Consider the following 57671-nt stretch of genomic DNA (forward strand, 5'->3'; position numbering starts at 1 on the left):
TCCCACCTGACCCCATGCCGAACTCAGCAGTGAAACACCGTAGCGCCGATGGTAGTGTGGGGCCTCCCCATGTGAGAGTAGGACACTGCCAGACAGTCAATTAAACACCGGCTGCCGGCACAAAAGGCAGCCGGGCTAAAGAAATTCGGTGGTGCGGTAGTTCAGTTGGTTAGAATACCGGCCTGTCACGCCGGGGGTCGCGGGTTCGAGTCCCGTCCGCACCGCCACCGTATTTAGGGGCGTAGTTCAATTGGTAGAGCACCGGTCTCCAAAACCGGGTGTTGGGAGTTCGAGTCTCTCCGCCCCTGCCAGTTAACAACTAAGTAATAATTGATATAGCTTTCAGATTAATAGCCCAGCTAATTTTAGCTGGGTTTTTTCTTGTTTATCATTTTTTACGTGGCTCTAACATGTAGTTTTAATTTCGGAGCGCTTTTAATTCTATTCTATTTGTAGCGCTACTCCTTCGCGCGCTGTATCACAATCTCTTACCTTATTTACTATAAAAGGCTAACTTTTAGGCAATTATAGGCGCTTTTTCGACAGGTATTTTTAATAAGTGCTGGATTAGGGATTGTTGGTCACTGTTTTGCAGCCATACAGCATACAATGGACGTTCTATTAACTTACTATTAGGAGAGGCAACGAGTTCAGGATATTTCTCTTGCCAGTGTACAGGAAGGAAGGTTGTAGCGTTAACACTATCCAATAATTCTTTGGCAATATGTGCTGATGTGGTTGTAATGATAGGTGGATGGTCGCTCTTTAAGATTTGTTGTTCTTGCTGATGAAAATCAGCTCCCCATTCCAATTTAATATAATTTTCTACTCCTTTATCAAGATTATGCTGGGTTGTTAACAAAACAAGCTGGATATTACCTATCAACTGGCTTTGAAATTCATCCATTTTGGGCAATTCAGTGGTAATTAACAGATCTAATTCACGAGAATGCAATTGCTTGACTAACGACTGGCGTGTCGAAACTAGAGACTCGATTCTTGTTTTTTGATGGAGTTGATAAAATGTATTTAGCCAGGATGTGAGATAACTTTCCCACAGAGATGCTGTAGCACCAATAGAAAGTTTTATGTGCTGGGCGACGTAATTGATTTCTTTCTTCGCCAATTGCCAAGTACTCATTAGTGATTCTGCATAGGGTACCAAGCGTTCTCCGGCTGTAGTTAGGCGGATATTATTGCGATGTCGTGTGAATAAATTGGTTCCAAGCTGATTTTCTAGTTGGCGGATCCGAAAGCTAACGGCGGATTGTGTTAAATAAAGCGATTCAGCTGCCCGACCAAAGTGACGAGTCTTACTGACTTCCAAGAAGGTTTTCAGTAATTCAGTGTCCACATGCATCTCCAATAGTTTTTGTCGTTAAGATTTAAATATTTTGTTTTACAGAATGTCAAGCCTACCTAATACTCCGCGCCATAAATTAGTATGACATTAGAGTTAGGAGTGTGTCAGATGGCTGAAAGCTTCATCACGACTAATCGTTTTTTTGATAATAAAAATTATCCACGTGGATTTTCCCGTCATGGTGATTTCACCATCAAAGAGGCTCAATTGCTAGAACGTTATGGTCATGCGTTCAATGAATTGGACCTTGGTAAACGTGAGCCTCAAACAGAAGAAGAAAAACTGTTTGTTTCAGTTTGCCGTGGTGAGCGTGCACCTGCAACGCTAGAGGAAAAGGTATGGGCTAAGTATTTGGTAAAAATTAGCCGTCCAAAACGTTTTCATACTCTTTCAGGTGGAAAACCGCAGATTGATTCTGCAGAGGACTATACCGACTCTGATGATTAATACCATCATTGATATTAATGATCTATGCAGAGGGGCAAAAATTGCCCCTTTTCTTAATCTATAGCCTATTCAGCTTGTTTCTGTAATTGAATAAGTAGCCTATCCATACTTCGGTAGCTGAGTGCTTCCATAATATCTGGTTTTTCTATTTTTTTTTGTTCTTTTAAGTCTGCGATTGTGCGGGAAACTCTGAGTATTCTGTGCCAGGCACGTATAGATAGCCCTAATTTCAATAATGTATTTTCCAGAAAAACGGCATTTTCCATACTAATTTTGCAAATATTTTCGGTTTGTTTGCTACTGAGATGGGCATTGATATGTCCACACCGCTCTATTTGTATTTTTCTTGCTCTTACTACTCGTTTTTTGACTTCCGGACTACGTTCTCCATGTTTTGTTGATGATTGACTTAACATGCCAGGAGGAAGCAGGGGAACTTCAATCGAGAGATCAAAGCGATCTAAAAAAGGGCCTGAAAGTTTGGAAAGGTAGCGCAATACTTGTTGTGGACTACTTCGGTTATGCATCCCTTGATGATAGCCGGTTGGGCTAGGGTTCATGGCTGCAATCAGTTGAACTTGAGCAGGAAAACAGACCTTTGCTCTAGCGCGGGATATTATTATTTCTCCAGATTCTAATGGTTCACGTAGGGCATCAAGAACACTGCGGTTAAATTCGGGTAATTCGTCTAGAAATAAAACGCCGTTGTGGGCAAGAGAGATTTCTCCTGGCTTAGGTATTGAACCTCCGCCAACAAGAGCTGCCATTGAGGAACTATGGTGAGGAGCTCTAAATGGGCGTGTGTGCCATTTTTGATAATTGACCAACCCTCCGGCTAAGCTATTAATTGCAGCGACATCCAGAGCCTCCTGATGAGTCAATGGGGGCAATAAGCTGCATAATCGGCTAGCAAGCATGGTTTTGCCTGTGCCTGGGGGACCGAGTAGCAGAAGATTATGGCCGCCAGCGGCTGTGATCTCCAACGCTCGCTTGGCTTGCTCCTGCCCAATAATATCCTGTATATCCAAAACAGATGACTCGGCTTGTGGTTCAACAGGAGAAGGGGAGGATAAAGCCGTTTTTTCTCCTTGTAAGAAATGACAGACTTGAAGTAAATGGTTTGCTATCAACGTTTCGTTCTGAGACAAAATAGCCAATTCAACCTGGTTTTCTGAGGAGAGGATTAGTTGCCTTCCTGCTTTTTTTGCACTCAATGCGGCGGGAATGGCTCCCATGACTCGCCGTATTTCACCAGAGAGTGCTAACTCACCTAAAAACTCATAATCATGTAGCTTATTTGTCGTGATTTGCTCAGATGCAGCTAAAATCGCGATAGCGATGGGTAAGTCATATCTCCCCCCTTCTTTGGGGAGATCCGCAGGTGCTAAATTGACGGTAATTCTTTTGGGAGGATAGGTAAAACCACTATTGATTAGAGCACTTCGGACACGATCTCTGGCTTCCTTAACGGTAGTTTCAGGTAAACCAACAAGAGTGAGGCCAGGTAAGCCATTACTGATATGTGCCTCTATCGTGACGATAGGGGAATCAATACCAATTGTTGCCCGTGTATGAATGACGGCAAGTGTCATGATGCTCTCCTTAGCAAGAAAGCTGCTATCATGAATCGATAAAAAATAATAAAAAGTCGCCTTGCGTTATTTTGTGAAAAGGTTCGTAAATATATTTATCTTTCATAGCCATACTGAAAATTATTCAGTCGTTTGAATTTTAATAATAACATAATGTTATATATGAATAATCTAACAGGCGGAAGCTCTTATGATAAAGAAATCGAGTGGTAATGAGTGATGTCTTTTGAAAATTATAACCAAATAAAATATATAAAATTAATTTAATAAATCTTAAATCTGTATTTTGTCAATGATAGTAACCACGAATCAACAAAGTTGGTTTGGGTCGTATTTTTTCCAAATCATATAGATATAGATGATTAGCTCATATTTTTATTGTTTTATTTATTAATTCTTTTATTAAACAAACAGATGGTGATTTTTTCTAAGCTAAAAATGAGTAAATTCTAGTGAATTTATCTGTTTATTAAGTTATCTAAATGAAAAATATAAATATAAATATAAATATAAATATAAATAATTTTGTTATGAAAAAATAAAAATAATCGTTGTAAACAGTCATATAAAATGATAACTCTTAAATATACGTCAAGCATACGAGTTGAAAACGAATAGAATTATGAACGCATTTGTCCTAGTGATTAGCCTAATTATTGTGAGCGTGGTGGTGATTATCCCACCGTGCGGGGCTGCACTAGGACGAAGAATGGCTTAGACAGAAGAATAGCCAGATTCCTAAAAAAACCCCCGCACCGAAAGGCGCGGGGGTTTTTTTAGGCTCGGCACGTAGAAACGGGCATAACAAAACATTACAACAGCCAACGATAAGATAAATATAACAGGGGTGACGGCAATGAACGGGGCACAATCGGTTGTAGAGGCATTACGAACACAAGGCGTTGAAAAAGTTTTTGGTTATCCTGGTGGAGCCATCATGCCAGTTTATGATGCGCTGTATGACGGGGGTGTTGAACATATCCTGTGCCGCCATGAACAAGGTGCCGTTATGGCTGCAATCGGCTACGCTAGGGCAAGTGGTAAGCCAGGCGTTTGCATTGCGACATCAGGGCCTGGAGCGACAAACTTAATCACGGGATTGGCTGATGCATTATTGGATTCTGTTCCTGTCGTAGCCATTACCGGTCAGGTGAATTCTGAATTTATGGGGACAGATGCCTTTCAGGAAATTGATATGCTGGGAATGTCTCTTTCTTGTACAAAACACAGCTTTCTTGTTGATTCACTGGAAAAACTACCTCAAATCATCGCCGATGCCTTTACTATTGCCATGAGTGGTCGTCCTGGCCCTGTCCTGGTTGATTTACCAAAAGATATTCAGTTAGCCCAAGGTCATTTTGCACCCTATTTTATACCTACACCCTCTAAATTTTCTCTCCCAAAACAAGAGCTGGAGTTGGCTTGTCAATTGTTGACTTCATCCCGGAAACCTATTCTGTACGTGGGGGGAGGAGTTGGCATGTCTGGCGCTGTTCCTGAATTACGTAATTTTGTATCAGAAACAGGTATCCCCGTTGTTTCCACATTGAAAGGTTTGGGAGCGGCTGATTTTGAACATGAATGTTATTTAGGAATGTTAGGGATGCATGGCGCTAAAGCAGCTAATCTTGCCGTTCAATCCTGTGATTTGTTAATTGCTGCTGGTGCGCGTTTTGATGACCGTGTTACCGGAAAGCTGAATACCTTTGCACCTAATGCCAAAGTTATTCATTTGGATATTGACCCCGTTGAATTCAATAAATTACGCCAAACTCACGTTTCATTATTGGGTGATTTAAAAACTCTGTTGCCTTATTTACAGCAATCCTTATCGATCCAAGCCTGGCAGCAAGAAATCAAACAATTAAAAAGTGAACATGCATGTCGTTATGATTATCAAGGTGAAAGTATTTATGCTCCGCTGCTGTTGAAGCAGATTTCTGACCGTACCTCGCCCAGTACCGTTATCACAACCGATGTCGGGCAGCATCAAATGTGGGCTGCCCAGCACATGACTTTTAGTCAGCCAGAGAATTTCATAACATCAAGTGGATTAGGCACAATGGGATTCGGCATTCCAGCGGCGATTGGTGCTCAGATGGCGCGCCCGGAAGATATGGTTATCTGCATATCTGGCGATGGATCTTTCATGATGAATGTTCAGGAGCTGGGCACCATTAAACGTAAGCAATTGCCAGTCAAACTGATCTTATTGGATAACCAGAGATTGGGCATGGTTCGTCAATGGCAAGAGCTGTTTTTTGACAAGCGTTATAGCGAAACGATTTTAACTGATAATCCTGATTTCCTTACGTTGGCGCAGGCCTTTGGTATTCCAGGGCAAAAAATTACTGATAAAGCACAAGTGAATGAAGCCTTGGATGCTTTGTTCAACAGCGAGGGCGCGTATTTATTACACGTGTCCATTGATGAATTAGAGAATGTCTGGCCACTGGTTCCACCGGGTGCAAGTAACGAAACTATGTTGGAGAAATCATCATGATACAGCATCAACTTGCTATTAAGGCGCGGTCTTGTCCTGAGATTTTGGAACGGATTCTGAGGGTTACCCGCCATCGCGGGTTTCAGATATGTGCATTGAATATGGATCATACAACAGATAGTGATAATGTAAATATTGAACTCACCGTGACTAGTCAGCGTCCAGTTAATTTACTTTTTTCCCAATTGATGAAATTGGTGGATGTTGCTGGTGTCGAGATCAAACATAAAGAATCACAATTGATAAGCGCATAGTGCGCCATTGAAGGAAAACTGAGAATGACAAAGCAAGCTGATTATATTTGGTTCAATGGGGAAATGGTGCCTTGGGCAGATGCCAACGTTCACGTTATGTCCCATGCCCTACATTATGGGACTTCAGTATTTGAAGGAATTCGTTGCTATGACTCCCATAAAGGGCCGGTTGTTTTTCGTCATCGTGAACACATGCAGCGCTTGCATGACTCAGCCAAAATTTACCGTTTTCCAGTGAGCCAAAGTGTTGATGAATTGATGGAGGCTTGCCGTGAAACACTCCGTAAAAATAAATTAGTCAGTGCTTACATTCGTCCATTGGTATTTGTGGGTAATGTTGGAATGGGCGTAAACCCACCTTCTGGTTATAAAACAGACGTTATTATTGCAGCTTTCCCGTGGGGGGCTTATCTCGGTGAGGAAGCCTTGGATCAGGGCATTGATGCTATGGTTTCTTCATGGAATCGCGTGGCCGCAAATACGATCCCTACAGGCGCAAAAGCGGGTGGAAATTACCTCTCTTCTTTGCTGGTGGGAAGCGAAGCGCGACGTCATGGTTATCAGGAAGGTATTGCACTGGATATTCATGGCTATATTTCAGAAGGTGCAGGTGAAAACTTATTTGAAGTGAAGGATGGAATTCTATTCACTCCTCCATTTACTTCATCTGCTCTGCCGGGAATCACTCGTGATGCCATTATCAAGCTGGCACAAGATCTTGGTCTGGAAGTTCGTGAACAAGTACTTTCTCGTGAATCGCTTTATTTAGCGGATGAAGTCTTCATGACAGGAACTGCTGCGGAGATCACTCCGGTTCGTAGCGTAGATGGTATTCAGGTTGGTATCGGCAAATGCGGCCCAATGACCAAAAAAATCCAAAGTGCGTTCTTTGGCTTATTTGATGGTACGACAGAAGATAAATGGGGTTGGTTGGATCCTGTTAATCCCGAATAAAAAATATAAAACCAACAGGCGATCGTTCCTCGCCTGTTTTGATTTTTGAAGCTAATTATTATTAAAGCTAATTGATAAGACAGACTTGGGAGTAAAAACAATGCCTAAATATCGTTCTGCCACGACGACGCATGGTCGCAATATGGCGGGAGCCCGTGCTTTATGGCGAGCCACGGGTATGACTGATGCAGATTTTGGAAAGCCGATTATTGCGGTTGTTAACTCATTCACACAGTTCGTGCCAGGACATGTACATCTGCGTGATCTCGGCAAGCTGGTGGCAGAACAGATTGAGGCATCAGGGGGTGTTGCGAAAGAGTTCAATACTATCGCTGTTGATGATGGTATCGCAATGGGGCATGGTGGAATGCTCTATTCATTGCCTTCGCGTGAGCTAATAGCTGACTCGGTGGAATATATGGTCAATGCTCACTGTGCTGATGCGATGGTGTGCATTTCCAACTGTGACAAAATCACTCCGGGAATGTTGATGGCATCGCTACGCTTGAATATTCCGGTTATTTTTGTTTCTGGTGGCCCAATGGAGGCGGGCAAAACCCGATTATCCGAGCAAATTATCAAACTGGATTTGGTCGATGCCATGATTCAGGGGGCCAATCCAAATGTCAGTGATGAACAGAGCGAGCAAATCGAACGTTCGGCGTGCCCGACGTGTGGTTCTTGCTCTGGTATGTTTACGGCGAATTCGATGAATTGTCTGACGGAAGCTCTTGGGCTTTCTCAGCCGGGTAATGGTTCCCTGCTCGCTACACATGTGGATCGTAAGACCCTGTTTATTAACGCTGGTAAGCGCATTGTTGAGCTGACTAAACGCTATTATGAACAAAATGATGATAGTGCTCTCCCGCGTAATATTGCGACCAAAGCGGCCTTCGAAAATGCCATGACATTGGATATTGCGATGGGCGGTTCGACTAACACTGTTCTGCATCTGCTGGCTGCTGCTCAAGAAGGTGAAATTGACTTCACTATGGCGGATATTGATCGTTTGTCTCGTCAAGTGCCTCATTTGTGTAAAGTTGCCCCGAGCACCCAGAAATATCATATGGAAGATGTACACCGTGCTGGTGGTGTGGTGGGGATTCTTGGTGAGCTTGATCGCGCAGGGCTTTTGCATCGCGATGTGAAAAACGTTTTGGGTTTGGATTTGCCACAAACGTTGGCCCAGTACGACATCATGCTGACAGAGGACGAAAGTGTTAAGAGCATGTATTCAGCAGGGCCAGCAGGAATTCGCACCACACAAGCTTTCTCACAGAATTGTCGTTGGCCATCATTGGATACTGATCGCGAAGCAGGATGTATTCGTGAGCGCGCCCATGCTTACAGCCAGGATGGTGGGCTGGCAGTTTTATTTGGCAACATTGCAATAGATGGCTGCATCGTGAAAACAGCAGGCGTTGATGCAGAAATTCTGATTTTCCGGGGCTCAGCTAAAGTTTACGAGAGTCAGGAAGATGCAGTGGAAGCCATTCTTGGTGGAAAAGTCGTGGCTGGTGATGTGGTTGTCATTCGCTATGAGGGGCCGAAAGGTGGCCCAGGTATGCAGGAAATGCTCTATCCCACTACGTATTTAAAATCTATGGGGTTGGGGAAAAGTTGCGCATTGATTACGGATGGACGTTTTTCAGGAGGAACATCGGGGTTATCCATTGGTCACGTATCTCCAGAAGCGGCAAATGAAGGCTTGATTGGGCTGATTCATGACGGCGATATCATTGAGATTGATATTCCAAACCGTAAAATTCAGTTGAATGTTACTGAAACCGAACTTGCAGAACGTACGCAGTCTGAATTATCTCGCGGAGATAAGGCGTGGACACCTAAGTCCCGTGAACGTCAGGTTTCTTTTGCATTACGAGCTTATGCTTCCTTGGCTACCAGCGCTGACAAAGGCGCAGTGCGTGATAAAACCAAACTGGGGAGCTGATTGTGGCAGTTTATCCTCTTAATACTGAACCCAAAGGGGCGGAATATCTCAAGGCCGCATTGAGTGCGCCGGTTTATGATGTTGCTCAAGTCACTCCTTTACAGGAAATGAAAAAAATCTCGGCTCGTTTAGGCAATACTATTTTGGTTAAACGAGAAGATCGTCAGTTGGTGCATAGTTTCAAATTGCGTGGTGCATACGCGATGATTGCTGGTTTGACGGAAGAACAAAAAAACAAAGGCGTGATTACGGCTTCCGCAGGCAACCATGCACAAGGTGTTGCATTATCGGCCAGTAAGGTTGGCATAAAAGCGACGATTGTGATGCCGATAGCAACAGCAGATATTAAAGTCGATGCAGTTCGCAATTTTGGTGGAGAGGTTTTGCTGCATGGTGCTAATTTCGATGAAGCGAAAGAAAAAGCAATCGAAATGGCAAAAAAGCACAGTTACACTTTTGTGCCACCATTTGACCATCCTGTCGTCATTGCAGGTCAGGCTACATTGGCGATGGAGCTGCTACAGCAGGATGTTCATCTTGATCGTATTTTTGTTCCCGTTGGCGGCGGCGGCTTGATTGCGGGAGTTGCCGTTCTCATCAAACAGCTTGTACCCGAAATGAAAGTCATTGGCGTGGAAGCCGAAGATTCTGCTTGTTTGAAAGCAGCACTGGAGGCCGGATATCCGGTTGATTTGCCAATAGTTGGATTATTTGCGGAAGGCGTGGCAGTCAAACGCATTGGCGATGAAACGTTTCGTTTGTGCCAGCAATATGTCGATGATGTCATTACAGTGGACAGTGATGCTATCTGCGCCGCCATGAAAGATATCTTTGAAGATGTCAGAGCGATTGCAGAACCCTCTGGTGCGCTGGCACTGGCAGGACTGAAGAAATATGTCCAGCAACATCAGATTCAGGGAGAGCGATTGGCGCATATTCTTTCTGGTGCCAATGTGAATTTTCATGGGTTACGTTACGTTTCAGAACGCTGTGAGCTTGGGGAGCAACGCGAAGCCTTGCTGGCGGTGACTATTCCTGAACAAAAGGGGAGTTTCTTGCAATTTTGCCAGATACTGGGTACTCGCGTCGTGACTGAATTCAGTTATCGTTATTCGGATGCAACAGATCCAAACCAAGCCTGTATTTTTGTTGGTATCAGATTGAGCAGGGGAAATGCTGAGCGTCGTGAAATCATTGAAGAGTTAAAATCATCGGGACATCAAGTTGCTGATTTTACTGATGATGAAATAGCAAAACTACATGTGCGTTACATGATCGGAGGCAGGCCATCCAAGCCATTGCAAGAGCGGTTATTTAGTTTTGCCTTTCCTGAATCTCCGGGGGCTTTACTGAAATTTTTGCAGACACTGGGAACACATTGGAATATCACTCTGTTTCATTACCGTAGCCACGGCACGGATTATGGGCGTGTATTGGCTGCTTTTGAACTTTCAGGGCCAGAAGTGCGTTTTGATCGCCATTTGGATGCGCTGGGCTATGAATATCATGATGAAACCGATAATCCCTCATTTAAATTATTTTTGATTTAAGCAATAAATAGCAAAGTAATAAAAAGCAAAATATCCTCTTATTATATAGAGGTGTTTTGCTGATTTTATTCTTTGTTTTTATTCTATTATTTTTCTGTAATAAGTAACGATTTTGACCTTCTCTCTGTCACTACTTTTCCTATTATATCCATAGGATATATAACGATTTCCAAACTACAAAAGCTCCCAGAATGCTTTAACTAATGGTTCATTCAAGCGCTTACTCAACGCACAAACACCCAATTCAAATGGCTCGACCAATGAAATATTTTCCAGTAGTGAGATGCGGTTGCGCACAGGTTCAGGGCTATTTTCGACAACAACCGCAGGGATTAGCGCAATCCCGCAGCCTAGTGCCACCATGGAAACAATCGCTTCATGACCGGAAACTGTCGCGTAAATTACGGGGTGCAGGATCTTATTCCGCCGGAACCAAAGCTCAATGAGTTTGCGGGAGGGGCCGTGCTCGGGCAGAATAAATGGGATGCTATTCCAGTCGGGGGATTTCTGTGTAGCGAGGGTTCTTACGGCGCAAGGCAGTGAAGGAGCAATCAGTACCAGCGGGACTTCACCTATTTTGGTAAAACGGACATTATCAGGTAGTTTTTCCGGCTTGCCTGCAATACCCAAATCTGCTGCATCAGATTGAACTTTATCAACGGCATCAGCGGCATCTCCTGTTGTCAGCTTGATTTCTACCAAAGGATGTTCTGCTCGAAATTTATCTAAGACTTGTGGCAGATGGCTATATGCAGCTGTGACCGAACAGAATAGACGTAACTCTCCCGTCAGTGATGGACTTTGATGATTTAATGAATGCTGTAGCTGCTTATATTGCAGGAGAGTTTGTTGAGCAAATTGTTTGAGTTGTTCACCAGCGGAGGTTAATTTTACTGTTCGGTTATCTCGCAGAAAAAGCGGATGCCCCAATAATTCCTCAAGGCGTTGGATTTGGCGTGAAAGGGTGGATGGACTCACGTGCATGGCTTTGGCTGAGCGCCCAAAGTGACAACTTTCCGCAAGGTGTAAAAATAGTTTTAAATCACGTAGATCCATCGTTTGAGGCCTTTTGCCTAGAGGTTTTTTGTCGTGAGAAAGTTTGTTGCATTATCTGCAATGTAATCTTGTTAATATATCAATTTAAGTAATGGCTTTCATGTCATATATTGTCTGTATGCAAACAACTTCACATCTAATTATATCGGAGTCACCATGGCTAATTATTTTGATACGTTGAATTTGCGCCAGCAATTGGCGCAGTTAGGCAAATGCCGTTTTATGGCGCGGGAAGAATTTGCTGACGAAGTAGGGTATTTAAAAGGCAAAAAAGTGGTGATCGTTGGCTGTGGTGCGCAAGGGCTAAACCAAGGTCTCAATATGCGTGACTCCGGTTTAGATATTGCCTATGCGCTACGTACAGAAGCGATTGATGAAAAACGATCATCATGGCGTAAGGCAACCGAAAATGGTTTCAAAGTTGGCACTTATGAAGAGTTAATTCCACAAGCCGATTTGGTTATCAACCTGACGCCAGATAAGCAGCACTCTGCGGTGGTTCAGGCGGTTCAACCCCTGATGAAAGAAGGCGCCGCGCTGGGTTATTCCCACGGTTTCAACATTGTCGAAGTGGGTGAGCAGGTACGCAAAGATATTACTGTTGTGATGGTTGCCCCTAAGTGCCCGGGTACGGAAGTTCGCGAAGAGTATAAGCGCGGATTCGGTGTACCTACCTTGATTGCTGTACATCCAGAAAATGATGTAAAAGGTGAAGGGATGGCGATCGCGAAAGCGTGGGCCGCTGCAACAGGGGGACATCGGGCAGGCGTGCTGGAATCTTCTTTCGTGGCAGAAGTTAAATCTGACCTGATGGGAGAACAAACCATTTTATGTGGCATGTTACAGGCTGGTTCTCTGTTGTGTTATGACCAATTGGTTGCCGATGGCACAGAACCGGGATATGCCGGAAAATTAATCCAGTTTGGTTGGGAAACAATCACCGAAGCCTTGAAGCAGGGCGGTATTACGCTGATGATGGATCGTCTTTCTAATCCGGCGAAGCTACGTGCTTATGCTCTTTCTGAGCAATTGAAAGTGATTTTGGCTCCGTTGTTCCAGAAACATATGGATGACATTATTTCTGGTGAATTCTCTTCCATTATGATGGCTGACTGGGCTAATGACGATAAAAACCTGCTGACTTGGCGTGAAGAGACGGGCAAAACACCGTTTGAGAATTACCCAGACTGTAATGGTAACATCAACAACGGTAACATCAGCGAGCAGGAATACTTTGACCAAGGCGTGTTGATGATTGCAATGGTCAAGGCTGGGGTTGAGTTGGCATTCGAAACGATGGTGGATACCGGTATTATTGAAGAATCTGCTTATTACGAATCTCTACATGAATTGCCGCTGATTGCGAATACCATAGCTCGCAAGCGTCTGTATGAGATGAACGTGGTCATTTCTGATACGGCAGAATATGGTAACTATCTGTTCTCTTACGTTGCAGTTCCACTGTTGAAAGAGAAATTCATGGCGACTCTGCAAGCAGGAGATTTAGGAAAAGCAGTTGCAGATCGTAGCATTGATAATGCGCAGTTGCGTGATGTGAATGAAGCGATCCGTAACCATCCGATTGAAGTTATCGGCCGTACTTTGCGTGGTTATATGACGGACATGAAACGCATTGCAGTTGGTGGCTAATACAATGTTATCCTGCCCGAAGTCACTTTATCGGGCAGGCAGCTCTTTCATTCTTACAAATCGAATTTCAGTTTTAGTTCATTGATAGCTTGTCGCTGAAATGCTTCAAATCGTTCTTTCGGTTGCTGTGCTTGGATCATGTTCAGTGCCGGATCGTTGACTTTAGTGCGTATACCGCTTAATTCCTCCATGACAGCTAACCCACAGAAAGGTACATAGGCTTCGGAATACCCCCCCTTCGTGAACGATAACTAATTTGCCATGGCACAGTTCATCGGCTGCTTGCTGTACCTTGCGGGTCATTTCACGGAAGCTGTCACTATGCAATTGCATTCGTGCCAGAGGATCAAACGCATTGGTATCATAGCCGCAAGCAATGATGATCAACTCTGGTTGGTAACGTTGCAATGCCGGGAGCACAACCTGATCCATAGCATAAAGATAACTATTGTGCCCAGCTCCTGCCATCAATGGGATATTGATATTGAAACCTTCTCCTTTGCCAGCTCCGATGTCTTCCTCGCCACTATAGCCTTCGGGATAGCAGCCATCTTGATGTAGTGAAATAGTCAGAACATCATCACGCTTCCAGAAGATATGTTGGGTTCCATTGCCGTGGTGAACATCCCAGTCAATGACTGCGACTCGACCAACCCCAAGCTGCTCTTTTGCGTGCTCAATGGCGAGGGCAATATTGGCAAGGAAACAGAATCCCATTGCTTGATCTGGCAGGCAGTGGTGTCCGGGGGGACGGGAAAGGCTGTAGGCATTATCCAACTCGCCTTGTAACACCGCTTTTACTGCGGCATAAGTGAGTCCGGCGGATAGTTTGGCTATTTCATAGCTACCTTGTCCTATTGGCGCTTCTGAGTCTAATATTCCTCCGCCATTATCACTCACGGACTTAAAGCGCTGTATATACTCTTCGGTATGAACTAGCCTCAGTGTTGCATCATCAAGAGGTTCAGCACCACGCAGTTGCAATGAATGACTTAAACCCGAAACATCCATTAAGCTTTTCATTCTGCGTTTTGTTTCCGGTGATTCTGCATGTCCTGCACCGTTGGGAGGTTGTACCCATCCGCCAACAGGAAATGTCAGAACATGTGATAATCCAGAAATATGCCAGAAACAGAGTTCATCAAAGAAAAAGCCTGTTTTACGTAACATATTACATCCTCTTCGATTCCCTTTATCTTTCAAACTACAATTTGAAATCTATTGGGCATATTGATTGTATGTCAGTAAGAGTAATTGATTGTTATAACATCAATGTAGTTAAATAGATCCTATGTATTTCAATTACAATAGAATCAATATTGATATATTTGGCCTGAGTAATTTAAATTTTTAATAAAAAAATTATTTTGTAATTTATTACATAAATTAATAATAAAACGAATGAGTTTCAATAAAATTTTATGAATAACAAATGGATATGTTATTCGGCGATAATATAAAATAGCGTAAGATAGGTATTCATATATTTATGGATTAAGAATGTTGGTAATAACTCCATTTTTTCTGCTATTTTCTTTATCCGCTGAAAAATAAAATGTCCTATAGTTTTCACATCATTTTTTAAAAGCGATGATTGATGTTTTTTTTATTTCTTTTGTGATCATTCACTAACGTAAAGAAAATCACCTGTAACCTTGCTTTCTGTTACAATTTCGTTCCCCGATCTTTTATCCTGATATAGTTTTTGAAACAGTATGCGATTAAATCCAAGCCAACAACAAGCGGTTGAATTTGTAACAGGACCTTGTCTGGTTCTGGCGGGTGCTGGCTCTGGCAAGACCCGAGTGATCACCAATAAAATTGCCTACCTGATCCGCGCTTGCGGTTATCAGGCTCGCCATATTGCAGCAGTCACTTTTACTAATAAAGCGGCACGTGAGATGAAAGAACGTGTTGCCCAAACCTTGGGCCGTAAGGAAACACGAGGGTTAATGATCTCGACTTTCCATACTTTGGGTTTGGAGATCGTTAAGCGTGAATATAAATCGCTGGGAATGAAAAGCAATTTTTCACTGTTTGATGACCAAGATCAGATGGTTTTGTTGAAAGATCTTACAGCCGATTTGTTGGAAGAAGATAAGGATCTACTGCAAAAACTGATTTCGAGCATTTCTAACTGGAAGAATGATTTAATGTCACCAGAGCAGGTGATGAGGATGGCCCGTTCAGCGCAGGAACACCAGTTCGCAGAATGTTACCATCGTTATGACTTGCATTTGAATAGTTGTAATGTTCTCGATTTTGATGATCTGATTACCAAACCAACTTTGCTGTTAATGCGCGATGAAGAAGTCAGGGAGCGCTGGCAGAATAAAATTCGTTATTTGCTGGTGGATGAATATCAGGATACGAACACTAGCCAGTATCAGCTTGTGAAACTGTTGGTTGGTCGTCGGGTACGTTTTACGGTAGTTGGTGATGACGATCAATCCATTTATTCATGGCGTGGTGCTCGCCCACAGAACTTGATCCTATTGAAAGAAGATTTCCCGCAGTTGAATGTGATTAAGCTGGAGCAGAATTACCGTTCATCAGGACGGATATTGAAAGCGGCGAATATTCTGATAGCTAACAATCCCCATGTTTTTGAGAAAAAACTCTTTTCAGAGTTGGCTTATGGTGATTCGCTCAGAGTGATCGAAGCAAATAATGAAGATCATGAAACGGAACGGGTGGTGGGGGAGTTGATCGCTCACCACTTTATCAATAAAACGGAATATAAAAATTACGCCATTTTATATCGTGGTAATCACCAATCTCGTATCTTCGAAAAAATGTTGATGCAGAACCGTATTCCTTACCGGATTTCGGGAGGAACATCATTCTTTTCTCGGCCTGAAATTAAAGATTTGCTCTCTTACTTGCGTGTTTTGACCAATCCAGAGGATGACAGTGCGTTTTTGCGTATCGTCAATACACCACGGCGGGAAATCGGTGCTGTAACGATCCAAAAATTGGGGGAGTGGGCAAATCAGCGTAACAAGAGTTTATATCAAGCCAGTTTTGATCTTGGGCTAGAGCAGTATTTAAGCGGACGTGGCCTGGCTGCCTTGCAGCGCTTTACCCACTGGATGGACGAAATATCCCGTCAGGCAGAACGAGAGCCATTGTTGGCAGTAAGAGACTTATTGCGTAGCATGGATTACGAAAGCTGGTTATATGAAACTTCTCCCAGCCCAAAAGCGGCTGAGATGAGAATGAAGAACGTCAATCAACTCTTCACTTGGATGAGTGAAATGCTTGAGGGAGATGACCTGAATGAACCAATGACCCTTTCCCAAGTAGTGGCGCGTTTTACATTGCGGGACATGCTGGAGAGAGGTGAGGAAGATGAAGAGTTAGATCAGGTTCAGTTGATGACACTACACGCTTCCAAGGGGCTGGAGTTTCCCTATGTTTTCTTGGTTGGCATGGAAGAAGGATTGTTGCCACATCAGAGCAGCATTGATGAAGACAACATTGAGGAAGAGCGTCGTTTGGCTTATGTGGGTATCACCCGTGCGCAGAGAGAACTTTTTTTCACTTTTAGCAAAGAACGTCGCCAGTTTGGTGAACTTATTCGTCCGGAACCGAGCCGATTCTTGCTTGAATTGCCACAGGATGATTTGCACTGGCCGCAGGGAAAGCAAGTGATTAGTGCGGAAGAAAGGATGATACAGGGGCAATCGCGTCTTGCTGACATTAAATCACGTTTGGGACTCGGGCAGAAAAACGGTAATAAATAAGTTGTACGATTAGCAATGTGATAACCCTGCATTTGTAGATAAATGCAGGGAATAAAGTAAACTTCAGCCCAGACGAGCGTTATTTTGTTCCTCAAAGAACAACAACCATTGGACATAACTCTGCCACTTCATTTCTTGCTGTAATGCTTCAGTTCTGAGTGGGTGTTTCATCTGCCATTGATGGGGCAAGGTGATAATGAGAGTCTCATTTTCTACCTGTAACCGCAAAGCTGGCAACGTGTCATCCCTTCGGCGGTTGGCGAAAATAATTGCCAGACGTAATAAGCGGCATAACCGCTGCGCCTGTAGCGGTCGCACGGCATTTTGCTGGCTGAGCGATGCTAAATCCACTGGGCCGCTTTGATTTTTCAATAATGTAGTCAGCAGCCGTTTTTGGGCCGGAGTATAACCAGGCAGATCCAAGTGACTGATTAAATAAGCAGAATGTGCAGGTCCCTGACGAAAATCAATAAACAGGCCTATTTCATGAAGCAAGCATGCACTGTTCAACAACTCACGACAGCGCTCGTCCAATTTCCATGGCTTGGCAATTTGTTGGCAAAAATTTTCAGCCAACTGTTTGACACGCTGTGCTTGCTCAATATCCAGTTGAAAACGTTGCTGAATATTGCGCAGGGTTCTTGCTCGAATATCCTGTTCAATCGGCAAATCCAACATCCCATAAACCAGACCTTCACGCAGCGCGCCACCTGCCAATATCATGCTTTCGATATTCAATGCTTGAAAAATGGCAATTAAGATTGCTAATCCACTTGGAAAAACCAATGCCCGCTCCAGTGTCAGCCCATCAATTTCCAACTCTTCCAACTTGCCGCACTCAATCGCCTGATGTTTGAGTTGCTGGAGCTTGGGAAGGGTGATCAGTTCATCCATACCTTGAGCAATCATAATTTCCTGCAAGGCCTGTACTGTACCGGAAGCACCCACACAAATTTTCCAGCCTTGCTCAAGCAGCTTAGTCGTAACGGAGCTGAGAATATCATGTGCGGCAGCTTCTGCGTTGGCAAAGTTTTCTTCTGTCAGGCTGCGATCATTGAAATAACGCTCCAGCCAGGTGACACAGCCCATTTCAAGGCTAAGGAGCTGATTAGCTTTGGCTCCGACACCGGTTACCAATTCGGTGCTGGCACCGCCAATATCTACGACAAGTCGATTTTCAGGCCCACCGGTAGTGTGAGCAACACCTTGATAAATTAACTGAGCTTCTTCTTCACCACGGATCACATTGATTGGGGTGCCCAATATCTCTGAGGCTTTCCTGACAAATTCATCCGAATTTTCTGCGAGTCTCAAGGTTGCTGTAGCAACAACGCGGATCTGCGTGGCAGGGATATCCTGCAAGTATTCGGAAAAGAGGCGCAAACATTGCCATCCCCGTTCCATTGCCTGTTGTGATAAATGGTTATTTTTATCCAATCCGGCAGCCAGTCTGACTTTGCGTTTGATGCGGGTGACGACTTGAATGCTGCCGGATACTTCACGGACAACCAGCATATGAAAACTGTTTGAGCCTAAATCGATAGCCGCATAAAGCGAAGAAGCACTCAGCATAGTATTTATTCCGGCTTGTGTTATTTCAGCATCGTATTATTTCATCTATTGCATCATCTTAGCTTGGGCGCTTACGGTTGCGCGTTGCATTACCACGGCGTGGCATGCTGGTACGCCGAGGGTGCCCCCCTGAGCGAGCGCGATTACGGCGCTTAGGTATAGGCAGATCGTTTAGCAGTGCATCACTGTTATATTTACTGACAGGTATCTGGTGCTGGATATATTCTTCAATGCTCGGTAAGTTCAGCACATACTCTTCACATGCCAGGCTGATGGAATGCCCACTTTCTCCAGCACGACCTGTCCGGCCAATCCGGTGGACATAATCTTCACAGTCATCTGGTAGATCATAATTAAATACGTGTGTTACAGATGAGATATGCAGCCCACGAGCGGCAACATCAGTGGCAACCAGAATGTCCAGATTGCCCAGACTGAATTCCTCAAGAATACGCAGGCGTTTTTTCTGCGCAACATCACCGGTCAGCAGACCAACACGATGACCATCGGCAGCCAGATGGGCCCAGATATCTTCACAGCGGTGCTTGGTATTGGCAAAAATGATGCAGCGATCAGGCCATTCTTCTTCCAGCAGAGTCTGTAGCAGACGCATTTTTTCTTCATTGGAAGGGTAAAATAGCTCTTCCTGGATACGGTGTCCTGTTTTTTGCAGAGGTTCTACTTCCACATACTCAGGATTATTCATCTGTTCAAAAGCCAGTTCACGTACTCGATAAGACAGAGTTGCGGAAAACAGCAAATTCATTCTTTCTGCGGCAATAGGGAGTCGGCGGAACAACCAACGAATATCTTTGATAAAGCCCAAGTCATACATGCGATCAGCTTCATCAAGCACAACAACCTGAATGGCACCAAGATGGATATGGCCCTGTTTTGTGTAATCGATCAGGCGTCCTGTTGTGCCAATCACGATATCGACACCAGCAGCCAGTACCTTCAGCTGCTTATCATAGCCATCGCCGCCGTAGGCAAGACCCATTTTCAACCCAGTGACTTTCGCCAATCCTTCTGCATCAGAGTATATCTGAACTGCCAATTCACGGGTAGGCGCCATAATCAGTGCTCTTGGCTGATTGGTTTTATGCTCTTGTGACGCAGGATGGGTCAATAAATAATTAAAAGTAGATGCCAGAAATGCCAGCGTCTTGCCCGTTCCGGTTTGTGCTTGCCCCGCAACATCTCGGCCTTCGACAGTAAAAGGCAATGTCAGCGCCTGTATCGGCGTGCAGTTGGAAAACCCATTTTTATCAAGGGCTTCTAATACTTTGGGGTGCAATGTGAAGTCGGAAAACTTCTTTTCTGTCAAATGTGTTTTGCTCATAGTGAGGTAGAATATCAGTTAACTATTGCTTTAAGAAAGTGTATCCGCTGAAATAAAGACACCCTTTGTTGATCAATGTACACTTACACTGTAAAAGATTTTACTTTTGGAGCAAAAAATGAATGTAAATATTATCCATCTAACGGATGCTGGTTTTGAAAATGATGTACTGAAAGCCGAGGGCCCTGTTCTCGTTGATTTCTGGGCTGAATGGTGTGGCCCTTGCAAAATGATTGCCCCTATTCTGGATGAAATCGCCGCAGAATACGCAGGAAAACTGACGATTGGCAAGTTGAACGTTGATGATAACCCAGCAACAGCCCCAGAATACGGTATTCGTGGTATCCCAACACTAATTTTGTTTAAAGGTGGTGAGAAAGTTGCAGTAAAAGTGGGGGCTTTGTCAAAAACTCAACTGAAAGAGTTTTTGGAACCACACCTCTAATTTAGAGTCAGGTCACAGGAATTACGGGCGTTTAGCGTATGAGGTGATTTATCCGATTGACCGCTAGACGTCTGCTACGAAGCGTGGTAAGTTAGCAACCGTGTGCTTATATGAAGCTTAGCTTGAGTGAATTCTTTATTTTATACTCTGATATAAAGGTTTATTGATAGATCTTGGTATAATTTGATATATCTTGGTATAAAGAGTTGACATTAAGCGTGTTGCATACTAAACAATCTGTAGTGTCTGATAAATCTGTTATCTCTGGGTCCATCTGAAGTATCTGATAGCATATCGCATTTGGTAAAATTTTTGAGTCTATATACGAGTAACTCAGTATATAGCTTAGTACACCCATAGCGTTCTAATGCTGAACATCTTTAAGCAGAGTGTTTTTATCCCAGGCATTTTTATGTTGAGTCTTCTCATATTCAAGATAAAATCCGTTTACGATGTTTGTGTTAAAAAACGTTTGTGTTAAAAGTGGCTATGCTGAATGTGTATGCTGAAATTGTGTCCACTGTTATCACCTTATAATAGTGTCTGCATTATAGAATTGTATTTACATTATAGATAGTTATAACATATGGCACATAGATAGTCAGAAGACATAATAGTTAGAAGATAGTGAAAAGATAGTTATAAACAGTACTCATACCGAGATAATGTTTACGCTGAGATAATAGTGCCCATATTGAAATTAACCATGTTTCGCTATTACTTCAGTCGTGTTTGACAGTTTGTCAGCCTTATTTTGAAATCAATCTGAGTACTTCAAGCTATTGCCTTGTAATATAATTTAGTATATTAGAAGGTTTTATTCGTTTCTGGTACAAATAAACAGGCATCGATAACGCTGCCATACCATTCACGTTCATAGTTCGAGATATACCCCGAGTTAAAGAACCCACCATTATGAATCTTACCGAATTAAAGAATACGCCGGTATCTGAGTTGATTACTCTCGGCGAAAATATGGGGCTGGAAAATCTGGCTCGTATGCGTAAACAGGACATCATTTTTTCTATTCTCAAACAGCATGCGAAAAGCGGAGAGGATATTTTCGGAGATGGTGTACTGGAGATATTGCAGGATGGATTTGGTTTCCTCCGCTCCGCAGACAGTTCTTACCTTGCTGGCCCCGATGATATCTATGTTTCTCCTAGTCAAATCCGCCGTTTTAACCTCCGTACCGGTGATACCATTTCAGGGAAAATCCGCCCACCAAAAGAAGGTGAACGCTATTTTGCCCTGCTGAAAGTTAATGAAGTTAACTTTGACAAACCTGAAAATGCCCGCAGTAAAATCCTGTTTGAAAACTTGACTCCACTTCATGCTAACAACCGCTTGCGGATGGAACGTGGTAATGGATCTACTGAAGATTTGACAGCCCGCGTTCTGGATCTGGCAGCTCCGATTGGTCGTGGTCAGCGTGGTCTGATTGTTGCTCCACCAAAAGCGGGTAAAACCATGTTATTGCAAAATATTGCAGCTAACATTGCCCATAACTACCCAGATTGCGTTTTGATGGTTTTGCTGATTGATGAGCGCCCAGAAGAAGTAACCGAAATGCAGCGTCTGGTAAAAGGTGAAGTTATTGCTTCAACCTTTGATGAACCAGCTTCCCGTCACGTTCAAGTGGCAGAAATGGTTATCGAGAAAGCGAAACGTCTGGTTGAACACAAGAAAGACGTTATTATCCTGCTGGATTCTATTACCCGTCTGGCTCGTGCATATAACACAGTGGTTCCTGCTTCCGGCAAGGTTTTGACCGGTGGTGTGGATGCGAATGCCCTGCATCGTCCAAAACGTTTCTTTGGTGCTGCACGTAACGTCGAAGAAGGCGGGAGTCTAACCATCATCGCGACGGCGTTGGTTGATACTGGCTCCAAGATGGATGAAGTTATTTACGAAGAATTTAAAGGTACAGGTAACATGGAATTGCACCTGTCCCGTAAGATTGCTGAAAAACGTGTTTTCCCAGCCATTGATTACAACCGCTCTGGGACACGTAAAGAAGAGTTGCTCACTGCACAGGATGAGCTACAGAAGATGTGGATTTTACGTAAAATCATTCATCCGATGGGTGAAATTGATGCGATGGAATTCCTTATCAACAAACTGGCTATGACAAAAACAAATGAAGAATTCTTCGACTTTATGAAACGTTCATAGTTTTTTAAGATTGGTCATCCCATAATAAACAGTATCTATTTCACTAAAACGCCACATCTTTGTGGCGTTTTTTTTACTGCTTACATACTCTATTCGCCTAAAATGGTACATTTTTTGCATTGTATTCGAATGATTAGATGCATTTTTTCTAACCGAGAACTTTATAATTATGGATCACGTTTTACAGGTACATGATCCATTTGATTGATTTTATGAATCAGGACGCCTTGTTTTATTAACAGGGAGCTTATGGATTCGGTGTCGCGTGGGACATCCATAATTATATGAATAATAGATGCCCCATCATTATTTTTATAGAGAGTTGTTATTGTGAACATTCCCAGTATGAGTGCCGAAATTTTTTACGTATTTATATTCTCATTTGTGTTTTTGTTTGTGGCTCGTAAAGCAGCAAAAAAAATCGGTCTGGTTGATAAACCTAATTACCGTAAGCGTCATCATGGCTTAGTTCCTTTGGTGGGGGGGATATCTGTTTTTTTTGGTGTTTGTTTCGCATTTTTTATTACGAAAGAGTTTATACCTCATAAATGGCTGTATTTGGCTTGTGCAGGAATATTAGTTCTTATCGGTGCATTAGATGACCGTTTTGATATCAGTGTGAAGATTCGGGCAACCATTCAGGCTTTAGTTGGTATCAGCATGATGTATTTTGCTGGGCTGCAGCTCGATAGCTTGGGACACGCGTTCGGGCCGTGGGAAATGTCACTGGGGCCATTCAGCTACGTTGTAACTCTATTCGCTGTCTGGGCTGCTATCAATGCTTTCAACATGGTAGATGGTATTGATGGGCTGCTGGGCGGGTTATCTTGTGTTTCTTTCGGTGCGTTGGGCATTTTGTTGTACGGAAGTGGCAATACGGCGCTGGCATTTTGGTGTTTTGCATTTATAGCAGGGATTTTGCCTTACATTTTCCTTAATCTTGGAATATTAGGAAAACGTTTCAAGGTTTTTATGGGCGATGCGGGAAGTACCTTAATCGGTTTTACTATTATTTGGTTATTGACTGAAGCGACGCAAGGAAAAAATTCATCTATTCGTCCTGTGACAGCGCTATGGATTATTGGGATTCCACTGATGGACATGGTTGCTATTATGTACCGTAGATTGCGTAAGGGGATGAGTCCATTTTCTCCAGATCGCCAGCATATTCATCATTTGATTATGCGTGCTGGGTTTACCTCTCGCCAGGCATTTATCTTGATAACTTTGGCTGCGGCTTTATTGGCATCAATTGGAATTATTGCTGAACGGTTAATTTTTGTCCCTGAATGGGTGATGTTGGCATTATTTTTGCTTGCATTTATGTTGTATGGCTATTGCATCAAACGAGCATGGCGGGTAGCCCGTTTTATCAAACGGTGTAAGCGCCGTATGCGTCGGGCAGCAAGCCATCATTAAAAACATCAATTATCAAAGGGGTTTTGTGCAGTGATAAACTCAGAAACGAAATCTAAACAGGATCAACCTGCTATAGAGCATGAGCTGGATATTCGGGCACTGTGTTATGCTTTGTGGCGTGGAAAGATATGGATTATCGCACTGGCAATGATTTTCGCTGCTGTCGCTCTGGGTGCATCTTATTTGATGCAGCAAAAATGGAGCGCAACCGCTATTGTAAATTTACCGACAACCAATAATCTGGGTAGCTATTATTCGCAACAACAATTTTTGCGTAATTTAGATACTCATATCAATGCCTCGCCAGAGGCGCAATTACCAACCATTCCAGATGGTGCATATAAAGAATTCATGACTCAAGTCTCGGCATATGATACCCGTCGTGAATTCTGGCTTCACTCTGACTACTACAAGCAGCGCAAGGAAGGGCGTGTCAAAACGGATACCGTATTGTTGGAAGAATTGATCAACGATATTAAAATTACGCGCAGTGATGATAAAACATCGCTAAATGACAGTATCAAATTGACAGCAGAAACCGCAGCTGATGCCAATCGACTTCTGCGCCAGTATATTGCATTTGCCAACCAACGAGCGAGCAATCACCTGAACAACGAAATTAAAGGTGCATGGGCGACACGTGCCCAGTCAATGAAAGCGTTGGTTAAACGTCAGGAGATAGTGGCACAGGCGATGTACAATCGTGAATTGAATATCTTGCAGCAGTCTCTGAAAGTGGCTGAGAAACAGGGTATTCACCGTAATCAGACGGATATCCCCATCAAAGAACTACCTGAATCCAAAATGTTTATGCTGGGTACGCCATTGTTGCAGGCCCAAATTGAAACTTTGGAAGCCATAGGCCCTAATTACAGTATCGATTATGATCAAAATATTGCGATGCTGGCTACACTGAATTTCGGTCCGACTTTGCAAGATTCTTTCCTGACTTACCGTTATCTCAGAACGCCGGAGGAACCTGTCACCCGAGATAGTCCCCGCCGTGCTTTCATAATGATTTTATGGGGAGCTGTTGGCTCGTTGGTTGGTGCAGGTGTTGCTTTGGTAAGGCGTCCGCTCTCCGTCAGCTCATATAAATAACGGTATGTGAATAATATCGGTCAGTTAATAATCTGTCGTTTTTTAGGGAAGTCCCTTTTCTTGGAAGTAGCTGCAATGATTGACAAAATAAGAGAGTCACTGTGAAAGTGTTGACTGTGTTTGGTACTCGGCCGGAAGCCATTAAAATGGCTCCGTTAGTACATGCATTGGCTATGGATGCTGCTTTTGAAGCAAAAGTGTGTGTCACAGCTCAGCATAGGGAAATGCTGGATCAGGTATTGCATCTGTTTGGGATAACTCCGGATTTTGATCTTAACATCATGCAAAAAGGGCAGGATCTGACGGATATTACATGCCGTATCCTGCAAGGCATAAAGCCTGTATTGGAAGAATTCAAACCAGATGTAGTGTTGGTGCATGGAGACACCACAACGACTATGGCAACTAGTCTGGCCGCCTTCTACCAGCATATTCCGGTAGGCCATGTTGAAGCGGGTTTAAGGACCGGAGATCTTTATTCTCCATGGCCGGAAGAGGCCAACCGCAAGATCGCCGGGCACTTGGCCATGTACCATTTTGCACCGACAGAAAATTCTCGGAACAACCTCTTAAAAGAATCCATTGCGGAAAACCGTATTTTTGTTACAGGGAATACGGTTATTGATGCTCTGCTATCGGTACGTGATCGCATCATAAATGATGAAGCCATGTATGAGCAGCTTGCTGAGCTTTACCCTTTCCTTAGCCCAAATAAAAAAATGATTTTGGTGACAGGTCACCGCCGTGAAAGTTTTGGTAAAGGGTTTGAGCGCATTTGTGAAGCATTGGCACAGATTGCCAGAACACATCCTGATGTTCAGGTAGTTTATCCTGTCCATTTAAACCCGAATGTCAGTGAACCGGTTAAGCGCATTTTGCATGACATTGATAACGTTATTCTGATCAAACCACAGGATTATCTGCCATTCGTCTATTTGATGAATCATGCCTATTTGATCTTGACCGATTCAGGAGGAATTCAGGAAGAAGCGCCTTCTCTGGGAAAACCGGTTTTGGTCATGCGCAATACCACTGAGCGACCTGAAGCGGTTGATGCGGGAATAGTGCGATTGGTGGGAACAGAAACACAAACTATTGTTGCGGAAGTTACGCGTCTATTGACGGATGTTAACGCCTATCAACAAATGAGCCATGCCCATAACCCTTATGGTGATGGGCAGGCTTGCCAGCGAATTCTGGATGCATTGAAAAAAAATCGGGTGACATTATGAGTTTTGAAACAATTTCTGTTATCGGCTTGGGTTATATCGGCTTACCCACCGCAGCGGCATTCGCCTCCCGCAAAAAGACGGTTATTGGTGTGGATGTTAACCAACATGCGGTAGAAACGATTAACCGTGGCTCGATTCATATCGTTGAACCTGATTTAGATGAAGTAGTCAAAGTCGCGGTAGAAGATGGTTTTCTGCACGCTGTGACTGTTCCCCAAACAGCGGATGCCTTCTTGATTGCTGTTCCTACGCCTTTCAAAGTGGAGCATGAACCAGATATGGCTTATGTACGTTCTGCGGCGGAATCAATAGCACCTGTCTTGAAAAAAGGCGATTTGATTATTTTGGAATCCACTTCTCCTGTAGGTGCGACAGAGCAGATGGCAGAATGGTTAGCAGTGGCACGTCCTGATCTATCATTCCCACAACAATCGGGTGAAAATTCAGATATCGATATTGCTTATTGTCCTGAGCGTGTTTTACCGGGACAAGTGATGGTGGAACTGATCAAAAATGATCGCGTAGTAGGAGGCATGACAGCCAAATCCTCCCGCAGGGCAAGTGAGCTGTACAAGATTTTCCTTGAAGGCGAATGTGTTATCACTAATGCTAGAACAGCAGAAATGTGCAAGCTGACAGAAAACAGTTTCCGTGATGTCAATATCGCCTTTGCTAATGAGCTTTCCTTGATTTGTGCTGAACAGGGAATCAATGTGTGGGAACTGATCAGTCTGGCAAACCGCCATCCACGTGTAAACATTCTGCAACCCGGTCCTGGTGTAGGAGGACATTGTATTGCAGTCGATCCGTGGTTTATCGTATCCCAGAATCCTGAACAGTCCCGTTTAATTCATACCGCGCGTTTGGTGAATGATGGCAAGCCGCTGTGGGTAGTGGACCAAGTGAAAGCCGCAGTAGCTGATTGTTTGGCTGAGAGTGGCAAACTCGCGAGTGAGATTAAAATTGCCTGTTTTGGCTTGGCCTTCAAACCGAATATTGATGATTTACGTGAAAGCCCAGCAGTTCATATTACAAAAATGGTTGCACAGTGGCATGCAGGGCAGACTATCGCGGTTGAACCCAATGTGTGTGAGTTACCTAATTCACTGAAAGATTTGGTGGAATTGGTGGATGTAAATCAGGCATTAGAAGAAGCTGACGTTGCATTGATGCTGGTGGATCATAGCCAGTTTAAAGCCATTCATGGTTCTGCAATAAAACAAAAATGGGTTGTTGATACAAAAGGAGTTTGGCGTTGAAACGTATTCTTATTACAGGTGGGGCAGGTTTTATCGGCTCTGCGGTCGTTCGTCACATTATTAACCAGACTGAAGATAGCGTGGTTGTCGTTGATAGCCTGACTTATGCCGGCAATCTTGAATCACTGATTTCGGTTGCTAACCATCCCCGCTATGCGTTTGAACAGGTTGATATCTGCCAGCGTGATGCCTTGGATCGCGTGTTCCAGCAATATCAACCGGATGCAGTTATGCATCTGGCCGCAGAAAGCCATGTTGACCGTTCCATTGACGGGCCTGAGGCTTTTATCGAAACCAATATCATTGGTACTTATACTTTGCTAGAAGTTGCACGCGCATTTTGGCAACAGTTGGATCAGGAAAAAAAGGCCAAATTCCGCTTTCATCATATTTCAACAGATGAAGTGTATGGTGATCTGCATGGGGAAGAGGGATTCTTTACTGAAACCACACCTTACGCGCCGAGCAGCCCTTATTCAGCCTCGAAAGCTTCCAGTGATCATCTGGTCAGAGCATGGCAACGTACCTATGGCTTACCGACCGTAATCACCAATTGTTCGAATAACTATGGGCCTTATCATTTTCCGGAAAAACTGATCCCATTGGTGATCCTGAATGCGTTGGCAGGCAAACCCTTACCGGTCTATGGCAAGGGTGAGCAAATTCGTGACTGGCTGTATGTGGAAGATCATGCGCGGGCATTGTATTTAGTGGTTACCAAGGCGGAACCCGGTAAAACCTATAATATTGGTGGTCATAATGAGCGCCGGAATATTGAGGTTGTGGAAACGATTTGTGAATTGCTGGAAGAATTTTCTACTCAAAAAATGTGCCCTGAAAAGCCAGCAGGTGTTTCGCATTACCGTGATTTGATTACTTATGTGACAGATCGGCCTGGGCATGATATGCGTTATGCAATTGATGCGGCGAAAATTGAGCGCGAACTGGGTTGGACGCCACAGGAAACATTCGAATCCGGCATTCGCAAAACTGTACAATGGTATCTGGAAAATGAGAATTGGTGGCGCAGAGTCCAAGATGGCTCTTATGCAGGGGAGCGACTCGGACTCGGCAATGAATAAGTCCGTCAGGGGGAACAGATGAAAGGAATTATACTGGCCGGGGGTTCTGGCACCCGTTTATATCCAATAACGCGTGGTGTATCGAAGCAGTTATTACCGATTTATGACAAGCCGATGATTTACTATCCGTTGTCAGTTTTAATGTTATCGGGAATACGCGATATTTTGATTATCTCAACACCGGAAGATTTACCTGCTTTTAAGCGATTGCTGGGCAGTGGTGAACAATTTGGTATCCATCTTAGCTATGCAGAACAACCTTCACCTGATGGTCTGGCACAGGCATTTTTGATTGGGGAAGAGTTCATCGGCAATGATACTTGTTGTCTGGTGCTGGGCGACAATATCTTTTTTGGTCAAGCGTTCAGCCCGAAATTGCAAAATGTCTCTGCCCGGGAAACAGGGGCGACAGTCTTCGGCTATCAAGTGATGGATCCGGAACGATTTGGTGTCGTGGCATTTGACGAGCAATATCGGGTACTTTCCATTGAAGAAAAACCTGTACAGCCTAAATCCAATTGGGCGGTGACGGGTCTCTATTTTTACGACAACAAAGTCGTGGATTTTGCCAAACAAGTAAAACCTTCTGCCCGTGGGGAACTGGAAATCACCAGTATCAATCAGATGTATCTGGAATGTGGTGAATTGAATGTTGAATTATTGGGGCGTGGTTTTGCTTGGTTAGATACCGGGACTCATGACAGCCTGATTGAAGCCAGTACTTTTGTTCAGACCGTCGAAAAACGACAAGGCTTCAAAATTGCCTGTCTCGAAGAGATCGCATGGCGCAATGATTGGCTCAGTGATGAGCAGTTAAAAGCGGCAGCAGCAGACTTGGCGAAAACGGGTTACGGTAAATATCTCATGGATTTGCTCAATGTCTATTCACGCGAACCTTGAATCACTGGCTTGGGATAGCCATTTTTTTGGCTTGTCCACTGCTCGCCTGAGTTTTTCGCCAGAATCGGCAGAGTTGACGGCTGCCGATTTGGATCAATATGCATTGGTGCAGGCCAAGGTGGCTACCCAACAAACGACCATTATTGATGAACTGTCTGCCTTGGGGTTTTCTTTAGTTGAAGGTGAAGTCGATTTACTGTTATCGGTTGAGGCGGAAGATATTTCTGGCATTCATATGGGTAAAGAACTCATACAATTACTTTCTGCAAAAAAAGAAGATATCCCCGTATTGAAGGCCGTGGCTGCTCGTGTATTTACGGTCAGTCGCTTCCGAGCACCTTGGTATCAACCGGATGACAGCGGGCGATTTTATGCTGCTTGGGTTGAAAAAGCTGTTTTAGGCACATTTGATCATGAATGCCTACTTATCAACAATGAACACGATAAAATGGCGGGTTTTGTCACCTTAAGAGACATAGGTAACGGCGAGGCGCGCATTGGTTTATTGGCTGCTGTACCAGGCAATCATCATCAAGGGATTGGAAAAAAATTGATGTCGGCGGCGCAACAGTGGTGTCAGAACCATCAGATACAACGACTGAGAGTGGCTACACAAATCAGCAATATCACTGCCTTGCGTCTTTATACACGTAGTGGTTCCCTCATTGAGAGCACCGCATATTGGTTATACAGAGGACGAAATGATTCCATTTAACAAACCACCCGTAGTCGGCACTGAACTTGAATACATGCAACAGGCGATGGCTAGTGGCAAATTGTGTGGTGATGGTGAATTTACCAAACGTTGTGAAGCATGGATGGAGCAGCGCTTTAATTGCCCGAAGGTATTGCTGACGCCATCTTGTACCGCTTCATTGGAGATGGCAGCCATGCTGCTGGATATCCAGCCGGGTGACGAAGTCATCATGCCGAGCTATACCTTTGTTTCGACCTCTAATGCTTTTGTTCTGCGTGGTGCCACCATTGTGTTTGTGGATATTCATCCTGATACCATGAATATTGATGAGAGCAAAATTGAAGCCGCCATTAACGAGAAAACCCGTGCTATCGTACCAGTGCATTATGCGGGGGTGGCCTGTGAAATGGATACCATCATGGCATTGGCGAAAAAATATAACCTGTATGTAGTAGAGGATGCAGCGCAGGGCGTTATGTCCACTTATAAAGGCCGGGCACTGGGTACGATTGGGCATATTGGTTGTTTCAGTTTCCATGAAACGAAAAACTATTCGGCTGGTGGTGAAGGTGGTGCGACATTAATCAATGATAAGTCCATGATCACCCGTGCTGAAATCATTCGGGAGAAAGGCACTAACCGCAGCCAATTTTTCCGTGGGCAAGTGGATAAATATACTTGGCGTGATATCGGTTCCAGCTATCTGCTGTCTGACCTGCAAGCGGCTTACCTCTGGGGACAACTGGAAATTGCTGAAGAAATCAACCAGCGCCGTCTGACTCTGTGGAATAACTATTATCAAGCCCTGAAACCGTTAGCAGACGCCGGATATTTGGTTTTGCCAATTGTCCCGGAAGGTTTGGAACACAACGCCCATATGTTCTATATCAAGCTCAAAGATGTGGAAGAACGCAGCACATTCAACCGCTACATGAAAGAGAATGGCATCCTCAGCGTATTCCACTACGTGGCATTACATACCAGTCCTGCGGGTGAGAAATGTGGCCGTTTCCACGGCGAAGATCGCTTTACGACCAGCGAAAGTGACCGCTTAGTTCGTTTGCCGATGTTCTACAACATCACTGATGCAGAACAGCAAGTCGTTATCGATCGCATCAAGGAATTTTTCTCCTGACATGTCACTTGCCAAAGCTTCTGTTTGGACGGCAAGCTCCACACTGATCAAAATCGGTGTGGGGTTGTTGGTCATTAAACTTCTGGCGGTGTCTTTTGGCCCAACTGGTGTTGGGCAAGCAGGTAATTTCCGCCAACTCATTACTGTACTGGGTGTGCTCTCTGGTGCGGGTATTTTTAATGGCATCACTAAATACGTGGCGGAACACCACCAGCACCCGGAAAGGCTCAGGGCGATATTGGGCACATCGTCCTCTATGATTCTCGGTTTCTCGACCTTACTGGCAGTCATTTTCCTCTTGTTCAGTGAAGCCATTAGTATTGGCCTGTTTGGTCACAACCGTTACAAAACTGTTGTGCAGATGCTCGCATTTATTCAAATGGGCATCGCTTATGCCAACTATTTTCTGGCTATCCTGAAAGGGTTCAGGGATGCTAAGGGAAATGCGTTGGCAATTATTTTAGGGAGCCTGACGGGCGTAATTGCCTATGGTTTTTGTTATTGGCTGGGAGGCTACGAAGGCGCATTGGCAGGTTTGGCACTGGTGCCTGCATTAGTGGTTTTACCTGCTGGGTTGATAATACTGCATCATAAGGCCATCACATTTTCTGCCCTGAAGCCTATGTGGGATCGTGCGATTGCCAGCGATCTGGGCAAATTTACCCTTATGGCGTTGCTGACCTCCATTACATTGCCCGTCGCTTATATCATAATGCGAAATTTGCTGGCAGCGCGTTATAGCTGGGAAGAAGTTGGGATTTGGCAGGGAGCGAACAGTATTTCGGATGCTTATTTACAATTTATTACCGCTTCCTTCACTGTCTATCTATTGCCGACTCTTTCTCGTTTGGAGAGTAAGCGAGATATTACCAACGAAATTATAAAGGCACTGAAATTTGTCTTGCCTACTGTGGCTGTTGCCAGCTTTTCTGTCTGGCTGTTGCGTGATTTTGTTATTTGGCTGTTGTTTTCAGACAAATTCATCGCTATGCGGGAGCTGTTTGTGTGGCAGTTAGTGGGCGACGTGTTGAAAGTTGGCGCTTATGTTTTTGGTTATCTAGTGATAGCAAAAGCTGCACTGCGTTTTTATGTATTGACCGAAATGAGCCAATTTCTTTTACTGACGGGTTTCTCTCATTGGCTGATACCAGAAAATGGAGCCTTGGGGGCAGTTCAGTCATATATGGCAACTTACATTGTTTATTTCATTCTTTGTTGTAGCGTATTTATTATTTATCGCAGGCGAGCATGACAACCCTAATTCACGTTTTGGGATCGGATATCCCACATCACAATCAAACGTTACTGCGTTTCTTTAATGACGTCTTGGCACAGGAAATACATTTTCCCGCCAAACCGTGTTTTATGGTGGTGTCCAAAGACCACACATGGCTATCGAATTACCCTAATCTGGCTATTTCTCTTTATCACAGCAAATCTGACTTATCACAGGTGGTGATAGAGAAAGCAAAGGCTGACAGAACGGTTCGTTTTTTTTTCCACGGGCAGTTTAATGCGGCTTTATGGTTGGCTTTATTAGTGGGAAAAATCAAGCGACATCAATTTTTGTGGCATGTTTGGGGGGCTGATTTATATGAAGAATCCCGTCAACTGAAATTCCGTTTGTTCTACCTGCTTCGTCGATTGGCACAGAAACGGGTAGGGCATATTTTTGCCACGAGCGGCGATCTCCGGTACTTTTTCCAGAATTGCACCCGACGTTGTGTCCCGCGTTCAAATCAGGGCAAGCTTGATGTGCCATCATCATTACTCTATTTTCCGATCCGGATGGATCCTGCGTTGACGGTCACGGAGAAAACATGGTCATCGGAAGGAATTACCATCCTATTGGGGAATTCAGGGGATCAATCCAATCGCCATATTGAAGCTTTACATAAGATCCACCGCCAGTTTGGCGATGAGGCGATAGTGATTATTCCAATGGGCTATCCTGATAATAATCAAGCCTATATTCAGAGTGTAGAGCAGACTGCATTGTCGTTGTTTCCAGTGCAAAACGTCCGTATTTTGAAAGATAAATTAGCATTTGATGAATACTTATCACTATTGCGTCAATGTGATTTAGGGTATTTCATTTTCAAACGTCAACAGGGTATTGGCACACTTTGTCTGTTGGTTCAATTTGCTATTCCGTTTGTTCTGAGCCGCCAAAATCCATTTTGGCATGATTTAACAGAACAGCAGATCCCTGTTCTGTTTGAAGGTGATGAACTCAATAAACACTGGGTGCAGGAAGCACAGCGCCAGATGCTATCCCTCGATAAAAAGACGATCGCTTTTTTTGATCCTAATTTCATTGAAGGGTGGAAAATTGCCCTATCGGATGCATCTGGAGAGTATCAATGACCTTGACACAATTCGGTGGGCTTTTCGTTGCTTATGTGCTCTCACTGGTTTTTATCCTGACTTTGACGTATCAAGAGTTTCGGCGTGTCCGTTTTAACTTTAATGTTTTTTTCTCAATGTTGTACTTGCTGACATTCTATTTTGGCTTTCCATTGACCAGCCTGCTGGTATTTCAGTTTGATGTGCAGGTTGTGCCTGTAGATTCATTACTGCATGCAATATTGGCATCTGGCTGTTTTTATGCCATTTACTATGTGGCTTATAAAACACGCCTTACTTATAAAACGCGGCCCAGCGATAGTATAAAACCTGAAACCTTAATGATGACTTCGCCGCGTAAGCCTTTATTCACCATGAACCGAGTGGAAACGAATCTGGCGTGGTTGCTGCTCGCTGGTATTGCTATCGTTACGGTAGGTTCGTTCTTTATGCAGAACGGCTTCTTGTTGTTTAAATTACAGTCCTATAGTCAGATATTTTCCAGTAAAGTTTCCGGTGTAGCGCTCAAGCGATTTTTTTATTTTTTCATCCCTGCCATGTTGGTGGTCTTTTTCTTGAAACCGACCAAAGTACGATGGCTGTGCTTTTTGGTGGGGACAGTCGGGTTTGGTATCCTGACTTATGTGATAGTTGGGGGAACACGAGCTAATATTATTATTGCGTTTGCATTGTTTCTGTTTATCGGGATTGTCCGTGGCTGGATCACACTGTGGATGTTGTTTACTGCCGGTGTGATGGGAATAGTCGGTATGTTCTGGCTGGCTTTAAAGCGTTACAGCTTGGATGTGAGCGGAGCGGAAGCATTCTATACGTTCTTGTATCTCACGCGGGATACTTTCTCACCGTGGGAAAATTTGGCTCTGTTGCTGGATAATTACAGCAAAATTGATTTTCAGGGATTGGCTCCGATTATCCGTGATTTTTATGTTTTTATCCCCAGTTGGGTATGGCCGGACAGGCCCAATCTGGTCTGGAATACAGCTAACTATTTCACGTGGGATGTATTGAATAACCACTCTGGCCTTGCGATTTCGCCAACATTGATTGGTTCTCTAGTCGTTATGGGGGGTGTATTCTTTATTCCTTTGGGCGCGATAGCCGTCGGTTTTATTATCAAATGGTTTGATTGGGTTTATGAAATAGGAAAACAGGAAACCAATTGCTATAAGGCAGCAATTTTGCAGGCTTTCTGTTTCGGCGCAATTTTTAACATGATTGTACTCGCTCGTGAAGGTGTTGATTCTTTTGTTTCTCGGGTCGTGTTCTTTTGTATTGTTTTTGGCTTGTGTCTGGTCGCGGCGAAATTGTTGTATTGGTTATTTGAAAGTGCCGGGCTGATTCGAAAGCTTGTGGTCAGTAATTTGGCTACTGCGCGAAAAACATCTGTTATTTTGGATGTAAGGAAAAAAAATGGCGTTGAATAACATTCCCAAGTACTGCATTCGTGGCCTCAATATCTGGGGATTCCGTGGTATGTCGCATTTCCTCGACCATCTTTTCCAGAATGGGCGGGTAAAAACAGGTACATTGGTCGCAATTAACGCAGAAAAAGTGCTCACGGCAGAAAAAGACAATGCGCTGAATGTGTTGCTGGATGAGGCTGAATATTTGTACGCGGATGGCATCAGTATCGTACGTGCCATTCGCCGTAAATACCCTGATACGGATGTGGCACGTATTGCGGGTGCTGATTTATGGGAAGTCCTTATGGAACGGGCTGGACGTGAAGGTACGTCTGTCTTTTTGATAGGAGGGAAACCTGACGTCTTGGCACAGACAGAGAACAAATTGCGTACCCAGTGGAACGTCAATATCGTGGGCAGTCAAGATGGGTATTTTATGCCAGAAACGCGTGATGAAGTGTTTGAGCGGATTCATGCCAGTGGTGCTGAAATTATTACTATCGCAATGGGATCTCCCAAACAGGAAATCTTTATGCGCGATTGCCGTAAAGTTCATCCAGATGCATTGTATATGGGTGTTGGAGGAACTTATGATGTCTTTATCGGGCAAGTTAAACGTGCACCGAAAGTCTGGCAGAATCTAGGTTTAGAGTGGTTGTATCGCTTACTTTCTCAGCCAAGCCGCATTCGTAGACAGATCAGGCTATTGAAATTTCTTGGCTACTATTACGGTGACAAACTGTAATCTCGGTAACGCTTCTGTCTTATACTTGTACCTGCTGCGTTTACCTGCTGCATTGAACACATGTTATTTATGTGCAGCGGGTTTATCTCCTTTCTTATGCACGTCTAATAGATTTTCATGCCTGATAGATAGCTGGCAGTTTTATTGTGCTTAAAAAATAGTCATGGTGAGGTTGTTTTCTTCAACTGTGATGTTCAATAAAACAGACATCAACTCAATTTTATAATTTTTTATTTCACTGATTGGCAAAACGTGTTTTGATCCCAGCCTTTTTTACAACGATTGATTATCAATTCCTGTATTTTTTCTGTTTGTAAATATAAACATCATAAAAGTGGATAGGGAGTTTTATGAGTGATTCAAAACAGAGCCTGCAAAGGGGACTTGAGGCACGTCATATTGAGCTGATTGCGCTGGGTGGCACAATCGGCGTAGGGTTGTTCATGGGTTCAGCCAGCACTTTGAAATGGGCCGGTCCTTCTGTGTTGCTGGCTTACATTATTGCTGGGCTTTTTGTCTTTTTCATCATGCGTTCCATGGGAGAAATGTTGTTTCTTGAACCTGTAACGGGTTCATTTGCTGCTTTTGGACATAAGTACCTAAGCCCGTATTGGGGATATCTAACAGCATGGGGTTACTGGTTCATGTGGGTTTCCGTGGGAATCTCAGAGATCACTGCCGTGGGTGTTTATGCTGAATTTTGGTTCCCTGAATTACCTCAATGGATTCCAGCACTGGTCGCGGTTGGGTTAGTTGCCTTGGCTAATTTGGCTGCGGTAAGGCTGTATGGTGAGTTGGAGTTTTGGTTTGCCATGATTAAAGTCACAACGATTATTGTGATGATTCTGATTGGTATCGGCTTGATTTTCTTCGGCTTGGGCAACGACTGGCAACCTATTGGTTTGGATAACCTGACCTCACATGGCGGTTTCTTTTCTGGTGGATGGAAAGGCTTTTTATTTGCCCTCTGTATTGTTGTGGCTTCTTATCAAGGGGTAGAGCTGGTTGGCATTACAGCTGGTGAAGCGAAAAATCCACAAGTTACCCTCAAAAAAGCGATCAACAATATTTTGTGGCGTATTCTGATTTTTTATGTTGGTGCCATTTTTATTGTTGTGACGTTGTTCCCGTGGACAGAAATAGGAACACATGGCAGCCCGTTTGTGATGATTTTTGCTAAAGTTGGCATTGTTTCTGCGGCTGCGGTGATTAACTTTGTTGTGCTGACTGCTGCGCTTTCAGGATGCAATAGTGGCATGTACAGCGGTGGCAGAATGCTGTATGCCTTGGCGCAGAATCGTCAATTGCCTGCTTCATTGCTGAAGTTATCGAAAAATGGTGTACCAGTAAGATGTATTGCAATTACCATTGGTTGTTTGATTGCGGGTTCCAGCCTGAATTATCTGATACCAAATCCGAAAGCAGTATTTGTTTACGTTTATAGTGCCAGTGTATTGCCCGGCATGGTACCGTGGTTTGTGATTCTGGTCAGTCAGTTGAATTTTCGTAAGCACCATGAGGAAGCACTGAAGCAGCATCGGTTTAAGTCGATCTTGTTCCCATATATCAATTACCTGACATTGATTTTCCTCTGCTGTGTATTGGTGGGGATGGCAATTAACCCAGACACACGCTTTTCACTAATAGTAGGGGGAGCATTTTTGCTGATCGTGTCATCAATTTATTGGTTGAATAAATTGTTTTCGCAAAAAAAATCAATCTAGTTTTATTGTCTGATATTTAATCAATGAAACTATTTGTTGCAGTATTGCGGTGGAAATGTGCTGTCTTTATCAACTAAATGAGTAAAGCATAATCAAACGCATCATTTCTTTTAAAAAAGCACTGGACAGTACGACCTTAAATCCGTACTATCCTCCACCGCAACGGCGTTAAGCGCCCGTAGCTCAGCTGGATAGAGCGCTGCCCTCCGGAGGCAGAGGTCTCAGGTTCGAATCCTGTCGGGCGCGCCATTTAAAGCGTGCAAGAGCAGTGACAATGAGTTATCGTGGTCAATGGCATTGTTGTAAAATATCATTTTTGTAAAACATAGCAGTATGTAAAAAGATAGCTGTTATGGTGGCTATAGCTCAGTTGGTAGAGCCCTGGATTGTGATTCCAGTCGTCGCGAGTTCGAGTCTCGTTAGCCACCCCATCTTTTTTATGAAACGCGAGGGTGGCGGAATTGGTAGACGCGCTAGCTTCAGGTGTTAGTGTCCTTACGGACGTGGGGGTTCAAGTCCCCCCCTTCGCACCATAAAAGAGGTTAAAGGTATATTTCGGCGAGTAGCGCAGCTTGGTAGCGCAACTGGTTTGGGACCAGTGGGTCGGAGGTTCGAATCCTCTCTCGCCGACCAGATTCTGAGAAAACCCCGCAATAGCGGGGTTTTCTCTTTTTAGGTTTTTGCTAATTTCTTTCCACTTTTTCTTCTTATTCTTCTTACTTTTTTCTTCTCTCTACTTTCCCTGCTGATAAAAAATTTCCTTTTTATTTCTTTTTAATTTCTGGTTGGTTTTTTAACATAAAATCGAATGTTATCGCCTTTGTTAGAGAGTTAACTTTATGTTTTAAATGAAATTTTATATTGATGTTGTATATCAACGACAAATCATATTCCTTGACGTCTCAAAAAGGAGACATTTAAGCATATGATTTATAATATCTATATATAAGAGGCTCTAAGAGCGTCTCAAATGAGAGACGGTATTTTTGCCGATATTTGGTGAAAGTTAGACAATCTATTATGGAAAGTCAGTTAAACTTTAGGGAAGGGAAGTTTAATCTAATCAAAAAAATTGGCATGAAAAATGCATTATTAAAATTGTAGATACTCATCCCACTCATTATGACAGTGTATGACTTCATAAACCCAGGGATGATGTAGAGCTGATTGTCAGTGCCTATGGTCCACGTTATAGATGAGTAAGTATCACTGTCTTTTCATCGCAAACCGGACACAACGTTGAGTGAGGCACTATCCGTCTGTAGACCTGATTGTATTTATACACCTGTCTTTTTTGATAGGTGTTTTTTTTATCTATAGAAAAGTTGATATTTTATATGATGCGTCTCAGTTAACGATTCAATGGCGTACATATATCATCGTTAACTGAGGTATGAAGTTATGTGCTTTTATGCTTCGGTGGCATTATCACGCTTTAAGGTCAGCATAAAGCCTTTGCTACGGGTTTGGTTGGCTTCTTCACGTTTTTGTAATCTGTCCAATGCATCGGCAAGCCATGCATAATCATGGGCATCCGGTCGCTGCACAAGAGCAGCTTTAAATGCCGATTCAGCGTTCGCCCATTCACCATGGCGCAAGGCAACCTGTCCCAGCGTACTATTGAGCAATGGAGTTGCACCGTGTTGCTTTAATAGCTGAGAAAGCATTTTTTGTATGGCTTCATAATCACTTGTCTTAAGATGTGGAATTAATAGCAGGAAACGTTCGTCGTACTGCTGTTTTAAACCATTTAAAATGATTTGCTGGGCAGCCCCGTGATCATCACATTCAATCAAATGCTCGGCCATTGCGACTTGCAGCACAATATCATTGCGAATCTTGTGGCTTTGATCTTTCCACCATACTTTTAGCCCAGCGTTGCCTTTCTCTGCTATAACTTGATTCATTAATCCGATATAGGCTTGCTGACGCAATTTAAGGATTTCTTCTTCATCGTGCAGATTAACTTTCAGCATAGAAGGTAAGATATCAATCAGAGATTGATAATCACCTGAAAGAGAATAAGCCTGTTCAGCTAATCGCAGCACTTCAGGGTGACGAGGAGCATGACCCAGTAGTTTATCCACTCCATTGCGTGCGGCATAAATTTCACCTTGAGCCAATTGGATACGGACGCGGGTAATATCAACGGGTAGCAGGTCCTTATCAGCAACTTTGGCTGCTTGTTCAATATATTGGTTAGTGTGGAAATAATCGCCGCGTCGCTGAGCGGCTTCGGCTGCCAGCAAATAATTCACGACAGGATATTCTGCATAGTTAGCGTTGCGGGTCATCAGGCGCTCAACTTGCTTGAAATCTCCTTCAGCCAGCTTCAGCAATGCTTGTTTAGTCTGTGAACGAGCACGATTGCGTTTATATCCGCCAAAGATCCAACTATGAGTGAATGTACTGGTACGTTTTAACCGACGATAACACCAACCGATGAAAATCAGCAGGAATTGCAGCAGAAGGAAGATGATTACCAGACCGGTAATACTGGTAGTGATGTTATTTTTATCCGTCTGGATCAAAACGTAGCCTTGGTGGCCTGCCATCAAGGGGCCGAGTACGATCCCTACAATAAGGACAATGAACAGCAATAATACTTTTAGCATGTTCAGATCTCCTCAGCGGGTGTTTTTGACTGTTCGGCTGTGCCTGTTGTCGTAGATAGTGATTGAGCTTCAGGCTGTGTTTCTGGTTGGGTGCCAGTTTGAGATTGCTTGGAATTAGATGACTGGCCGGAATGCGGTAAATTGTAGATACGTTTACGTACTAGCTCTGCCAATATTGGCTGGCTGCTCAATTGTTCAGGAACATCAATCGAAAGGGGTCTCTTTTGCAGTGAACCAACATTTTTTAAAAAGTTTTCTGCATCCGGATTAGAGGTATCAAAATAAGCCTGCACCCAAGATTGAACATCTGCTAATGCGCCCTGATAAATTTTAACCTGATGGCGCGGAACCGCCTGCGCAGCAATCAGCAGTTTTGAGCGAATGTTCTCGCGAAGGTAAACGCCCTGATTGGGTGCCAACAGCGGCTCTTTGCTGTTATCACGAGGGGTAATGGTAATGAAATTATCCATAAAACTGTGCCAGCTATTGCTTAAGTTTTGACGCCAATCAGAGAGTGAAGCCGTGATTTCATGATTGTTTGCCTTCTCCGATGTGGCTTGTTCTGCTTTATTGGCGAGGTGCAAGTTATCGATTTGGTTTGATAGCTGATTCAGCGTCAGGATAATGCCATCTAAATCAATTTGTTTGATTTTGGTCAGAGAATCGATATCAGTCATGATAGCTTCACGGGCATAGCGCAGACTAGGATCATCCATTTCAGCGAGGTTCTGATCAGCATCTTTCAGCAATGCGATGGCAGTGGTGATATCCTGTTCACTCCATACTTTGCGGCCAGCCATCTTAACGAGAGAGCTTGCCTGTGCCAGTCGCCAGTTTTCGATATCAGTATTTGAAAATGCTGAAATACGGTTTTGAAGATCAGACATGCGGCTATCTAGCTGTTGGCCTTGTGAGCTGACTTGTTGTAAGGAAGCCTCTATATTTTGGAATTTGGCATCAAGACTTTGTTTATCGGCAGATTGCTGTTGTGTCAGAGAGGCAACTTCTTGTTGAAGAGCGATATTTTCAGCCCTTAATTCCGCATTTTGCTGTTGACCATGATAATAAATATAAAGAACACCAACACCTATCACCAGTGAAATGGCAATTGAGAGCGTATTGCCCACCCATCCATAACTCTTGGGTTTGTGGGAAGGAGTTGCAGGCTGTTGAGGGTGTTTCGTCTCAACAGCATCAGTGGATTGCTTTTGTTCCGTCATAATGGACATCCCATATTAATTTATTCCAGCGCCTGAATTAAGGCGTCATTATCTGCACTCTTAGCTACTTTTATTGTTTGCCAGCCCAATGTCTGGGCGATATTAGCAAGGCGCTCGCTGACCACAATCAGGTTGCAACCCAATAACCACGCTTTTCCATCGCTATCAGTTACTAAGTTATATAACAGTTGCAGCATTTCGCCACTTGTTACAACGATGGTTTTTATATCACATTGTTGCCAGTGACGGCTGAAATCGGCTGCATCATATTTGACTGGTTGGCGTGAATAACATTCACAATAATCTACTTCACCTTTCCGAATCCTTAATGTCGAGGCAATGACTTCGCGGCCCCCGTTACCTCGGAGCAATAAAATCTTTTTATTGCTCATTTTCTGTAACGTGGGGAGTTGCAGTAGATCTTCACTGGTTTCACCTTGCTTAGAGTAGAGGATTTCCAGCCCTGTGTATTGGTGAAACATCAGGGAAGTTGATTTACCGATACCATAATAAGATAGCTGATCAGGCCATAATTGGCCTTCTTGAATAAGTTGCTTATTCGCATAATGGACGGCATTTTTTGATAATAGAAAAACCAGATCTCCCGCGGTTAGCCGTTGCAGTTTTTGTGACAGTAATGGCAAATCTGCCCCCGGATGAATTTCGATGAGGGGGGCGCTGAAGGCTGATTTACCAATAGCTCGCAGCCGCTTGACCAATTCCTCTCCTGCGGGGGCAGGGCGGGTGATCAAAATGCTCATTCCGGCGAATTCCTCTGGTATACGCTAGCCAGAATCTGGCGTGCGCCTTTCTCCAATAATTCTTCCGCCAATTCAATACCAGCTTGGCAAGCCTCTTTTGGTGATACCATTCTTTCACCACGCACGATCACCGTGCCATCAGGAGCGCCAACCAGTGCGCGTAGCCAAATGTTGTCTTCCTGCCAGATGGCATAACTGCCAATCGGTACCTGACAGCCTCCTTCAAGACGGGTATTCATGGCTCGTTCAGCGAGAACGCAGACTTCTGTTCTTGCATGGTTCAAGGGAGACAGCAGCTCACGGGTTTGATAATCGTCAAGCCGACACTCAATACCTACCGCCCCTTGACCGACGGCTGGCAGCAATAATTCCGGTTCTAATGGCATACGGATGCGTTCTTCCAACCCGAGCCGTTTCAGGCCAGCAGTTGCAAGAATAATGGCATCATAATCGCCATTATCGAGCTTGCTCAGACGGGTACCGACATTACCGCGCAAGTCACGAACCACAAGATCGGGATATAGCTGACGAATTTGGCATTGGCGGCGTAAACTGGATGTACCAACAACACTGCCTGCGGGTAGGTCATCGAGCGAGGCGTATTCTACTGAAACAAAAGCATCCCGTGGATCATCCCGTTCGCAGATTGTGACCAACCCCAAACCATCAGGAAATTCGACGGGAACATCTTTCATGGAGTGGACGGCGATATCAGCTCGCTTTTCCAGCAGAGCCAGCTCCAATTCCTTCACAAATAGCCCCTTGCCTCCCACTTTTGCCAATGGCGTATCGAGGATGATATCGCCGCGTGTAACCATTGGAACCAGCTCCACTTGCAGGTCTGGATGAAAGTGTTTCAGTTGTTTTTGAACATATTGCGCTTGCCACATAGCCAATGGGCTTTGGCGGGTAGCGATGCGAATGATTTTCATTGTCATGGATAAGTATATTGAATAGTCGTATTAACTAATGGTTTTTAACTCTTTCCCTTTCAATTTTTTGTTTTATTGCCTGCTAGGCAACTTGAAGTTGATTAGGAGTGATAGCTTTTAACTACTGGTTAGTCACCAATTAGCGAGAAATGGTGTCAGTTTTAACATTTCAATGATTTTTTTTCCAGTTACGAAAAAACCAAAAAACTCGAAATAGTATATGGATATACAGGTTATAAAATAAAAATAATTTTTAAATATTAAAATAATATTTTATTTAAATGGAGAAAATAAACAAATAGATTGATTTAAAAGCAAATTGATATTTATGGTTAGCTTACTGATAAAAAGTAGTGAAAATATTTAACAATAATAAAATATTATTAGATTGAAATAATTATGGAAGACTGGTGTATTTTCAATTCTTTACATCTACGATATGAAAAAAATAATCAACTATAATAGTTATTCTTAAAACATATTATTATGTCTATTTTTGTGATTAACTTAATCTTTTACAAAGAGTTAAACATGCTTTGGCTATTGCAGGGTAAGGAAAAAGATGTTAATGCGTACTTTACGCTTTGACTGCAAGGTGTTAAATTGATCACGTTTCCGACAATAAGTTTGTAAAAATTATTTTAAATAATCTTGTAATACCACGCATGATCGGAAACAGGGGACTACTTTAGGCACTGGAACTGATATCAGGCGAAACTCTTGTATCTCTATATTGAAACGCTGAAGCAGCGACTGGATGCAATTAACCAACTTAGATTAGAACGCGCCACTAGCTTAATGGGGGACGCTTTCAAGCAGGTTTATAGTTTAATTCCAGTATTATTACATTATCATCATTCAATGATGCCAGGCTATATCAAAAACGGTGTTCCTTATGGCGTTTGCTTTTTTATGCCTGATGAATCACAACAGTTTTGGATTAATGCACTGGACAGTCAGCTTATTGATGCCTTGCCAGATGTACCTTCACATACACCCAATGGTGAATTGCCGATTACAGGGATTTACTCCATGGGGAGTACCTCTTCTATCGGGCAAAGTTGTTCTTCTGACGTGGATATCTGGGTTTGTCATCAATCTTGGTTGGATAGCGATGAGAAAGCCTTGCTGGAACAAAAATGCGCCTTGATAGAAGAGTGGGCATCCTCGCTGGGAATTGAGGTTACTTTTTTTCTGATTGATGAAAACCGTTTTCGACATAATGCCTGCGGTAGTTTGAATGGTGAAGACTGCGGTTCTACCCAACATATCCTTCTGCTTGATGAATTTTATCGCACAGCGGTCTGTATGGCGGGTAAACGCTTGCTATGGACAATGGTTCCAGTGGAAGAGGAAGCGCATTACGATGAATATGTCCTTTCTCTCTATGCCCAAGGTGTATTGACGCCAAATGAATGGTTGGATTTGGGTGGCTTGGGCGAATTGTCCGCAGAAGAATATTTTGGGGCGAGTCTCTGGCAGCTTTACAAGAGCGTGGACTCTCCTTATAAGGCAGTATTGAAAAGCCTGCTGTTGGAAGCTTATTCATGGGAATATCCCAATGGAAAACTTCTGGCGATGGAAATGAAGCAGTATTTTCATGATGGCTCGATTGTTTCCTTTGGCCTTGATGCCTATAGCATGATGCTGGAGCGTGTAACTCGTTATCTTACTGCCACGAACGATCTCACGCGCCTTGATTTGGCGCGTCGTTGTTTTTATCTGAAGGTGTGCGAAAAATTACTGGAAAGCCAAGATGACAAAGGCTGTACAGGATGGCGCCGTCAGGTTATATCCCAGTTGGTGCGTGAATGGGGCTGGGATGACAGTAAGCTGGCCATGCTGGATAATCGTAACTCATGGAAAATTGAGCAGGTGCGTGATGCCCATAATGAATTGCTTGATACCATGATGCAGAGTTATCGTAACCTAATCCGCTTTGCCCGCCGTAATAATTTAAGTGTGAGTGCCAGTCCGCAAGATATTGGTGTATTGACCCGTAAATTGTATGCGGCTTTTGAAGCATTGCCCGGTAAAGTGACTCTGGTGAATCCTCAGATATCACCTGATTTATCAGAAAAGGATCTGACCTTTATTTATGTTCCTCCGGGGCGGGTAAACCGCAGTGGTTGGTATCTTTACAACCATGCCCCAACGATCGAGTCAATCGCAGGTCACCAACCGTTGGAATACAATCGTTATCTGAATAAATTAGTTTCCTGGACTTATTTCAATGGGTTGCTGACCAAAGAAACTCGGCTTCATATGCATCACGGGAAATCTCAGTGTGACAGGCAGAAACTGTGTGATTTGGTGGATGACATTGCGACTCATTTCCCGATCCGTTTACCTGCTCCCACACCAAAAGCGTTATACAGCCCTTGTGAAATCCGCCATTTGGCGATCATTGTTAATTTAGAGCAAGATCCAACAACTACATTTTCCGATCAAGTTGTGCATTTTGATTTAAGAAACCTCAATGTTTTCAGCTTTGGTGAGTCGCAGCAATGTCTGGTAGGTAGCATTGATTTGCTTTATCGCAATTCATGGAATGAAGTAAGAACCTTGCATTTCAGTGGTGAACAATCAGTATTGGAAGCATTAAAGACCATATTGGGTAAAATGCATCAAGATGCAGCACCACCATCTGACGTTGAAGTATTTTGTTATAGTGAACATTTGCGTGGGTTGATTCGTACACGTATCCAGCAATTAGTTTCGGAATGTATAGAGTTACGCCTGTCCAGCAACCGACAAGATCCAAATCGTTTCAAAGCGTTACGAATTTCAGGACAAACATGGGGGCTATTCTTCGAACGGCTAAATGTTTCGGTACACAAATTGGAAAATGCAGTGGAATTCTATGGCGCGATTTCAAATACCAAATTGCATGGTTTGCCTGTTAAAATTGATAACAAAGAAAAACACTTACCGCCTGTAATAGACGGCTTTGCCTGTGAGGGAATGATTCAGTTTTTTTTTGAGAATATCGAAGAGGAACAAGGATTCAATATTTATATTCTTGATGAATCAAACCGGGTGGAAATTTATTCCCACTGTGAAGGTAGTAAAGAAGAATTAGTGCGGGATATCAGCCGTTTTTATTCATCATCGCATGATCGTTTTACTTATGGCTCCAGTTTTATCAACTTCAACCTACCGCAATTCTATCAAATCGTTAAGAAAGGTGAACGCACTCATGTCGCTCCATTTATAGATAGCGTGTTCCCATTAGATGATCTAGAAACGAATGACGTCAGGCTCGATGTTGATGGGCAATTTAATGAAACATGCGGGGCGCATGCGTCTTATCGCTCGCTATATCATTATTGATAAAAGTGATTCTATCCATCAAGTTAACCTGAGCGCTTATTTTATTATCATGCGGATTTACATAATAAGGGCAATATTGTTAATTTGGGCAATAATTTCCTGATCTATTTCGTAGTCTTTATCTGCATAATTCACAATGCCATATTTTCCCCTCTTTAGCTATTATTTCCAGCACTTTCAGCGCCTATTTTATTAGGCGCTTGTTTCTACTGGGTAATTGTTTTTATAAGGTGTGTGAAAGATAATCACGAAAACTGGTATGGCTCACCGCTCTGTTCAGTAATGGCTTGTGCCAGCATGGAAAGAAAATCATTACCACTGCGGTCACAAATCCACTGGCTATCCCGATAATCAAAATGGTAACCACCACTTTTGGTTGCCAGCCATATCTGATGGAAAGGCTCTTGGCGGTTGATAATGATTTTGCTGCCGTTTTCAAAACTCAGCGTCATCACCCCACCGTTTGTTTCATAGTCAATATCCGAATCCCCATTGTAATTATCCAGTCGCTCTTCAAGATAAAGCATCAATTGATCGGCCAATTGATGAAATTCGCTGTCGTTCATGTTTATTTTCCTATTTGCTTTTCAGGGCCTAGCTGCGATTATAGAGAGTATTGGCGCATGAATCACAGGCATTAATATGATGAAAAAACAATTCCATTGGTCACTGGTTATCATAACATTACTTTCTCTGTCAGGTTGTGGCTTGAAAGGACCTCTCTATTTTCCCCCTGTGGAAACATCTGCGACACAGACACCTATGCACAAAGCGGATAAGGCGCAGCCAGAAAAATTGTCAAAAAATAGTTTATTAAAAGACAATATATCAATGGATGCATAATGATAGTGATTCGGTAATATGATTTCTCTTGGAGTCGTATATGCAATTCTCCAAAATGCATGGTCTTGGCAATGACTTTATGGTTGTTGATGCAGTGACCCAAAATGTTTATTTTTCTCCAGAGTTAATTTGCCGTCTGGCTAACCGGAATACTGGGGTAGGTTTTGATCAACTCTTGATTGTTGAAGCACCCTATGATCCTGACTTAGACTTTCACTACCGCATTTTTAATGCTGATGGCAGTGAGGTTTCCCAGTGTGGCAATGGAGCGCGTTGCTTTGCCCGTTTTGTCCGTCTCAAGGGGCTGACTAATAAACGTGATATTAAGGTCAGTACGCAGGCAGGTCGAATGATATTGAGCATCACAAATGATGATCAAGTCTGTGTGAACATGGGAGAGCCGGATTTTGAGCCGCAGCGAGTTCCCTTTCGTGCCAATAAGGCTGAGAAAACCTACATTATCCGTGCCATCGAACGTACGGTGCTTTGTGGTGTTGTGTCAATGGGAAACCCTCACTGTGTCATACAGGTTGAAGATGTAGACACTGCCGAAGTGGAAGTATTGGGACCAGTGTTGGAAAGCCATGAGCGTTTTCCTGAACGGGCCAATATTGGTTTCATGCAAGTAATGAATCGGGGACATATTCGATTGCGTGTCTTTGAGCGTGGTGCAGGTGAAACACTGGCCTGTGGCAGTGGCGCATGTGCCGCAGTAGCCGTTGGTGTTCAGCAGAATTTGCTGGATAATCAGGTTCGGGTTGATCTTCCGGGGGGGACATTGCAAATTCGCTGGGATGGATCGGGCAAACCACTTTTAATGACTGGGCCTGCAAGCCACGTTTATGATGGTACGATTCATTTGTGATGGATTCTGTGTTTACTGAGTCACTCTTGAAAATATAGGGCATTGGAAAATGGATGAAAAAAACGATCCATTGCACATCGAAAACAGATTGAATGACCAAGCGGTAGTGGATTATTTGTTGAATAATCCAGATTTTTTTATCCGTAATGCCAATATGGTCGATAAGATCAGGGTTCCCCATCCGGTGAGGGAGTGTGTCTCCTTGATGGAATGGCATATGAACCGCCAGAGGAATCGCATCTGTTATTTAGAAGACGATCTAAACTATTTGGTTGGGCAGGCGAAACAGAATGAAGTGCTGTTCAGCAGCTTATTGCAATTGCTGTCAGATCTCTCTGGTGTCAAGAGTTTGCAGGACTTTCTTTCCTGCCTGAGTTCATGGTCAAAAACACTTGGATTGAGTAACAGTTATATTCGGTTGTTCAGTGATAAATGGCATCTTGGCGCACCACTGAATTCGCCGGAGCTGGCTATTTCCCGTTATGCCTTTGAATCCGTCCGCATTAAGCGCTTTGGTGAAAAAAATCATTATCTTGGTCGATTGCACGGCCCAGAGATTTTATTGTTAATGCCACAAGCACGCCATGTTGGCTCAGTGGCGATATCCCTTTTAGGATCGCAAGGGGATTTGGGCATGGTGATTTTCAATAGCCATGATAAACAGCATTATCATGAAGACATGGGTACTGACATTCTCGACCAGTTAGCCAAGCTGTTGCCGGGTTTATTGTCCCGTTGGATTGAACGCGCATGACTCAGCCGATTGATTTACTGCTAGCGCCTGTGGAAGACTTTTTACACTATTTGCGGGTTGAGCGGCGTTTAAGTCCCGTCACGATCACGAACTATCGACGTCATTTGGCAGTGTTGGCGAAAATGTCACTGGAGATGGAAATATGTGAGTGGCAGGCGTTAGATCCCGCGAAAGTCAGAATGTTTGCCTCCCAGAGTCGTCGTGCTGGGTTGCAGTCCGCCAGCCTTGCCTTGCGCCTTTCTTCTTTGCGTAGCTTTCTTGACTGGATGGTGATGCAAAATAAATTGGATGCCAATCCTGCTAAAACAGTCAGTGCTCCCCGTAAGAAACGCCACTTACCTAAAAATATGGATGTGGACGAAGTTAGCCAGTTGCTCAATATTAATTTGAATGATCCTCTGTCCGTGCGCGATAGAACCATGCTGGAAGTTATGTACGGAGCGGGTTTACGTTTGTCTGAGCTGGTGGGCCTTGATTGTCGCCACTTGGATTTGGAGGGTGGTGAAGTCTGGGTACATGGTAAGGGGAGCAAAGAGCGCAAGGTACCATTCGGTCGCATGGCTCAGGAATGGCTCCGGCGTTGGTTGGAAATGCGGGAATTGTTTGAGCCGGAAAATGATGCGGTTTTCATTTCCACCAAGAGCGGGAAACGTATCTCTACCCGTAACGTACAGAAACGATTTGAACAGTGGGGGATTCGGCAAGGCGTTAGCAGCCACATTAATCCCCATAAATTGCGTCACTCTTTTGCCACACATATTCTTGAATCCAGCGGTGATCTACGTGCAGTACAGGAATTGCTTGGCCATGCGAATCTGTCGACGACCCAGATCTATACCCATTTGGATTTTCAACACTTGACCAAAGTCTATGATGTGGCTCACCCCAGAGCCAAACGAGGGAAATCATAATGCGTTTTTATCGGCCTCTCGCGCCGTTTACTGCGATGACATTCGATCTGGATGATACGCTTTACGATAATTATCCTGTAATCGATAGAACCGAAAAAGAAGTATTGTGCTTTATCAGGCAGTACGATGCCAGGTTCGATCACTTTGGACATGAAGATCTGCATTTATACCGTCAGACCGTCCTTGAACGGGAGCCGGATATTTACCATGATGTCACATTATGGCGCCGACAGTCCGCAGAACTCATGTTTACCCACCACGGTTTCAATCATGAAGAGACAGTACGTGGCACGGATGAACTTATGTCTTGCTTTACGTACTGGCGTAACCAAATCGCGGTTCCAGAATCTACCCATAAGGCTTTAACCGTATTGGCCGAAAAAATGCCGTTGGTGGCGATTACTAATGGAAACGCTGAACCTGCCGCATGTGGGCTTGCTCCTTATTTTGAGTTTATTTTGAAAGCGGGGATTAATGGGCGTTCCAAGCCTTGGCCTGATATGTACCACTTGGCGGCTGAGCGGCTGAATCTGCCCATAAATCAGATCCTGCATGTGGGGGATAACCTGAATACGGATGTAGAAGGGGCACTTTGCAGCGGTATGCAGGCTTGTTGGCTTAACATCGAAAATAAAGACTTGATGCAGGAGCCTGAAGGACGTCTGGTACCACATGTTGAGATTTCTGATTTGGCTTCTTTGATAGCACTGATATAATTTCAGCTTGTAATCTGTGTAAAAAAGACGATTTGCTTGTTTTTTATCCAACAAGATGATGATGAATAAAAATAAGTCATTGCTAACAACTGATGGTAATTATGGACGTTTCTTATCTGCTCGAAAGCCTCAATGATAAACAACGCGAAGCAGTCGTAGCATCCCGCAGTAACATGCTGGTGCTGGCTGGTGCTGGTAGTGGTAAAACGCGCGTGCTGGTTCACCGGATCGCTTGGTTACTGTCAGTTGAAAATGCCTCTCCGTTTTCTATCATGGCGGTCACGTTTACCAATAAAGCTGCTGCTGAGATGCGGCATCGAATTGAAAGCCTGATTGGAACCAGTCAGGGCGGAATGTGGATCGGTACGTTCCACAGTCTTGCCCACCGCTTGTTGCGTGCCCATCACCTTGATGCCAATTTACCGCAGGATTTTCAGATCCTTGATAGCGAAGATCAGCACCGTCTCATCAAACGCATCGTCAAAGCGATGAATCTGGATGACAAACAGTGGCCGGCTCGTCAGGGGATGTGGTACATCAATGGCAAAAAAGATGAAGGTTTACGTCCACAGCACATTGAAAGTTATGGCAATCCGGTTGAAGCGACGTGGCTGAAAATCTATCAGGCCTATCAGGAGGCGTGTGATCGAGCCGGGTTGGTGGATTTTGCCGAATTGTTGCTACGTGCCCATGAACTTTGGCTGAACAAGCCACAGATCCTGCAACATTATCGTGAACGCTTCACTAATATTCTGGTGGATGAATTTCAGGACACTAACAGTATTCAATACGCTTGGATTCACCTTCTGGCTGGCGAGAATGGCAGGGTCATGATTGTTGGGGATGATGATCAGTCCATTTATGGCTGGCGTGGTGCGCAGGTAGAAAATATCCAGCGCTTTCTCAAGGATTTTCCGGGAGCGGAGACAATCCGTCTGGAACAGAATTATCGTTCGACCAGCAATATCCTCAAGGCTGCAAATGCCCTGATTGCCCATAACAGTGATCGTTTGGGCAAAAATTTGTGGACAGAAGGGAGTGAAGGAGAGCCGATTTCACTTTACTGCGCCTTCAATGAACTGGATGAATCCCGTTATGTTGTCGGTCGTATCAAGCATTGGCTGGATAATGGCGGCGCACTGAAAGAGTGTGCGATCCTGTATCGAAGCAATGCCCAGTCTCGAGTCTTGGAAGAAGCCTTGTTACAGGTTTCCATGCCTTACCGCATTTATGGTGGCCAGCGTTTCTTCGAACGTCAGGAAATCAAAGATGCCTTGTCCTACCTTCGCTTGGTGACAAACCGTCACGATGATACTGCCTTTGAACGCGTGGTGAATACACCTACACGCGGTATTGGTGACAGAACACTTGATGTTGTGCGCCAAATGGCGCGTGATCAGCAAAAAACCTTGTGGGAAAGTAGCCTGTTATTGATACAGGAAAAAGTATTGGCTGGTCGTGCGGCATCTGCATTGCAGCGCTTCATTGAATTAATTGAAGCGCTGGAAATGGAAACGCAGGAAATGCCATTGCATGTGCAGACCGATCGCATTATCCGTGATTCTGGCTTATGGGCGATGTATCAACAGGAAAAAGGCGAAAAGGCACAGGCGCGTATCGAAAACCTTGAAGAATTAGTCACAGCAACCCGCCAATTCAGCTATCAGGATGAAGACGAAAACCTGTTGCCATTGCAAGCTTTTCTTTCCCATGCTGCGCTTGAATCAGGGGAAGGGCAGGCGGATCCTTATCAGGATGCCGTGCAATTAATGACACTGCATTCAGCGAAAGGTCTGGAATTCCCGCAAGTCTTTATTGTGGGCATGGAAGAGGGCATGTTTCCGAGTCAGATGTCCATTGATGAAAGCGGTCGGTTGGAAGAAGAGCGGCGCTTGGCCTATGTTGGAGTTACCAGAGCGATGGAAAAACTGACGCTGACTTATGCCGAAAGCCGTCGTTTATATGGCAAGGAAGTGAATCACCGTCCATCTCGTTTTATTGGGGAACTACCGACGGAATGTGTGGCAGAAGTTCGCTTGCGAGCAACGGTATCCCGTTCTATCAATCACAAACGGCTGGGCACGCCTATCAGCACCAACGATAGTGGTTACGCACTTGGGCAGCGTGTACGCCATCCCAAATTTGGTGAAGGGACGATTATCAATATAGAAGGCAGTGGGGAGCATTGCCGTTTGCAAATTGCGTTTCAAGATGAAGGCGTTAAGTGGCTGGTGGCCGCTTATGCCAGACTTGAAACGGGCCAATAATCCGGTCGAATGTTGACAGGCTTTTTCTTCTGGGCGTAACATTCGCGCCTTACGATAAACGTAGGGAGTATAAGGAGACTTATGGTACATGCTGAACGCATTTAAATTAGAGAATAATCGCCTGCTCCGTCTTGAACTTGAAGAAGGTGATAAGTTATCTGACTCCATGTGGGTAGATTTAGTTGGTCTGGGGGATAATGATTGCCTCCGTGTCCAGAATGAGCTGGGACAAGTCTTGGCGACCCGCACTGAATTGGATGACATTGAGGCATCGGCACGTTTTTTTGAAGATGAAGATGGTATGCATGTCCACTCATTCTTCTACTTTGAAGATGCCGAAGACCATGCTGGCAACTCGACAGTCGCATTTACCATCCGTGACGGTCGTCTCTACACATTGCGAGAGCGTGAACTCCCTGCATTTCGATTATATCGAATGCGCTCCCGTAACCAGACGATGGCTGACGGGAATGCCTATGAACTGCTGCTGGACTTGTTTGAAACTAAAATTGAGCAATTGGCTGATGTCATTGAAAACATCTACAGCGTGCTGGAATCCCTGAGTCGGGTCATAATGAAAGGCAAACAGGGAGATGAGTTTGATTCTGCTTTGTCTAACCTTGCGGAGCAGGAAGATATTGGCTGGAAAGTCCGCTTGTGTTTGATGGATAGCCAACGTGCTTTGAACTTCCTTGTGCGCCGTGCCCGCTTGCCTGCCAATCAATTGGAACAGGCCCGTGAAATCCTGAGGGATATTGAATCCTTGCTGCCGCACAATGAATCTCTGTTCCAGAAAGTGAACTTCTTGATGCAGGCGGCGATGGGCTTCATCAATATTGAACAAAGCCGCATTATCAAAATATTCTCCGTTGTTTCTGTGGTATTCCTGCCACCGACGTTGGTAGCGTCCAGCTATGGCATGAACTTCAAATTTATGCCGGAATTGGACTGGACATTCGGCTATCCTGCGGCCATTGGATTGATGATAGCAGCGGGTTTGGCTCCTTATCTCTACTTCAAGCGGAAAAACTGGCTGTAGTCATTTCATCAGTTATCAATAAAACCACGCACGATTTAACGGAAAAACTGACCCGATTTACTAATAATGTTTTGGGTCAGTTCAAATATATGATAGCGACTTATTTCTTTTCAGGGTGTTTAACTGTTTTACGCAAGTGGCGCTGAGTATAAAGCGCATCCAGCGTAAACAGAATCAATGCAGCCCAGATAAAGCCAAACGTGATCAAACGATCAGGGCCTATTTCTTCGCCATAAACCAGTGTTGCCAGCAAGAACATCAACGTTGGGCCAAGGTACTGAAAAAAGCCCAGTGTGGACAATCGCAAATGCGCGGCTGCGGCGGTAAAGAGCAACAATGGCACAGTTGTAATAATACCGGCAGCAATCAGCATAAGGTTCAAAGAGTACGCATTATCCAGCATATTGCTTGTCGGGCTATGGGTGAAGAACAGCAGGTAAATCAGAGCGACGGGAAACACCCAGACTGTCTCAATCAACATACCTGTTTGTGCATCCACTCCCAGTTTTTTGCGGATCAACCCATAGACGGCAAATGTCATCGATAAATACAAACCAACCACCGGTACAGAGCCAAAGTGCCATAGTTGGATCAGTACGCCAGTAAAGGCCAGTCCTACGGCAATCCATTGCATACGACGGAAGCGCTCACCAAGAAAAACCATACCAAACAGCACATTAACCAGAGGGTTAATAAAATACCCCAGACTTGCTTCAAGCAGATGGTTATTATTAATCGCCCAAATATAAGTTAGCCAGTTACTGGTAATCGTGAAGGCAGTGATGCCTAACAGCAGTAGGATTTTAGGTTGACGGACGACAATCCAAACCTGACGCCAGTGACGAGTCACTATCAGCATCAGTACCATAAAGAAAGCCGACCATATAACGCGGTGTGACACGATTTCATCGGGTGGCACATATTGTATAGCCTTGAAGTAGATGGGAGCCAATCCCCAAATAAGATAAGCCCCCAAGGCATACAGGATACCTTGGGTTGTATTTTGGTTAGTCATAATATCCTTGGATGTTTAGAGAATGTTCAGAAAAAATCAGAGGAGCTTGTTAATAAAATGATAGCTCATAAACCTATACAATGTGTCATTGGGATGAATGATTTACAAGTAGTTAATAGCATCAGTCATAAATTAAATTTCTTTTTAGTTCGCTCGAAGGGTTATTTGGAACAAAAAACGTATCCTATCCGGTGAGATCGGCCCTAGAAGTTGAATTTCATGATTATACTTGGCTTTCTCGGAAAGATAATTGGAAAATCGGGAAATCGTTTTCAAGCTCTTTGAAGTAAAGTTCAGCGCCATCTTGATCTGACGCACCAAAAACAGTCCTATGACCAAAAATATTATTAATTAATTTTGAGGATCTCTTGTTCTGCTTTGGTTCTTGGGTTCATAACCTGTTCTCAGGTTGATTAATTAATATTAGAAATAATATATTACGAGATTTTCCGGGTTATTGGTTTTTGATAATAGTTCAGGGCGGGATTTCACTTTAAACGTCTATAACCTGAATACCTTACCAAAATGAATATTTCCTGAAATAACAAAGCGTCCATTCAGACGCTTTCACATATTTGATGAGTTACTCATTATTATTTGTGATTATTCTCCTTTCGGAGAATAAGTCCACCCGAATAAACCTTTAAAAGTTGCTCCACCGTATTCACTACTTGAAGTGCTTGGCGGGTCTGAAGATTTAGCACCAACGCCTAACACAATCAAATAAGCCCATGTACCAAAATAATTCCGATACATAAAGGTCCGGCATATCTCCATATAAACAGTAAACACTGGCGGTTCCGCGATGGCATATTATCCGGTATTAGTGCATAGACCTTACGTGACCAGCCAAATACGAGGCAAATGATAATCCCGAACAATGGCATTAGGACATTGGAAGTAATAAAGTCCAGCATGTCGAAGATGGATTTTCCACCTAATGTGACGTGGCTTAGAGGACCAAAAGATAAGGAAACAGGGATCCCCATTAACATAATCGATGCCGTGACTATTAAGCTTGTTTTACGACGCGACCATTGAAAGCGTGTCTGAACATAAGCAACAATGTGTTCAAGTAATGAAATTGATGAGGTCAGTGCGGCCATTAATAACAATAAAAAGAAAGTGACTGCTAAGATTGAGCCACCAGGAAGACTGGCGAAATAAATTGGCATCGTCATAAACGTTAATCCGGGTCCCGCATTTGGTTTTAAGCCAGCAGCTGCCAAGGCAGGAAAAATCATCAGGCCAGCCAATATACAGACCAAACAGGAGAGGATTACAACCCAGATACTCGATTTACCAATACCTTTGTTATTCGGCAAATAAGAGCTGTACGTAATGTGAATCCCCAAACCGATAGACAGTGAAAAAAACGCCAACCCTAATGCATCTAAAACACCTTTTCCAGTCAACCTATTGAAGTCTGGGTATAAAAATAATTTTAGCCCTTCTGATGAGCCAGGTAAACGGATGCCGACAATAATTAACACTATCATGATTAAGAATAACAGTGGCATCATGACCTTAACTGATTTTTCTAAACCTTTTTGCACACCAGATAATACCACGAAACAGGTTAGCCCTGAAAATGTCAGATGTGCGATTATTGGCCACCATGGATTGCTGATGAAATTGGTGAAAATAGATGTCAGTTGAGAGATATCTGTAATATTCAACTTTCCTGTACTCGCCATCACCGCGTAACCAATGGTCCAACCACCGACAACACTGTAGAAGCTATAGATACACCATGAACTGAATATACCTATAAAGCCAACCCACCCCCAGTGTTTACCAAGTAATTTTTTAAATGCATTAACGGCCACTTCACCCGTACTGCTTCCCAGTATGTTTTCAGCTAACAGAATCGCTAATCCAATCACGAAGCTAAACAATAAAAATACAACCAGAAATGCACCGCCACCATTTGTTGCTGAAACATATGAGAATTTCCAGATGGCACCAATGCCAACGGCAGATCCAGTTGCTGCTAATATGTGCCCCAGACGGGATGTCCATTGTTGACTCATGCTAACCCCCGAATAGATACAGTGTCAGCACATATACCTAGTACTACAGCCGTAAGCAAAAAACCAGCAGCAGTGTTCCAAACATGCTCACCCGCCTGCAGGCCAACCATAGGCGGGAAAATGAGATTTCTGGCTCCGACGAGTAGGGCAAAGGTCATAAAGCCCAATGCCCAAATATCTTTAGATGATAAACGGTATGTCATAATAATTGTTAACTTATTGTTGTAAAAAATAATTGCACATGTAATAGTAACTATCGCAACTAATTGGATTTCCACTGGCGAAACTAGATTCTGATTTAACAGTCAGTGATAAGCATCATATTCACTGATACTCGCAAAATACAGAATGATAATGGTAATAAGTGGTAATAACAAATAACAGCTAGAATCGCCAACAACTGCCCCCAAGTAAAACTTTTAAGTGCTAAAAAACATGCACCAACACCTTGTGAGGTGTCCAAGATTATTACTCCACTACAGTTCTTCATTTTGCATAAAAATTACACATAACAGATATCAAAACCTATCAATAAAATCGTATTGAATGTGTGAAATTATCAATATTTGTGTAATGATTATTTTTTCTACAAAGTAGAACCCCGCCCTAGATCTAGATAATGGATAAGGTAGGTTCAGGGTAGCTGTTGTCGGAAGTCTGTTTGTTGTAGCTAGGTATCATATACCCAGAGTGGTGGGATGTT

General features: G+C 43.7%; 44 protein-coding genes, 6 tRNA genes, 1 rRNA gene and 2 pseudogenes. 39 read left to right on the top strand and 14 right to left on the bottom strand.

Going from position 1 to position 57671, the window contains the following annotated elements:
* The 3 genes from rrf to BM135_RS00015 all read left to right on the top strand — a co-directional run.
* A 5S ribosomal RNA gene (gene rrf / locus BM135_RS00005) occupies window positions 1-94 on the top strand; the annotation flags it as partial.
* Window positions 95-150: 56 nt separating this feature from the next.
* Window positions 151-227 (top strand) — tRNA-Asp (locus tag BM135_RS00010).
* Between the two features lie 8 nt (window positions 228-235).
* Window positions 236-311, top strand: a tRNA-Trp gene (locus tag BM135_RS00015).
* A 206-nt stretch (window positions 312-517) separates the two neighbouring features.
* On the opposite strand, the gene hdfR is transcribed toward BM135_RS00015, so the two are convergent.
* Window positions 518-1354 (bottom strand): HTH-type transcriptional regulator HdfR, encoded by an 837-nt coding sequence (gene hdfR / locus BM135_RS00020; RefSeq protein ID WP_092516667.1) that lies wholly within the window; start codon window positions 1352-1354, stop codon window positions 518-520.
* 117 nt (window positions 1355-1471) lie between these two features.
* Between hdfR and BM135_RS00025 the strand changes: the two genes are divergently transcribed.
* Window positions 1472-1810, top strand: coding sequence for a MaoP family protein (locus BM135_RS00025; RefSeq protein ID WP_092516669.1), 339 nt, complete (start codon window positions 1472-1474; stop codon window positions 1808-1810).
* Window positions 1811-1875: 65 nt separating this feature from the next.
* Here BM135_RS00025 and BM135_RS00030 read toward each other — a convergent pair whose 3' ends face one another.
* Window positions 1876-3402 carry a YifB family Mg chelatase-like AAA ATPase gene (locus tag BM135_RS00030; protein ID WP_092516671.1) on the bottom strand — a complete coding sequence of 509 codons (1527 nt, stop codon included), beginning with the start codon at window positions 3400-3402 and terminating at the stop codon, window positions 1876-1878.
* Between the two features lie 622 nt (window positions 3403-4024).
* Between BM135_RS00030 and BM135_RS16450 the strand changes: the two genes are divergently transcribed.
* The 6 genes from BM135_RS16450 (at window position 4025) to ilvA (ending at window position 10614) form a co-directional block, all read left to right on the top strand.
* Window positions 4025-4120, top strand: coding sequence for an IlvGEDA operon leader peptide (locus BM135_RS16450; RefSeq protein ID WP_139204056.1), 96 nt, complete (start codon window positions 4025-4027; stop codon window positions 4118-4120).
* Between the two features lie 138 nt (window positions 4121-4258).
* The gene (ilvG, locus tag BM135_RS00035) at window positions 4259-5905 is read left to right on the top strand and encodes an acetolactate synthase 2 catalytic subunit (RefSeq protein ID WP_092516673.1); all 1647 of its coding nucleotides are present in this window, start codon (window positions 4259-4261) and stop codon (window positions 5903-5905) included.
* Window positions 5902-6159 (top strand): acetolactate synthase 2 small subunit, encoded by a 258-nt coding sequence (gene ilvM / locus BM135_RS00040; RefSeq protein ID WP_092516674.1) that lies wholly within the window; start codon window positions 5902-5904, stop codon window positions 6157-6159. Before ilvG ends, ilvM begins: the two co-directional genes overlap by 4 nt.
* Window positions 6160-6183: 24 nt before the next feature.
* On the top strand, window positions 6184-7113 hold the full coding sequence (locus BM135_RS00045) for a branched-chain amino acid transaminase (RefSeq protein ID WP_092516676.1): 930 nt from the start codon (window positions 6184-6186) through the stop codon (window positions 7111-7113).
* 100 nt (window positions 7114-7213) lie between these two features.
* Complete coding sequence (ilvD, locus tag BM135_RS00050) at window positions 7214-9064, top strand: dihydroxy-acid dehydratase (protein WP_092516678.1); 1851 nt, start codon at window positions 7214-7216, stop codon at window positions 9062-9064.
* A gap of 2 nt (window positions 9065-9066) precedes the next feature.
* Window positions 9067-10614 carry a threonine ammonia-lyase, biosynthetic gene (gene ilvA, locus BM135_RS00055; protein WP_092516680.1) on the top strand — a complete coding sequence of 516 codons (1548 nt, stop codon included), beginning with the start codon at window positions 9067-9069 and terminating at the stop codon, window positions 10612-10614.
* Between the two features lie 174 nt (window positions 10615-10788).
* Here the strand turns inward: ilvA and ilvY are convergent, their stop codons facing one another.
* A complete protein-coding gene (gene ilvY, locus BM135_RS00060; RefSeq protein ID WP_092516682.1) occupies window positions 10789-11670 on the bottom strand; it encodes an HTH-type transcriptional activator IlvY in 882 nt (293 codons plus the stop codon).
* A 156-nt stretch (window positions 11671-11826) separates the two neighbouring features.
* Here ilvY and ilvC point away from each other — a divergent pair, with 156 nt between their 5' ends.
* Window positions 11827-13320, top strand: coding sequence for a ketol-acid reductoisomerase (gene ilvC / locus BM135_RS00065; RefSeq protein ID WP_092516684.1), 1494 nt, complete (start codon window positions 11827-11829; stop codon window positions 13318-13320).
* Window positions 13321-13373: 53 nt separating this feature from the next.
* Here the strand turns inward: ilvC and BM135_RS00070 are convergent.
* Window positions 13374-14490: pseudogene (locus BM135_RS00070) on the bottom strand (class II histone deacetylase).
* Between the two features lie 545 nt (window positions 14491-15035).
* On the opposite strand from BM135_RS00070, the gene rep reads away from it, so the two are divergent.
* Window positions 15036-17066 (top strand): DNA helicase Rep, encoded by a 2031-nt coding sequence (gene rep / locus BM135_RS00075; RefSeq protein WP_092516686.1) that lies wholly within the window; start codon window positions 15036-15038, stop codon window positions 17064-17066.
* 63 nt (window positions 17067-17129) lie between these two features.
* Here the strand turns inward: rep and gppA are convergent, their stop codons facing one another.
* Together gppA and rhlB are read right to left on the bottom strand one after the other, a co-directional pair.
* Entirely contained in the window at window positions 17130-18638 is a 1509-nt protein-coding gene (gppA, locus tag BM135_RS00080) for a guanosine-5'-triphosphate,3'-diphosphate diphosphatase (protein WP_092516688.1), read from the bottom strand.
* A 58-nt stretch (window positions 18639-18696) separates the two neighbouring features.
* A complete protein-coding gene (gene rhlB / locus BM135_RS00085) occupies window positions 18697-19980 on the bottom strand; it encodes an ATP-dependent RNA helicase RhlB (protein ID WP_092516690.1) in 1284 nt (427 codons plus the stop codon).
* 118 nt (window positions 19981-20098) lie between these two features.
* On the opposite strand from rhlB, the gene trxA reads away from it, so the two are divergent.
* From trxA to BM135_RS00185, 19 genes are all read left to right on the top strand, one after another.
* Window positions 20099-20425, top strand: coding sequence for a thioredoxin TrxA (gene trxA / locus BM135_RS00090; RefSeq protein ID WP_092516692.1), 327 nt, complete (start codon window positions 20099-20101; stop codon window positions 20423-20425).
* Between the two features lie 915 nt (window positions 20426-21340).
* Window positions 21341-22600, top strand: a complete 1260-nt coding sequence (gene rho / locus BM135_RS00100; protein ID WP_074020680.1) for a transcription termination factor Rho — start codon at window positions 21341-21343, stop codon at window positions 22598-22600.
* Between the two features lie 330 nt (window positions 22601-22930).
* The gene (gene wecA / locus BM135_RS00105) at window positions 22931-24019 is read left to right on the top strand and encodes a UDP-N-acetylglucosamine--undecaprenyl-phosphate N-acetylglucosaminephosphotransferase (RefSeq protein WP_092516694.1); all 1089 of its coding nucleotides are present in this window, start codon (window positions 22931-22933) and stop codon (window positions 24017-24019) included.
* A gap of 30 nt (window positions 24020-24049) precedes the next feature.
* Window positions 24050-25120, top strand: a complete 1071-nt coding sequence (gene wzzE / locus BM135_RS00110; protein ID WP_092516695.1) for an ECA polysaccharide chain length modulation protein — start codon at window positions 24050-24052, stop codon at window positions 25118-25120.
* A 101-nt stretch (window positions 25121-25221) separates the two neighbouring features.
* A complete protein-coding gene (gene wecB, locus BM135_RS00115; RefSeq protein WP_092516697.1) occupies window positions 25222-26352 on the top strand; it encodes a non-hydrolyzing UDP-N-acetylglucosamine 2-epimerase in 1131 nt (376 codons plus the stop codon).
* The gene (gene wecC / locus BM135_RS00120) at window positions 26349-27611 is read left to right on the top strand and encodes a UDP-N-acetyl-D-mannosamine dehydrogenase (protein WP_092516699.1); all 1263 of its coding nucleotides are present in this window, start codon (window positions 26349-26351) and stop codon (window positions 27609-27611) included. Before wecB ends, wecC begins: the two co-directional genes overlap by 4 nt.
* Window positions 27608-28693 carry a dTDP-glucose 4,6-dehydratase gene (gene rffG, locus BM135_RS00125; protein WP_092516701.1) on the top strand — a complete coding sequence of 362 codons (1086 nt, stop codon included), beginning with the start codon at window positions 27608-27610 and terminating at the stop codon, window positions 28691-28693. Before wecC ends, rffG begins: the two co-directional genes overlap by 4 nt.
* Before the next feature lie 18 nt (window positions 28694-28711).
* Window positions 28712-29593, top strand: a complete 882-nt coding sequence (rfbA, locus tag BM135_RS00130; RefSeq protein ID WP_092516703.1) for a glucose-1-phosphate thymidylyltransferase RfbA — start codon at window positions 28712-28714, stop codon at window positions 29591-29593.
* Entirely contained in the window at window positions 29571-30308 is a 738-nt protein-coding gene (gene rffC / locus BM135_RS00135; RefSeq protein ID WP_092516705.1) for a dTDP-4-amino-4,6-dideoxy-D-galactose acyltransferase, read from the top strand. Before rfbA ends, rffC begins: the two co-directional genes overlap by 23 nt.
* On the top strand, window positions 30295-31425 hold the full coding sequence (gene rffA, locus BM135_RS00140; RefSeq protein ID WP_092516707.1) for a dTDP-4-amino-4,6-dideoxygalactose transaminase: 1131 nt from the start codon (window positions 30295-30297) through the stop codon (window positions 31423-31425). The genes rffC and rffA overlap by 14 nt, the downstream gene beginning before the upstream one ends.
* A 1-nt stretch (window position 31426) precedes the next feature.
* Window positions 31427-32677 (top strand): lipid III flippase WzxE, encoded by a 1251-nt coding sequence (gene wzxE, locus BM135_RS00145; protein ID WP_092516709.1) that lies wholly within the window; start codon window positions 31427-31429, stop codon window positions 32675-32677.
* Window positions 32674-33792, top strand: coding sequence for a TDP-N-acetylfucosamine:lipid II N-acetylfucosaminyltransferase (locus BM135_RS00150; RefSeq protein WP_092516711.1), 1119 nt, complete (start codon window positions 32674-32676; stop codon window positions 33790-33792). Before wzxE ends, BM135_RS00150 begins: the two co-directional genes overlap by 4 nt.
* On the top strand, window positions 33789-35216 hold the full coding sequence (gene wzyE / locus BM135_RS00155; RefSeq protein ID WP_092516713.1) for an ECA oligosaccharide polymerase: 1428 nt from the start codon (window positions 33789-33791) through the stop codon (window positions 35214-35216). Before BM135_RS00150 ends, wzyE begins: the two co-directional genes overlap by 4 nt.
* Entirely contained in the window at window positions 35203-35940 is a 738-nt protein-coding gene (wecG, locus tag BM135_RS00160) for a lipopolysaccharide N-acetylmannosaminouronosyltransferase (protein ID WP_092516715.1), read from the top strand. Before wzyE ends, wecG begins: the two co-directional genes overlap by 14 nt.
* Before the next feature lie 350 nt (window positions 35941-36290).
* Complete coding sequence (gene thrP / locus BM135_RS00165; RefSeq protein WP_092516717.1) at window positions 36291-37664, top strand: bifunctional threonine/serine APC transporter ThrP; 1374 nt, start codon at window positions 36291-36293, stop codon at window positions 37662-37664.
* Window positions 37665-37836: 172 nt separating this feature from the next.
* Window positions 37837-37913, top strand: a tRNA-Arg gene (locus BM135_RS00170).
* Between the two features lie 106 nt (window positions 37914-38019).
* Window positions 38020-38095 (top strand) — tRNA-His (locus BM135_RS00175).
* Between the two features lie 15 nt (window positions 38096-38110).
* Window positions 38111-38197: transfer RNA gene (locus BM135_RS00180), tRNA-Leu, on the top strand.
* A gap of 23 nt (window positions 38198-38220) precedes the next feature.
* Window positions 38221-38297 (top strand) — tRNA-Pro (locus BM135_RS00185).
* Between the two features lie 776 nt (window positions 38298-39073).
* On the opposite strand, the gene hemY is transcribed toward BM135_RS00185, so the two are convergent.
* Genes hemY through hemC form a run of 4 tightly spaced genes read right to left on the bottom strand, consistent with a single transcriptional unit; the run spans window position 39074 to window position 43198 of the window.
* Window positions 39074-40279, bottom strand: coding sequence for a protoheme IX biogenesis protein HemY (hemY, locus tag BM135_RS00190; RefSeq protein WP_092516719.1), 1206 nt, complete (start codon window positions 40277-40279; stop codon window positions 39074-39076).
* Window positions 40280-40281: 2 nt separating this feature from the next.
* On the bottom strand, window positions 40282-41499 hold the full coding sequence (gene hemX / locus BM135_RS00195) for a uroporphyrinogen-III C-methyltransferase (RefSeq protein ID WP_092516721.1): 1218 nt from the start codon (window positions 41497-41499) through the stop codon (window positions 40282-40284).
* Between the two features lie 20 nt (window positions 41500-41519).
* Window positions 41520-42260, bottom strand: coding sequence for a uroporphyrinogen-III synthase (gene hemD, locus BM135_RS00200; protein ID WP_092516723.1), 741 nt, complete (start codon window positions 42258-42260; stop codon window positions 41520-41522).
* Complete coding sequence (hemC, locus tag BM135_RS00205; RefSeq protein WP_092516725.1) at window positions 42257-43198, bottom strand: hydroxymethylbilane synthase; 942 nt, start codon at window positions 43196-43198, stop codon at window positions 42257-42259. The genes hemD and hemC overlap by 4 nt, the downstream gene beginning before the upstream one ends.
* 714 nt (window positions 43199-43912) lie before the next feature.
* Between hemC and BM135_RS00210 the strand changes: the two genes are divergently transcribed.
* The gene (locus tag BM135_RS00210) at window positions 43913-46525 is read left to right on the top strand and encodes a class I adenylate cyclase (protein ID WP_092516727.1); all 2613 of its coding nucleotides are present in this window, start codon (window positions 43913-43915) and stop codon (window positions 46523-46525) included.
* Between the two features lie 245 nt (window positions 46526-46770).
* Here the strand turns inward: BM135_RS00210 and cyaY are convergent, their stop codons facing one another.
* A complete protein-coding gene (gene cyaY, locus BM135_RS00215) occupies window positions 46771-47091 on the bottom strand; it encodes an iron donor protein CyaY (protein ID WP_092516729.1) in 321 nt (106 codons plus the stop codon).
* 79 nt (window positions 47092-47170) lie between these two features.
* Here cyaY and lptM point away from each other — a divergent pair, with 79 nt between their 5' ends.
* From lptM to corA, 7 genes are all read left to right on the top strand, one after another.
* Window positions 47171-47368, top strand: coding sequence for an LPS translocon maturation chaperone LptM (lptM, locus tag BM135_RS00220; protein ID WP_092516994.1), 198 nt, complete (start codon window positions 47171-47173; stop codon window positions 47366-47368).
* 40 nt (window positions 47369-47408) lie between these two features.
* On the top strand, window positions 47409-48233 hold the full coding sequence (gene dapF, locus BM135_RS00225; protein ID WP_092516731.1) for a diaminopimelate epimerase: 825 nt from the start codon (window positions 47409-47411) through the stop codon (window positions 48231-48233).
* A 49-nt stretch (window positions 48234-48282) separates the two neighbouring features.
* On the top strand, window positions 48283-48987 hold the full coding sequence (locus BM135_RS00230; RefSeq protein ID WP_092516733.1) for a DUF484 domain-containing protein: 705 nt from the start codon (window positions 48283-48285) through the stop codon (window positions 48985-48987).
* Window positions 48984-49898, top strand: a complete 915-nt coding sequence (xerC, locus tag BM135_RS00235) for a tyrosine recombinase XerC (protein ID WP_092516735.1) — start codon at window positions 48984-48986, stop codon at window positions 49896-49898. Before BM135_RS00230 ends, xerC begins: the two co-directional genes overlap by 4 nt.
* The gene (gene yigB, locus BM135_RS00240) at window positions 49898-50614 is read left to right on the top strand and encodes a 5-amino-6-(5-phospho-D-ribitylamino)uracil phosphatase YigB (RefSeq protein ID WP_092516737.1); all 717 of its coding nucleotides are present in this window, start codon (window positions 49898-49900) and stop codon (window positions 50612-50614) included. Before xerC ends, yigB begins: the two co-directional genes overlap by 1 nt.
* Window positions 50615-50715: 101 nt before the next feature.
* The gene (gene uvrD, locus BM135_RS00245; RefSeq protein WP_092516739.1) at window positions 50716-52881 is read left to right on the top strand and encodes a DNA helicase II; all 2166 of its coding nucleotides are present in this window, start codon (window positions 50716-50718) and stop codon (window positions 52879-52881) included.
* Window positions 52882-52969: 88 nt separating this feature from the next.
* Window positions 52970-53920, top strand: a complete 951-nt coding sequence (corA, locus tag BM135_RS00250; protein WP_092516741.1) for a magnesium/cobalt transporter CorA — start codon at window positions 52970-52972, stop codon at window positions 53918-53920.
* Window positions 53921-54020: 100 nt separating this feature from the next.
* Here corA and rarD read toward each other — a convergent pair whose 3' ends face one another.
* The 3 genes and pseudogenes from rarD to BM135_RS00265 all read right to left on the bottom strand — a co-directional run.
* Window positions 54021-54935, bottom strand: a complete 915-nt coding sequence (gene rarD / locus BM135_RS00255; RefSeq protein WP_092516743.1) for an EamA family transporter RarD — start codon at window positions 54933-54935, stop codon at window positions 54021-54023.
* A gap of 719 nt (window positions 54936-55654) precedes the next feature.
* Window positions 55655-56968 carry a sodium-dependent transporter gene (locus BM135_RS00260; RefSeq protein ID WP_092516745.1) on the bottom strand — a complete coding sequence of 438 codons (1314 nt, stop codon included), beginning with the start codon at window positions 56966-56968 and terminating at the stop codon, window positions 55655-55657.
* A 32-nt stretch (window positions 56969-57000) separates the two neighbouring features.
* Window positions 57001-57171, bottom strand: a pseudogene (locus tag BM135_RS00265) (branched-chain amino acid transport system II carrier protein); the annotation flags it as partial.
* Between the last annotated feature and the right edge of the window lie 500 nt (window positions 57172-57671).

The sequence above is a fragment of the Xenorhabdus japonica genome (genome assembly GCF_900115195.1).
Taxonomy (GTDB): domain Bacteria; phylum Pseudomonadota; class Gammaproteobacteria; order Enterobacterales; family Enterobacteriaceae; genus Xenorhabdus; species Xenorhabdus japonica.

Excerpts from the sequence above, each read along its gene's own strand:
- BM135_RS00260 (WP_092516745.1), bottom strand. The coding sequence starts at position 56,968 with ATGAGTCAACAATGGACATCCCGTCTGGGGCACATATTAGCAGCAACT.
- hemC (WP_092516725.1), bottom strand. The coding sequence starts at position 43,198 with ATGACAATGAAAATCATTCGCATCGCTACCCGCCAAAGCCCATTGGCT.
- BM135_RS00230 (WP_092516733.1), top strand. The coding sequence starts at position 48,283 with ATGGATGAAAAAAACGATCCATTGCACATCGAAAACAGATTGAATGAC.
- thrP (WP_092516717.1), top strand. The coding sequence starts at position 36,291 with ATGAGTGATTCAAAACAGAGCCTGCAAAGGGGACTTGAGGCACGTCAT.
- BM135_RS00030 (WP_092516671.1), bottom strand. The coding sequence starts at position 3,402 with ATGACACTTGCCGTCATTCATACACGGGCAACAATTGGTATTGATTCC.
- dapF (WP_092516731.1), top strand. The coding sequence starts at position 47,409 with ATGCAATTCTCCAAAATGCATGGTCTTGGCAATGACTTTATGGTTGTT.
- trxA (WP_092516692.1), top strand. The coding sequence starts at position 20,099 with ATGAATGTAAATATTATCCATCTAACGGATGCTGGTTTTGAAAATGAT.
- rffA (WP_092516707.1), top strand. The coding sequence starts at position 30,295 with ATGATTCCATTTAACAAACCACCCGTAGTCGGCACTGAACTTGAATAC.
- xerC (WP_092516735.1), top strand. The coding sequence starts at position 48,984 with ATGACTCAGCCGATTGATTTACTGCTAGCGCCTGTGGAAGACTTTTTA.
- corA (WP_092516741.1), top strand. The coding sequence starts at position 52,970 with ATGCTGAACGCATTTAAATTAGAGAATAATCGCCTGCTCCGTCTTGAA.
- rhlB (WP_092516690.1), bottom strand. The coding sequence starts at position 19,980 with ATGAGCAAAACACATTTGACAGAAAAGAAGTTTTCCGACTTCACATTG.
- hemD (WP_092516723.1), bottom strand. The coding sequence starts at position 42,260 with ATGAGCATTTTGATCACCCGCCCTGCCCCCGCAGGAGAGGAATTGGTC.
- BM135_RS00150 (WP_092516711.1), top strand. The coding sequence starts at position 32,674 with ATGACAACCCTAATTCACGTTTTGGGATCGGATATCCCACATCACAAT.
- ilvM (WP_092516674.1), top strand. The coding sequence starts at position 5,902 with ATGATACAGCATCAACTTGCTATTAAGGCGCGGTCTTGTCCTGAGATT.
- rfbA (WP_092516703.1), top strand. The coding sequence starts at position 28,712 with ATGAAAGGAATTATACTGGCCGGGGGTTCTGGCACCCGTTTATATCCA.
- ilvY (WP_092516682.1), bottom strand. The coding sequence starts at position 11,670 with ATGGATCTACGTGATTTAAAACTATTTTTACACCTTGCGGAAAGTTGT.
- rho (WP_074020680.1), top strand. The coding sequence starts at position 21,341 with ATGAATCTTACCGAATTAAAGAATACGCCGGTATCTGAGTTGATTACT.
- rffC (WP_092516705.1), top strand. The coding sequence starts at position 29,571 with ATGTCTATTCACGCGAACCTTGAATCACTGGCTTGGGATAGCCATTTT.
- BM135_RS00025 (WP_092516669.1), top strand. The coding sequence starts at position 1,472 with ATGGCTGAAAGCTTCATCACGACTAATCGTTTTTTTGATAATAAAAAT.
- wecC (WP_092516699.1), top strand. The coding sequence starts at position 26,349 with ATGAGTTTTGAAACAATTTCTGTTATCGGCTTGGGTTATATCGGCTTA.
- ilvG (WP_092516673.1), top strand. The coding sequence starts at position 4,259 with ATGAACGGGGCACAATCGGTTGTAGAGGCATTACGAACACAAGGCGTT.
- hemX (WP_092516721.1), bottom strand. The coding sequence starts at position 41,499 with ATGACGGAACAAAAGCAATCCACTGATGCTGTTGAGACGAAACACCCT.
- rarD (WP_092516743.1), bottom strand. The coding sequence starts at position 54,935 with ATGACTAACCAAAATACAACCCAAGGTATCCTGTATGCCTTGGGGGCT.
- ilvD (WP_092516678.1), top strand. The coding sequence starts at position 7,214 with ATGCCTAAATATCGTTCTGCCACGACGACGCATGGTCGCAATATGGCG.
- yigB (WP_092516737.1), top strand. The coding sequence starts at position 49,898 with ATGCGTTTTTATCGGCCTCTCGCGCCGTTTACTGCGATGACATTCGAT.
- lptM (WP_092516994.1), top strand. The coding sequence starts at position 47,171 with ATGAAAAAACAATTCCATTGGTCACTGGTTATCATAACATTACTTTCT.
- BM135_RS00045 (WP_092516676.1), top strand. The coding sequence starts at position 6,184 with ATGACAAAGCAAGCTGATTATATTTGGTTCAATGGGGAAATGGTGCCT.
- ilvC (WP_092516684.1), top strand. The coding sequence starts at position 11,827 with ATGGCTAATTATTTTGATACGTTGAATTTGCGCCAGCAATTGGCGCAG.
- BM135_RS16450 (WP_139204056.1), top strand. The coding sequence starts at position 4,025 with ATGAACGCATTTGTCCTAGTGATTAGCCTAATTATTGTGAGCGTGGTG.
- cyaY (WP_092516729.1), bottom strand. The coding sequence starts at position 47,091 with ATGAACGACAGCGAATTTCATCAATTGGCCGATCAATTGATGCTTTAT.
- gppA (WP_092516688.1), bottom strand. The coding sequence starts at position 18,638 with ATGCTGAGTGCTTCTTCGCTTTATGCGGCTATCGATTTAGGCTCAAAC.
- wecG (WP_092516715.1), top strand. The coding sequence starts at position 35,203 with ATGGCGTTGAATAACATTCCCAAGTACTGCATTCGTGGCCTCAATATC.
- rep (WP_092516686.1), top strand. The coding sequence starts at position 15,036 with ATGCGATTAAATCCAAGCCAACAACAAGCGGTTGAATTTGTAACAGGA.
- hemY (WP_092516719.1), bottom strand. The coding sequence starts at position 40,279 with ATGCTAAAAGTATTATTGCTGTTCATTGTCCTTATTGTAGGGATCGTA.
- wzyE (WP_092516713.1), top strand. The coding sequence starts at position 33,789 with ATGACCTTGACACAATTCGGTGGGCTTTTCGTTGCTTATGTGCTCTCA.
- wzxE (WP_092516709.1), top strand. The coding sequence starts at position 31,427 with ATGTCACTTGCCAAAGCTTCTGTTTGGACGGCAAGCTCCACACTGATC.
- uvrD (WP_092516739.1), top strand. The coding sequence starts at position 50,716 with ATGGACGTTTCTTATCTGCTCGAAAGCCTCAATGATAAACAACGCGAA.